The organism is Thiohalocapsa halophila (assembly GCF_016583825.1).
GTDB classification, from domain to species: Bacteria; Pseudomonadota; Gammaproteobacteria; order Chromatiales; family Chromatiaceae; genus Thiohalocapsa; species Thiohalocapsa halophila.
In genome coordinates this window covers 56,179-99,900 of sequence record NZ_NRRV01000012.1, presented here as the reverse complement: position 1 = coordinate 99,900, position 43,722 = coordinate 56,179, and the positions used below count along the sequence as shown (strand labels likewise).

The 43,722-nt window shown below is 66.3% G+C and carries 47 protein-coding genes and 2 pseudogenes (1 of these 49 only partly in view); 21 read left to right on the top strand and 28 right to left on the bottom strand.

Annotation, left to right across the window (positions count from 1 at the left end):
• From CKO31_RS07330 to ubiT, 6 genes and pseudogenes are all read left to right on the top strand, one after another.
• Window positions 1-185 (top strand): hypothetical protein (locus CKO31_RS07330; protein ID WP_200235459.1); only part of this gene is annotated, 185 nt, incomplete at its 5' end.
• A 117-nt stretch (window positions 186-302) separates the two neighbouring features.
• Complete coding sequence (locus CKO31_RS07325) at window positions 303-593, top strand: UPF0175 family protein (protein WP_200235457.1); 291 nt, start codon at window positions 303-305, stop codon at window positions 591-593.
• Window positions 547-858, top strand: a complete 312-nt coding sequence (locus CKO31_RS27930; protein ID WP_498370611.1) for a PIN domain-containing protein — start codon at window positions 547-549, stop codon at window positions 856-858. The genes CKO31_RS07325 and CKO31_RS27930 overlap by 47 nt, the downstream gene beginning before the upstream one ends.
• 315 nt (window positions 859-1,173) lie before the next feature.
• A pseudogene (locus CKO31_RS27180) lies at window positions 1,174-1,321 on the top strand (helicase-related protein); the annotation flags it as partial.
• Between the two features lie 674 nt (window positions 1,322-1,995).
• Window positions 1,996-2,589, top strand: a complete 594-nt coding sequence (gene idi, locus CKO31_RS07315) for an isopentenyl-diphosphate Delta-isomerase (RefSeq protein ID WP_200235453.1) — start codon at window positions 1,996-1,998, stop codon at window positions 2,587-2,589.
• Between the two features lie 194 nt (window positions 2,590-2,783).
• Entirely contained in the window at window positions 2,784-3,278 is a 495-nt protein-coding gene (gene ubiT, locus CKO31_RS07310; protein WP_200235451.1) for a ubiquinone anaerobic biosynthesis accessory factor UbiT, read from the top strand.
• 87 nt (window positions 3,279-3,365) lie between these two features.
• Here ubiT and CKO31_RS07305 read toward each other — a convergent pair whose 3' ends face one another.
• Window positions 3,366-4,925, bottom strand: coding sequence for a transposase (locus CKO31_RS07305; protein ID WP_200235449.1), 1,560 nt, complete (start codon window positions 4,923-4,925; stop codon window positions 3,366-3,368).
• Between the two features lie 155 nt (window positions 4,926-5,080).
• Window positions 5,081-5,809: a lipocalin family protein gene (locus tag CKO31_RS07300; RefSeq protein ID WP_200235447.1), complete on the bottom strand. Its 729-nt coding sequence runs from the start codon at window positions 5,807-5,809 to the stop codon at window positions 5,081-5,083.
• Between the two features lie 303 nt (window positions 5,810-6,112).
• Between CKO31_RS07300 and CKO31_RS07295 the strand changes: the two genes are divergently transcribed.
• Entirely contained in the window at window positions 6,113-7,180 is a 1,068-nt protein-coding gene (locus CKO31_RS07295; RefSeq protein ID WP_200235445.1) for a 3-deoxy-7-phosphoheptulonate synthase, read from the top strand.
• Window positions 7,181-7,279: 99 nt separating this feature from the next.
• On the opposite strand, the gene CKO31_RS07290 is transcribed toward CKO31_RS07295, so the two are convergent.
• From CKO31_RS07290 to dsrA, 15 genes are all read right to left on the bottom strand, one after another.
• Entirely contained in the window at window positions 7,280-8,407 is a 1,128-nt protein-coding gene (locus CKO31_RS07290; protein WP_200235443.1) for a sulfur reduction protein DsrS, read from the bottom strand.
• A 176-nt stretch (window positions 8,408-8,583) separates the two neighbouring features.
• The gene (locus CKO31_RS07285) at window positions 8,584-8,901 is read right to left on the bottom strand and encodes a HesB/IscA family protein (protein ID WP_200235441.1); all 318 of its coding nucleotides are present in this window, start codon (window positions 8,899-8,901) and stop codon (window positions 8,584-8,586) included.
• 125 nt (window positions 8,902-9,026) lie between these two features.
• Window positions 9,027-10,403, bottom strand: a complete 1,377-nt coding sequence (locus CKO31_RS07280; protein WP_200235439.1) for a cobyrinic acid a,c-diamide synthase CobB — start codon at window positions 10,401-10,403, stop codon at window positions 9,027-9,029.
• 99 nt (window positions 10,404-10,502) lie between these two features.
• Entirely contained in the window at window positions 10,503-11,729 is a 1,227-nt protein-coding gene (nrfD, locus tag CKO31_RS07275; RefSeq protein WP_200235437.1) for an NrfD/PsrC family molybdoenzyme membrane anchor subunit, read from the bottom strand.
• 84 nt (window positions 11,730-11,813) lie between these two features.
• The gene (gene dsrO / locus CKO31_RS07270) at window positions 11,814-12,620 is read right to left on the bottom strand and encodes a sulfate reduction electron transfer complex DsrMKJOP subunit DsrO (RefSeq protein ID WP_200235435.1); all 807 of its coding nucleotides are present in this window, start codon (window positions 12,618-12,620) and stop codon (window positions 11,814-11,816) included.
• On the bottom strand, window positions 12,617-13,066 hold the full coding sequence (locus CKO31_RS07265) for a sulfur reduction protein DsrJ (RefSeq protein ID WP_322789106.1): 450 nt from the start codon (window positions 13,064-13,066) through the stop codon (window positions 12,617-12,619). Before CKO31_RS07265 ends, dsrO begins: the two co-directional genes overlap by 4 nt.
• A 146-nt stretch (window positions 13,067-13,212) precedes the next feature.
• Entirely contained in the window at window positions 13,213-15,174 is a 1,962-nt protein-coding gene (locus tag CKO31_RS07260) for an NAD(P)-binding protein (protein WP_200235433.1), read from the bottom strand.
• A 139-nt stretch (window positions 15,175-15,313) separates the two neighbouring features.
• Window positions 15,314-16,849 (bottom strand): sulfate reduction electron transfer complex DsrMKJOP subunit DsrK, encoded by a 1,536-nt coding sequence (gene dsrK, locus CKO31_RS07255; protein ID WP_200235431.1) that lies wholly within the window; start codon window positions 16,847-16,849, stop codon window positions 15,314-15,316.
• Between the two features lie 139 nt (window positions 16,850-16,988).
• Window positions 16,989-17,723, bottom strand: a complete 735-nt coding sequence (locus tag CKO31_RS07250) for a respiratory nitrate reductase subunit gamma (protein WP_200235429.1) — start codon at window positions 17,721-17,723, stop codon at window positions 16,989-16,991.
• A 202-nt stretch (window positions 17,724-17,925) separates the two neighbouring features.
• Window positions 17,926-18,258 (bottom strand): TusE/DsrC/DsvC family sulfur relay protein, encoded by a 333-nt coding sequence (locus tag CKO31_RS07245; protein WP_200235427.1) that lies wholly within the window; start codon window positions 18,256-18,258, stop codon window positions 17,926-17,928.
• Between the two features lie 28 nt (window positions 18,259-18,286).
• Complete coding sequence (gene tusB, locus CKO31_RS07240) at window positions 18,287-18,595, bottom strand: sulfurtransferase complex subunit TusB (RefSeq protein ID WP_200235425.1); 309 nt, start codon at window positions 18,593-18,595, stop codon at window positions 18,287-18,289.
• 25 nt (window positions 18,596-18,620) lie between these two features.
• The gene (gene tusC / locus CKO31_RS07235; protein ID WP_200235423.1) at window positions 18,621-19,031 is read right to left on the bottom strand and encodes a sulfurtransferase complex subunit TusC; all 411 of its coding nucleotides are present in this window, start codon (window positions 19,029-19,031) and stop codon (window positions 18,621-18,623) included.
• Between the two features lie 30 nt (window positions 19,032-19,061).
• A complete protein-coding gene (tusD, locus tag CKO31_RS07230) occupies window positions 19,062-19,454 on the bottom strand; it encodes a sulfurtransferase complex subunit TusD (RefSeq protein ID WP_200235421.1) in 393 nt (130 codons plus the stop codon).
• Between the two features lie 149 nt (window positions 19,455-19,603).
• A complete protein-coding gene (gene dsrB, locus CKO31_RS07225; protein ID WP_200235419.1) occupies window positions 19,604-20,677 on the bottom strand; it encodes a dissimilatory-type sulfite reductase subunit beta in 1,074 nt (357 codons plus the stop codon).
• 124 nt (window positions 20,678-20,801) lie between these two features.
• Window positions 20,802-22,058 (bottom strand): dissimilatory-type sulfite reductase subunit alpha, encoded by a 1,257-nt coding sequence (gene dsrA, locus CKO31_RS07220; protein ID WP_200235417.1) that lies wholly within the window; start codon window positions 22,056-22,058, stop codon window positions 20,802-20,804.
• A 731-nt stretch (window positions 22,059-22,789) separates the two neighbouring features.
• Here dsrA and CKO31_RS07215 point away from each other — a divergent pair.
• From CKO31_RS07215 to CKO31_RS07190, 6 genes are all read left to right on the top strand, one after another.
• On the top strand, window positions 22,790-22,981 hold the full coding sequence (locus CKO31_RS07215; RefSeq protein ID WP_200235415.1) for a sulfur relay protein DsrC: 192 nt from the start codon (window positions 22,790-22,792) through the stop codon (window positions 22,979-22,981).
• Between the two features lie 87 nt (window positions 22,982-23,068).
• The gene (locus CKO31_RS07210; protein WP_200235413.1) at window positions 23,069-23,782 is read left to right on the top strand and encodes a hypothetical protein; all 714 of its coding nucleotides are present in this window, start codon (window positions 23,069-23,071) and stop codon (window positions 23,780-23,782) included.
• Window positions 23,783-23,858: 76 nt separating this feature from the next.
• Entirely contained in the window at window positions 23,859-24,545 is a 687-nt protein-coding gene (gene cas6, locus CKO31_RS07205; protein WP_200235411.1) for a type I-MYXAN CRISPR-associated protein Cas6/Cmx6, read from the top strand.
• Window positions 24,546-24,773: 228 nt separating this feature from the next.
• A complete protein-coding gene (locus CKO31_RS07200) occupies window positions 24,774-25,112 on the top strand; it encodes a TusE/DsrC/DsvC family sulfur relay protein (RefSeq protein WP_200235409.1) in 339 nt (112 codons plus the stop codon).
• A gap of 117 nt (window positions 25,113-25,229) precedes the next feature.
• Complete coding sequence (locus CKO31_RS07195; RefSeq protein WP_200235407.1) at window positions 25,230-26,534, top strand: chloride channel protein; 1,305 nt, start codon at window positions 25,230-25,232, stop codon at window positions 26,532-26,534.
• 274 nt (window positions 26,535-26,808) lie between these two features.
• The gene (locus CKO31_RS07190) at window positions 26,809-27,483 is read left to right on the top strand and encodes a Slp family lipoprotein (RefSeq protein WP_242475218.1); all 675 of its coding nucleotides are present in this window, start codon (window positions 26,809-26,811) and stop codon (window positions 27,481-27,483) included.
• Between the two features lie 40 nt (window positions 27,484-27,523).
• On the opposite strand, the gene CKO31_RS07185 is transcribed toward CKO31_RS07190, so the two are convergent.
• From CKO31_RS07185 to CKO31_RS07170, 4 genes are all read right to left on the bottom strand, one after another.
• Window positions 27,524-28,150, bottom strand: coding sequence for a TauD/TfdA family dioxygenase (locus tag CKO31_RS07185; RefSeq protein ID WP_200235475.1), 627 nt, complete (start codon window positions 28,148-28,150; stop codon window positions 27,524-27,526).
• Window positions 28,147-29,319: a YbfB/YjiJ family MFS transporter gene (locus CKO31_RS07180; protein WP_200235405.1), complete on the bottom strand. Its 1,173-nt coding sequence runs from the start codon at window positions 29,317-29,319 to the stop codon at window positions 28,147-28,149. Before CKO31_RS07180 ends, CKO31_RS07185 begins: the two co-directional genes overlap by 4 nt.
• Before the next feature lie 291 nt (window positions 29,320-29,610).
• The gene (locus CKO31_RS07175) at window positions 29,611-29,919 is read right to left on the bottom strand and encodes a type II toxin-antitoxin system RelE/ParE family toxin (RefSeq protein ID WP_200235403.1); all 309 of its coding nucleotides are present in this window, start codon (window positions 29,917-29,919) and stop codon (window positions 29,611-29,613) included.
• Window positions 29,916-30,164, bottom strand: a complete 249-nt coding sequence (locus CKO31_RS07170) for a type II toxin-antitoxin system ParD family antitoxin (RefSeq protein ID WP_200235401.1) — start codon at window positions 30,162-30,164, stop codon at window positions 29,916-29,918. Before CKO31_RS07170 ends, CKO31_RS07175 begins: the two co-directional genes overlap by 4 nt.
• Window positions 30,165-30,333: 169 nt before the next feature.
• On the opposite strand from CKO31_RS07170, the gene CKO31_RS27870 reads away from it, so the two are divergent.
• The 5 genes and pseudogenes from CKO31_RS27870 to CKO31_RS27615 form a co-directional block, all read left to right on the top strand.
• Window positions 30,334-30,870, top strand: a complete 537-nt coding sequence (locus CKO31_RS27870) for a hypothetical protein (protein WP_438874003.1) — start codon at window positions 30,334-30,336, stop codon at window positions 30,868-30,870.
• Window positions 30,867-31,283, top strand: a complete 417-nt coding sequence (locus CKO31_RS07160) for a type II toxin-antitoxin system VapC family toxin (RefSeq protein WP_200235471.1) — start codon at window positions 30,867-30,869, stop codon at window positions 31,281-31,283. Before CKO31_RS27870 ends, CKO31_RS07160 begins: the two co-directional genes overlap by 4 nt.
• Window positions 31,284-31,304: 21 nt before the next feature.
• Window positions 31,305-31,475 carry a DUF6883 domain-containing protein gene (locus CKO31_RS07155; protein ID WP_200235400.1) on the top strand — a complete coding sequence of 57 codons (171 nt, stop codon included), beginning with the start codon at window positions 31,305-31,307 and terminating at the stop codon, window positions 31,473-31,475.
• A 23-nt stretch (window positions 31,476-31,498) separates the two neighbouring features.
• The gene (locus CKO31_RS07150) at window positions 31,499-31,720 is read left to right on the top strand and encodes a DUF4926 domain-containing protein (protein WP_200235398.1); all 222 of its coding nucleotides are present in this window, start codon (window positions 31,499-31,501) and stop codon (window positions 31,718-31,720) included.
• Window positions 31,721-31,828: 108 nt separating this feature from the next.
• Window positions 31,829-32,170, top strand: a pseudogene (locus tag CKO31_RS27615) (addiction module protein); the annotation flags it as partial.
• A 30-nt stretch (window positions 32,171-32,200) separates the two neighbouring features.
• Here the strand turns inward: CKO31_RS27615 and CKO31_RS07140 are convergent.
• The gene (locus CKO31_RS07140) at window positions 32,201-33,517 is read right to left on the bottom strand and encodes a homoserine dehydrogenase (RefSeq protein ID WP_200235396.1); all 1,317 of its coding nucleotides are present in this window, start codon (window positions 33,515-33,517) and stop codon (window positions 32,201-32,203) included.
• A 63-nt stretch (window positions 33,518-33,580) separates the two neighbouring features.
• Window positions 33,581-34,837, bottom strand: coding sequence for an alanine transaminase (gene alaC, locus CKO31_RS07135; protein ID WP_200235394.1), 1,257 nt, complete (start codon window positions 34,835-34,837; stop codon window positions 33,581-33,583).
• Between the two features lie 185 nt (window positions 34,838-35,022).
• Here alaC and CKO31_RS07130 point away from each other — a divergent pair, with 185 nt between their 5' ends.
• The gene (locus CKO31_RS07130; RefSeq protein WP_200235392.1) at window positions 35,023-35,589 is read left to right on the top strand and encodes a protein N-terminal glutamine amidohydrolase; all 567 of its coding nucleotides are present in this window, start codon (window positions 35,023-35,025) and stop codon (window positions 35,587-35,589) included.
• 99 nt (window positions 35,590-35,688) lie between these two features.
• On the opposite strand, the gene CKO31_RS07125 is transcribed toward CKO31_RS07130, so the two are convergent.
• Entirely contained in the window at window positions 35,689-36,078 is a 390-nt protein-coding gene (locus CKO31_RS07125; RefSeq protein ID WP_200235390.1) for a DUF302 domain-containing protein, read from the bottom strand.
• A 193-nt stretch (window positions 36,079-36,271) separates the two neighbouring features.
• Here CKO31_RS07125 and CKO31_RS07120 point away from each other — a divergent pair, with 193 nt between their 5' ends.
• Both CKO31_RS07120 and CKO31_RS07115 read left to right on the top strand, forming a co-directional pair.
• On the top strand, window positions 36,272-36,817 hold the full coding sequence (locus CKO31_RS07120; protein WP_242475216.1) for a CIA30 family protein: 546 nt from the start codon (window positions 36,272-36,274) through the stop codon (window positions 36,815-36,817).
• 453 nt (window positions 36,818-37,270) lie between these two features.
• A complete protein-coding gene (locus CKO31_RS07115) occupies window positions 37,271-38,131 on the top strand; it encodes a crotonase/enoyl-CoA hydratase family protein (protein WP_200235386.1) in 861 nt (286 codons plus the stop codon).
• A gap of 49 nt (window positions 38,132-38,180) precedes the next feature.
• Here CKO31_RS07115 and CKO31_RS07110 read toward each other — a convergent pair whose 3' ends face one another.
• The 4 genes from CKO31_RS07110 to sufD form a co-directional block, all read right to left on the bottom strand.
• Window positions 38,181-40,526, bottom strand: a complete 2,346-nt coding sequence (locus CKO31_RS07110) for an ATP-binding protein (protein WP_200235383.1) — start codon at window positions 40,524-40,526, stop codon at window positions 38,181-38,183.
• 65 nt (window positions 40,527-40,591) lie between these two features.
• Window positions 40,592-42,244 (bottom strand): response regulator, encoded by a 1,653-nt coding sequence (locus tag CKO31_RS07105; protein ID WP_200235381.1) that lies wholly within the window; start codon window positions 42,242-42,244, stop codon window positions 40,592-40,594.
• Window positions 42,245-42,579: 335 nt separating this feature from the next.
• Entirely contained in the window at window positions 42,580-43,023 is a 444-nt protein-coding gene (locus CKO31_RS07100; protein WP_200235379.1) for an SUF system Fe-S cluster assembly protein, read from the bottom strand.
• Between the two features lie 94 nt (window positions 43,024-43,117).
• Window positions 43,118-43,722 carry the end of a Fe-S cluster assembly protein SufD gene (gene sufD / locus CKO31_RS07095; RefSeq protein ID WP_200235377.1) on the bottom strand. The gene runs 748 nt beyond the window's last position, so 605 of the gene's 1,353 nt are visible here — the last part of the coding sequence; its start codon lies beyond the right edge, outside the window; the stop codon is at window positions 43,118-43,120.

Below are 43,722 nucleotides of genomic sequence, written 5' to 3'. Positions count from 1 at the left end.
AAAAGCTCGAAGCCGGCCCCAAGGGCGGGCGCATCGTCTTCGGCGAGCAGCCGAACATCGACCACATGCGGCTTATCAAGCTCGTGCAATCGCGCCCGAAGGACTACAAGCTGGATCAGGCCGCCGGGGCGCTGCGGTTTACCATGGACATGGCAGAGCCTGCCAAGCAAATCGCGCAGGAGTAGACGGTCGTCGGCAAGCCGGCGGGGTGAGCGAACCCTGCCGATCGACCCGGCTCTTGCCCCGGAGTGCCGGAAGGGCGAGCATAATCATCCAGGCACAAGACCACCGCGACCGCCGCCATGAACCTGACGCTGAACATCCCGGACCCGCTGCTGAGGCGACTCGAAGCCGTCTGCGACGACGTGCCCCGTGCCGTACTCGAGGGCTTCGCCGCCGAGGCCTATCGGACCGGCACCTTGTCCCGCGCCGAGGTCGGCCTGCTTCTGGCGCACGAGTCCACCTGGGAAACCGAAGACTTTCTCTCAACCCAGGCCGCATGGCCGGCCCCAACCTTCGACGAACTCGCAGAGGACCTGTCCGCGCATCGAGTCCGCCCCGCTGCTCGCCGTTCCCGGGCTGCAACGCCTTGATCGCGGCGAGTCCGCTGCAATCCGTCTCGGCCTGCACCGCAAAGCCGACCTGCTGCTGATCGACGAGCGCGTCGGGCGGGGCGTCGCGGCGCGCGCTGGACTCCGGATCAGCGGAACCCTGGGCGTGCTCGCCGACGCCGCCGAGCGCGGCTGGCTCGACTTCGACCTGCAAGTCCAGCGCCTGCTGGCCGAGACCAACTTTCGCGCCTCACCGGAAGTCATCGCGGCAGTTGGGCGCCTTCTGCGGAGGCACGCTCCCCGATAAGTCGCTAGGGTGGAACGAGAGCAGCGATGCCACCTGCTCTGCTATTCGCCCACCTGGTATTACCCTACAGAGATGAACGCAATGAACGAGTCAAAGGGCATGTGTCCGTTTGCAGTGCCCTTGGACCCGAACGGGAGGCAGACGGCTACTCCGAACAGCCCTCCATTCGCCGAGCCATAGTCTCTATCTCGGTTTGAGCGGGACGTTGGCTCACGAGCATGAGTCCGAGCCCGTATTTCCACCCCTCTCGGGCGATCCGTCGGACGGCCATCTGCGCGGTGGCGTATTCGGCCTCGCCCCGGTCCGGGACGTACGATGGTGCCGAGCGCACGGGTGGAGTACGCCCACGGCCAGATGCGAGCAGAAGGACCTGGAGCGCCTCATGCGGGACTTCTACCACCGGCGCTTCAACGTGCTTGTGTGCACCACCATGGTCGAGTCCGGCATCGAGGTGCCGACTGCCGGAGCCTACTGAGGACCTCTTCGCCGTCACCGCGCTCAAGCTCAAGGTGCAGCCGCTCGGAGTCAAAAAGCTCGAGGCCGACCCCGAGGGCCGGCGCACCGTCTCCTAGGCTTTCAGCCGGGCGCAGCCACCGGGTGATGTCCGATGGTCTGCGCCGTCTGTGTCTAGACGGCTCCCACGGTTGGCGACGATGAGACGGCTCCGCCAGTTATGTGTACTGACAGGCCGCTGATGCCTAGCGCTGTCAGTATTCTTTACAGTCCTGTTGCAAAGGCCTCGCTGATAAGGCCATCCCGCCCGCTGGCGGCGCCAGGCGGCAAACTCCGAACAATATGCAAAACAAAGGTTTGTATGCACACCCATGGGCATGGACAGTTACGCCAGCCAGGCGTTGGCCCAAACCTTGCCTATTAGAAGATCCGGTCGGGCTCTAGCCTGCCAGCCATGGGCGCATTCGCAAAGGCCGCGAGTCTGCACCGGGCTTGCTGGCCGCAGCGCATTGCGCAGAACGTGTATATCGCCAAGATAGTTGCGTATCGTCAAGTTCAATTGACGCCGCTTGTGTCAATCTTTCTTGTCGGCCTGGGCTAGCGTGGCGGTTTGCGCCACCGAACGCGACAGCAGTCCGCACGCCGACGCACCGCTGAGCGGTCCAAACGGGCAGGAGATCGCACTTGAACAAGCACAAGACCGTATCCTTCGATAACGAGCCGCTGATCCTCGTGGACGGCGAAGACAACGTCACTGGCTACGAGACCAAGGTCAATGCCCATCTCGGAGACGGCCTGCTGCACCGCGCCTTCTCGATCTTCCTGTTCACGGAGAACGACGAGGTGCTGCTCCAGCAGCGCAGCGGCACCAAGCCGCTCTGGCCCCTGTATTGGTCAAACAGCTGCTGCAGCCATCCGCGCCGTGGCGAGAGCTACGAGCAAGCCGTGCACCGCCGGCTGCGCGAGGAGCTTGCCGTCGACGTGGACCTCAAGTTCCTGTATCGCTTTCAATATCAAGCCATCTTCGGCGACACGGGCGCCGAGCACGAGCTGTGCTCAGTCTTCGTCGGCAAGGTGCCGGCACCGGTGCGTATCGACGTGAATCCGGGTGAGATCGCGGCCTGGCGGTGGATGCCGAGTGTCGAAGTGGATCGGCTGATTCAAGAAGAGCCGGAACGCGTGACCCCCTGGTTCATCATGGAGTGGCGGCGACTGCGCACCGAGTTTTGGCCAGAGATCCATGACCTTCGCGCCCGGGGCTTGATTACCGCCGCTTGAGCGACGCTGCCGGCGCATCACCTCGACCCGAGCATCCCGGAGCCAACGCCTCCGGACAATCGCGCAGCATCCGGCCGGGCAGCACGCAAGCGACGTCAGGGCATCGCGGTGCAGTGCCGCGAAGGCTTCCGGCGCGCTGATCGCCCGAGCGGACGCGGGCGCCAGCGGCCATCCGCCTGCTTAGAATTTGTACCATGTCCGAACGCACAGACGCCTTTCATGCTCCGCGGCTCCCCGCAGTACTGACCCTGCCGCTCGGCCTGATCCCGGCTCGGCTGAACAGTGCCGTGCTCGCACAGATCCTAAACCGAGTCCTCAAGCCAGAGCTTGCGGAGGGGGAGCTCGACTTCCTGGATCATAAGGTCCTGCGCATCAGCGTCGAGGACGCCCGCCTCGATTACCGGCTCACGCTGCGCCAAGGCCGCTTGGAAGCGGCACGACACGGCGCCGCCGCTGATGTCAGCATCGAGGGCAACACCTATGAGCTCCTGCTGCTGGCCACACGCAGGGAGGACCCGGATACGCTGTTCTTCAACCGGCGCCTGCGCCTCGGCGGAGATACCGAGCTCGGGCTCTATGCCAAGAACCTGCTGGACAGCATCGAGCTGGAGGGCCGCGTCGGCCCGCTGCTGGATGTGATGAATCGGGCCACGCAGTTGTTGAGCCGCTTCGGCGTGCAGCAGCGTTGACCCTAAAAAGAGCAGTTGAACCCTTCGGCCGGCGAATTTCGCAGGCCGATGCGGTGCACAGAACGTGATGTCGCAGCCGCCGCCGGCTCAGGGCGGCGCCGGCAGTGGGTCGGGCGGCTGCAGCTGGCGGCCGTGGAGGTACTTGCGCATCGCCCGCGAGAGGATGCGGTACCAGCGCTGGGTCGGCGTCAACTGCTCCGCAGTCAGCCGCAGGCCGTGGAGGAAGGCGGCAAGGTTGCGACAGGCGCGCTCAACCCAGCCGGCCTCGGCATGGTGGTGGCTGATGACCAAGCGGCGCTGGCGGGCATGGTCGATGCGGCGCGCCGGGGCGTTGAGCAACAGCGGGCGCGAGGTGATCGACTCGCTGTGCTTGTCGGGCTCGGCGAGGCGCGCGAAGATGCTCCACCAGTCGTAGACCAGCGCGGTCATACTGGCCATGATCCGGCAGCGCTTGAGGTCGGTGGTGGTGAACCCGCCCCAACCCCACTGATTCTTGAGCTCGTCGAAGTTGTTCTCGCAGTCGGCGCGGTCGCGGTAGAGGCCGGCGATGGTGAGGATCTCGGCGTCGAGCGAGGTCACGAGCACCGCGTACTCGTAGAGGCGCACGTCGTCCTCGACCTCGGTGAAGCTCAGGCGCAGCTGGCCGGACTCGCCACGGTCCTCGATGGCGAGGTCTTTCTTCAGACGCCGACGCAGCACGACGACACGACGCGCGCGGCTCCAGCCCGCGAGGCGCAACTGGGCTTCCGCGCCCTGCCAGCCCTGACCGGCATTGGTCCACTCGGCATCGCGCAACAGCCGCTCCACCAGCGCCTTGGTGCGTTTGGTCATGCGCTGCTTGAACAGGTACGCCAGCCCCGCCTGCTCGCAGCGTTGCATGTTCCCCTCGGTGCCCCAGTCGCGATCCCCGCGCAGCAGCCGCGGCCAGCGCGCCCGGCCGATGCGATCGAGCAGATCCCACAGCCCCGGTGCGCTGAATTTCGAGTGGTGCTGGTTGCCGGGCTGCACCTCCACGTCGAGCACGAGGCGCAGGTGGGCAATCATGTAGGTATGGTAGGTATGCGAGGGCCGTCCGGGCTTATGCGGGTTGTAGCCGAGCACGGCCCCCTCTTGATGCCCATAGATGGGCTTGACGGTGACATCGGCGTCGAGAATCCACGGCTCGGCGAGCAGCGGCTCGGTGACCGCCAGCAGGTGCCGGCGCAACCACGCGAGCGCCGCGTCCTCGTCCATCCGGGCGAAGGTCGCACGCACCGAATCCTCGCTGACCATCTTCTCCATCCCGAGCAGCTCGGCGTTGACTTGATCGCCGCGCAGCGCACTGATGTGCGCATAGCGCCAGTGGCCACAGAGGATCGCCAGCACCGCTGTGCCCAGCACATCGCGCTTGTTCGGCGCGTTGTTGCTGCGCCAGCTGACCGGGCATGTCTCTACCCACTGGTCGAACCGGCCGCTGACCTTCAGGAACTCGGCGAAGAACGGGAGCTGGCCGAGCGGCGTAACCGCCGCCGACGGGTCCCACTCGACATGCACGCGACCACCGAATGTGTCTACAGCAACCGGCCCCTCGGCTGGCACCAGCGCTCGGCAGTCTGATTCGGGCGGCGTCGGCGCCGCACCCGATGGGTGAAGAGAAAGGTCGTTCATGGGCACCTCCTTGCGCAGGGATTTCAGCAAGTTAGGCTGTGCTCAGCAACCCTGAACTGCTGTATCTAGGTTGACGCGTCGGCGGCCGCCCGGAGACCGCCGGGCGACCGAGATGCGGAGCGGGCGAAGCGATCTCCCCGAGCCGCGAGCCGGACTCAGTCCGCTGGGGCAGCGGCCGGCTCGCTGGTCGCTGCATCTGCGCCCGGATCTTGCCGCGTGCGCAGGAGCTCGTCCGCCGGAAAGCCCTTGTCCGCGAACTCCGCGAGCCAGGCCTCGACCTGCTGCTCGCTCGGGCTGCGATCGCGGCTCAGTACCCAGCCGCGCTTACGCGTGGGCTGCCCGACCAGCGCGTACTCGTAGTCGGCGCCGACGCCGATGATCCAATAGTCGTCCCAAAGCACATGCACTCCATAGAGGGTGCGGAAGCTGATCTCTAGGCGCGCATTGGTGCTGCGGTCCACGACCCGCGCAACTCCCTTGGCGGTGCCGATCGTGCCGTCTTGATGGGTGCAGCGGTTGGTGACATAGACCATACCGTCATCGCCGAGCACATAGTCGGCGTGCACGTCCTTCATACAGCGGCGCTGGGTGAAATAGGGCAGCCGGGCGATCTCGTACCAGCGGCCCATGTAGGCGCGCAGGTCTACGTAGCCGGCGGTTGCGGGCGCCATCAAGTGCACCTTGGGCTTACGCAGCCGGGTGCTGACGATAACCTGGGCCTCCCCCTCGTCCGCCGTCGGCTTGTCCTTGGGGGCGGCATAGATCTCCTCGGCCCAAGCATCGAGCTCCCCGGCGCCGCGGCGCCGACGCCCGCGCGGCTTCGGCCGGGCGGTCTTGGGGGGCGAAGGCTGTCCCGGCCCCTGACTGGATCCGTCGTTCTTCATTGCAGTGTTTCAGTCTGACAGCAGGACCAGCGGGCTCGGCCGCGATGAGCAAGGCAGCCGGGCACCCGGTGGCGCGGAATGCACTGCGGCGGCACAGCTGTGCATTCGCCGACAAAAGCCCCCTATTGTACGGTGTCGGCGCAGGCGCAAGCCATGCCTGTGACCGGGTCTTGGCCGAGTCGCGCGCGACCTCTTAGGGCTATGTTCCGTTATACTGATAGGCTTGATCAGCGGCGGCAGCAGCCCGCCGGACGCGCTGCTCAAGCGGCAGCCGTCGTCCCAAACAACCGCGCCCCAGATTCCATGCGCCCCGAAACCGACGACCTCCGCATCCGCGAAATCAAGCAGGTCATTGCACCAAAGGACCTGCACGCCGAGTTCCCCATCACCGACACCGCCGCGGAAACGGTGTTCCACGCGCGCAGCGAAATCCAGCGCATCCTGCACGGCGACGACGACCGGCTGCTGGTGGTGGCGGGGCCCTGCTCCGTGCACGATGCCGACGCGGCGATGGACTATGCCCGGCGCCTGGCAGAGGTCCGCCGGGCGCTGGCGGACCGGCTCATGATCGTGATGCGGGTCTACTTCGAGAAGCCGCGCTCCACCGTCGGCTGGAAGGGGCTCATCAATGACCCCAACCTCGACGGCAGCTTCGAGATCAACAAGGGGCTCGGCCTCGCGCGCAAGCTGCTCCTGGACCTGAACGAGCTTGGCGTCCCCGCGGGCACGGAGTTTCTGGACCTGATCAGCCCGCAGTACATCGCGGACCTAGTGAGCTGGGGCGCCATCGGCGCACGCACCACTGAAAGCCAGGGCCACCGCGAGCTCGCCTCCGGCCTGTCCTGCCCCGTGGGCTTCAAGAACGCCACCGACGGCAGCGTCAAGGTGGCCATCGACGCCATCCACGCCGCCGCGCGCCCGCATGTGTTCATGTCGCTGACCAAGGACGGCCAGTCCGCGATCTTCAACACCCGCGGCAATCTGGACACGCACATCATTCTGCGCGGCGGCAGCCGCCCGAACTACGACACCGAAAGCGTCAACATCGCCGCGGAAGCCATCGAAGAGGCCGGGCTGCGGCCGAAGATCATGATCGACTTCAGCCACGCCAACAGCCGCAAGCAGCACGACAAGCAGCTGCGCGTCTGCGAGGACGTATCCGGACAGATTGCGCGCGGCGACCGGCGCATCATCGGCGCCATGATCGAAAGTCACCTGGTGGCCGGCCGCCAAGACCTGAAGCAGGAGGTGGCCTTGCGCTACGGCCAGAGCATCACCGACGCCTGCATCGGCTGGGACGACACCGTCCCCATGCTGGAAGAGCTCGCCGAGGCCGCCGCCCGCAGACGCGAGCCGAAGCGCCCGCGCTGACCCGACATCCCTCGGCCGCATGGCGCGACATCGCGGCGCAGTTACCGGCTGAGATGCCGAGGCCTCAGCCCTCAGCCCTCAGCCCTCAGCCCTCAGCCCTCAGCCCTCAGCCCTTCGAAGGCTAGCAAGCTGTGCCTGAATGGGGTCCATAATCGGCTGGAGCTTACGCCGCATCAGGCTGCCCAGAGTCGTGGGATCGCGCAGCACCGGACGAATCACCCCATAGCCAACGCCCGAGAGAATGCGCATGGCCGCAACATCGCCCCGCGCCTGCGGGCAAGACGCCAGCAGCGCTTGCACGGCAACTGGGGCGCCATCGCCTGCGGCAAAGGCCCGGGCCTCGGCCTCGAGCTCCGGCAGCGGCAGCTTTGGATCGCCCTCCGGGCGCAGATCTGCAAAATAGTCCCTTAGGCAGTCGAAGGCGGCGGTGACCACGTCCTGGTTCGGCGGTTTCTCGAGCACCGCGGCCACCGTCTTGAGATAGGTCTGGCCGGCCCCCGACAGTGCCCGCAGCAACAGCCTGGCAGCCGGGTTGCCGGCACCGCTCAGCGGTGCCAGCTGATCCGCGAGCACATCGGCATCGGAACGCGGCGCCAGCGGCTGCGGCAGATCGTCCGGCCGCGCCTGCAAAAAGCCCACCAGATAGGCCTGCTTACGCCCGGACTTGGACCAGAGATCGTCCACTTTCGCAGGCTCCAGCAAGCCGGGCTGGAGGATGAGGCGCACCGAGTCCGTCTGCTGATCCGTTTCGGTCTCGAAGGGTAGATAGTCCAGAACGTAATCCGCCAACACCGGACCCATGCCGCTCGCGACGATGTTGGGGTTCTGGAGCATGCGCCGGGCGTTGTCGGCATCCTCCATAGCCCACCACGCGCGGCGCGCGAGCTCTTCGGTCAGACCGGGCGAGCCGACGGCGGCCACCACCGCCTCGGGCTCGCCGAGCATCAGCAGCTGCTCCAGGCTCTCGTCGCGCATCTGGCCCATCCGGGTCCAACGCTTGAGATATACGGGGTAGCCACCGGGCGAGCCGAGGATGTGGCCCGAGATCAGCTCCTTGACGGCGCGCAGATACTGCTCCGGACGGCCGGTCGGATTCAGGTCGACCTTGGCCTCGCCCTTGTCTGACAGCCCGTAGACGATGAGCTTGGATTCGTCGATGCGGATCGCCTTGGGCTTGTTGGCGAGCAGCACGTTGAGGCGGAAGTTGTCTTCGCTCGCAAGCTCCATGATGAAGTTTCGAGGGTCGAGGGTCGACGATGCCGCTGTAAGCGACGCAGCTCGGCTACAGCGGTATCACGAAGTCAATGCGCGAGCAGCAGTGCAGATACTTGCCGAAGGCCCTTGGGACCAGCCCTGATCGCTGGCTGCTCGTAACCCGTTACTCGCTCCTCGCAGCTCGCGCCTCAGCCATCCGATGGCGGCTTGTAGTGCGGGTCCTTCGGATTGAGAAAAATGAAGTGCATCTTGCCGGGCTCCACCTCCGCATAGTCCATGGTGGCCTGATCCAGCAGTGGCACGTCTTCCGGTGACAGCACCAGGTCGACACCCTCACTCTGGAAACGGATGTCGTCCTCCTGGATGGAGTCTTCGAAGCCCATGCGGTATTCGATGGCACCGTCGGGCTTCTGCTCGGCAGCGAGGCGCAGTGACATGCCTTCGGCATTGCCCTGCTTCGCGGCTTTCAGGACTTGTTCGGCCGCAGCCGGCGTCAACTTGAACATGCCTCTCTTCCCAATGCTGTCTGCGGAGCCGGCGAGCGCCACGCCGGCGTAGTCACTTGGCGATCATAACGCGGCGGTCGCTGCGCCGTCGCCCCCACCTGCCGCGCCACCCTGCCCTGCGGCGCTCACTTGAGCGCCCGCACGTGCGCAAGGAAACGGCCCGTCCAGTCGACACCGCCGACATCGCGCAGATGCGCATAGTTGGCGAGCAGATTGCCCAAAACGATCCCGTCGTGGCGGCCGTCGACACCCTGCCCCCGCAGCACCCGATAGCCGTAGATCCAGTCCGGATCCGGGGTGATGACAGCGGAGTGATGGAATTCATGGGCGTGGATCTCCGCGGGCTCCCGCCCGTCGCGGCGCGGCCAAGGAAACGCCTGGGTCTCTGCCAAACGGACATAGCCTCGCCCTTGCGGGCGATCATGCATCGCCACGTCGGCGCGCAGGACCCCGCACATGCGGCAGCAGCGCCCCTGCCAATGCAGCCGCTCGGTCAGATACATGAGTCCGCCGCACTCCGCATAGACGGCGTTGCCGGCCCGGATAAAATCGGCGACCGCAGTCCGCATGGCCGTGTTGGCTTCCAGCTCCTGCATGCGCATCTCCGGAAAGCCGCCGCCGATGAACAGGGCATCCACGTCCGGGAGCTGCGTATCGGCCACCGGACTGAACGGAACCAGCTCGGCGCCGGCGGCGCTCAAGGCCGCGAGATCGTCCGGGTAGTAGAAGCCGAAGGCGTCGTCCCGGGCGATGCCGATGCGCACGGGCTCGGTGCTCGCTGGCAGGGTTCGCGGCGACGGCGGCGGCTCGGGGGGTGTCGCCGCCGTTTCGGCGATGCGCTCCACCGCGGCCAGATCCACGTGCGCGGCAACCTTCTCGGTGATGCGCTCGACGGTGGCCTCCGCGGCCTGCGCCTCGTTGCTGGGCATCAGGCCCAGATGCCGCTCCTCGATGGTGATGTCCGCCAGCCGGGGCACGGCGCCGATGACGGGCAGATCCGTGTAGTACTCAACCACCCGGCGAAGATTGGCCTCATGCCGTGCGCCGCCGACCTTGTTCAGGATGACCCCGCTGATGCGCAGCGCCGGATCGAAAGCGAGATAGCCGAGCAGCAAAGGCGCGATGCCCCGGCCCAGGCCCTGCACGTCCACCACCAGCAGCACGGGCGCCTCGATCAGCTTCGCCAGCTCCGCGTTGCTGTAGGCACCTTGCAGATCGACACTGTCGAACAGCCCGACATTGCCCTCGATGAAGCCGAGATCGGCATCTGCGAGCGCCCTGGTGAACGCTGCCTGGATCTCCTCGGCCGGGGTCGTGTGATAGTCGAGATTCAGACAAGACCGCCCGGCGGCGCGGGACAGCCACAGCGGATCGATGTAGTCCGGCCCCTTCTTGAAGGGCTGCACCTTACGTCCCCGCCGGCACAGCGCACGCGAGAGGCCGATGCTGAGGGTCGTCTTGCCGGAGGACTTGCGGGTGGCAGCGAGATAGATATGCGCCATGTCGCAGGAGGAGAGACGGTCGCGGCGGCCGCTTGAGCGCGGCACGGCGGAAGAAAGGCGGGCGCGTCGGCAGCCAGCGCGCCGCCGACGCCGCCGACGTCAGGCCGGCTCGGCCAAGCCGTCCATTTCCCTGTCGGACAAGGATTCCGGCAGGAACTGCAGCACCCTGATCCCCACAGAGACGATGAGCATGGCAACCGCGACACCGCCGATGCCGAGCAACAGCTCCGGCAAGCTCGGCGTATAGGGCGCGACCGCGCCACCGATGTCACCCGGAGCACCGAAGGCGAGCACGGTCTTGCCCGGGAACATCTCCAGCGGAAAGGCCTGGCTGCCGATGATGACCACATACATTGCGGCCAAGCCGCCGGCGATGACCAGCGCACAAGCCGTCGCGATCCAGTTTCGGTCTTTGCTGAGGCGCGGATGGTAGATGATGCCGAGCGGAAGCAGACCGCCCACGAGCACCCAGCCGCCCCAAAACATCAGGGTGTAGAGACCGCCGTCCAGAAGCAGGAAGGACTCGAAATCGGCATGCTTGGCGCCGTAAAGATTGGTCAGATGGTAGATGAGCGTGAAATAGAGCACAGCCCCCACGAAGAGTCCCAGGAGGTCCTTGAGGCGCTTGAGGATCTTCGGACCGATGGGACGGCCGTCCCACTCGAAGCTGGTCATCAGCACAAGCATGTAGATGGCCAGCCCGTACGCAAAGGACATGACCACGAACATCGGCGCCAGCACGGCAGTGTCATAGGCGGAGCGCCCCACCAGGAAGCCGAAGATGGAGCCCGTACCCGTGGTGAGCGCCAAGCGCCAGAGGAAGGCGAAAATACCGACCGGGCGCTGCAAATAATTGCCCTTGCGCTCGGCCATGGTCCACAGATAGCCGATGGTGATCGCCAGGAAGCCGGTGTACAGGAAGATGTTCCAGGCGAAGATCGAGCTAAAATTGTAGGTGGTCATGGCCACCAGGAGTCGATCCGGGCGTCCGAGGTCGAGCACCAGCACCAGCAAGCCCCCCACCAATAGCCCGGCGGCGAGCAGCCCGGACAGCCGACCCAAGGGCTTGTAGGAGGGTTTATTGAAGACCGTGCCGATGGAGGCGACGTTGAGCGCCCCGGAGGCGGCGACAATCAGGAATACCGCAAAAACATGCGGCAGACCCCAAACCACGGAGTTGGTCATGCCCGTGACCCAGTGCCCCTCGTGCTCCATATACAGCGCAGCGGCGCCGCCGATGGCAATGACAGCGGCCAGGATCGCGAGCAAACCCCAATAACGCTCGGGTTGGATCAGCCATTCGCGGTAGACGATTCTTTTGCTCATCGCTCGGTCTCGATGATTGGGCCGCGGCGGCTAGTGCGCCGCCGCGGGCGGGTCGCGCAGGCGCAGGCGCGGCCCGAGATGGGATCAAATGCCGGCGTAGCGCACACCGGTGTTGAGCTCCAGATCTTCGCGGATCTGGCGGCTCGTCTGCTTGGCCATGGCCTGTCGCACCGGACTGGTGGGGTCCTTCAAATCGCCGAAGACGATGGCATGGTGATTCTCGGCAGCGCAGGCATCGGCGCAGGCGGTGGAGATGTCGCCGGTGTCGAGCCGGTGTGCGCAGAGATTGCAGCTCTCGACGCAGCCCATGCCGCGGGGCGCCCGGGTGAGCTTCTGATCCACCTGCTCGTGGATGAAGGAGCGGGCCTTGTACGGACAGGCCATCATGCAGTACCGACAGCCGATGCAGGTATGGCGGTCCACCATGACGATACCGTCGGCACGCTTGAACGAGGCGCCCGTGGGGCAGACGTCCACGCACGGCGGGTGCTCGCAGTGCTGGCACATCAGGGGCAGATTGGTCACGTGCCCGGTTGCCTGGTCGCGCAGCTTGACCTTGCGAATCCACACGGCCCGCTGGTTTTGCCATTTGGCCTCGTCATCACCATGGGGCTCGGATTGCAGGTTGAGGCCGTTCTCTTGATCACAGGCATCGACACAGGCCGTGCAGCCGTCGGCACATTTGCTGGTGTCGACGAACATACCCCAACGGTGCCGATCGGTGACGGGGTCGGTGCGCGCGGCGGCGTCTGCGTCGCCGGCGGCCGACGATGCCAGTGCGCCCATCGCGAGTGCTCCAGCACCACCTGCGCTCCCGGCCACTGCGCCGGCAGCGGCACCGATAAAACGGCGCCGCTCTCGGTTCACTTCTCGATCGCGTTCTTGGCTCATTGTGCTCTGCTCTCCTGCGCGGCTGCCTTCGCGCCCGACGCCGCCGCTGCTGCGGCCGCAGCATCCGCCTGCTCTTCCACCCCTGGCAGCAGGCTTTCGTGCTCCGTGGCCCTGACCTGATTCCAGGCCTCGCCTTGGGGGACGGTGGCGTGGCAGTCGAAGCAATTCAGCTTCACCGCCGCATAGTCGTGGCATGCAGCGCAAAATTGCCCATCGCCATCGATGCCGACGGGCTTGTGCTGGGCGTCGTACCCGACATGACACTCCACACAGCCAGCCAGGCTGTGCTTGGTGGAGCGAATGCCGCCATAGACAGTCGTATCACGCTGGTGGCGAATGACCTCCATGTGATTGCGGCGCATGTACTCGGTGGGCTCGACGCAGTTCTCGAGGCCAGCGGCCTTGGAGCTGTCGACAACGAAATCGCCGACGCCGGTGGCCTGCACGATCGCGCTCCCCGCGACCAACGCCAAGCTCACCAGGGCCAGGCTCGTGACCCGGCACATGCCCGACGTGAATTGCTTGTATCTCATCGCACTACTCCGGCCCCGGCGACGCCCAAGCGCCGCAGGGGCCTGCCGTTGCATCCAGCCTATTCACCGAGGCCCATCTTGATGTAGCCCGTCGGACAGACGTCCGCGCAGATATGGCAGCCGATGCACTTGGCATAATCGGTGTCCACATAGCGGCCGGTGGTCCGCTGATCCTTGTTGACGCGGAACACCGCGTCCTGCGGACAGAAGATGACGCAGTTGTCGCACTCGAAGCACATGCCGCAGCTCATGCAGCGCTTGGCCTCGTTGACGGCGTCCTCTTCGCTGTAGCCGATGACGCGCTCCTTGAAGTGGCCGAGCACCTCTTCGGCGCTGGGGACCTCTTCCTTGCGCAGCACCCGCGGCGTATAGGGGAAATGTGCGAGGAACAGCTCGTCGTGCGGGATCACCTCGGCGCTGGCGCGGTCCTCGTAGTTGTGGATCGCATAACCGGCATCGGAGGTGCCGCGCAGATCGCCGGACTCGTCGACCTTGAACTCGCTGGGGGCGAGGTGGGCCTCGGTCATCTTCTCCAGCAGGTTGAAGTGGTGCACGTCCACCTTCGGGCGCTTCTTGTGCTCCGCCTGCTTCAGGTACTCCTCGATGGACTCCACGGCGATCCACGCCTGGCCGATGGCGGTGGTCAGCAGGTGTGGGCGGATGATGTCGCCGGCGACGAAGTGCCCCGGGCGGTCCGGCACCTGATAGAACTTGTCGGAATTCATCAGGCCGCGGCCGTTGTCGAAGTCCTCCAAGCCGGTCAGCTCGCCGCCCTGGCCGATGGCGGAGACCACCAGATCGGCATCGAGGACGCGCTCGGTGCCCTCCACCGGCGTCGGGCGCCCGTCCTTCATCTCGCAGTCGGCGACCTTGAGGCCGATGGCTCGACCCGCGTCGCTCTTGATGACCTCCACCGGCATGACGCCGTCGAGGATGGTCACGCCCTCGTGCAGGGCGTCGTGCACCTCGTGCTCGGCGGCGGTCATCTTCTCGCGCTGGAACAGCGACGTCAGCGTCACCTCGGCGCCTTCCGCGGCCGCGGTCATGGCGGTATCGTGGGCGACATAGCCGTCGTGGATCACCGTCTCCGGCAGGTCGCGGTTGCCGGACTTGGTGATGTGGCCGAGGCGGCGCGCAACCGAGACCACGTCGATGGAGGTATCACCGCCGCCGACGCAGACAACCTTGTCGGCGGTGACCTTCATGCGGCCCTCGTTGAAGGCCTTCAGGAAGGCGACGCCGGAGACACAGTTCGGGGTGCCCTCCCAGCCCGGCACCGGCAGGCCGCGACCGGACTGACAGCCGATGGCCCAAAGCACGGCGTCGTAATTCTGCTCCAGCTCTTCGACCGTGATATCCACGCCGACGCGGCTGTTCAGCTTCACCTCGATCTTGCCCATGTCGAGGATGCGGTTGATCTCGGAGTCCAGCGCGTCCCGCGGCACGCGGTAGCCCGGGATGCCGTAGCGGAACATGCCGCCGAGGTCGCCGTTGGCCTCGAAGATAGTAGCCGCATGGCCCTTGCGCCGCAGCTGGTAGGCCGCTGCGAGGCCGGCCGGGCCGCCGCCGATGACGGCGATATTCCGGCCCGTGTCGTGCTCGGCCGGATAGAACTTGTAGCCCTGGGCGGTGGCATTGTCGCCGATGAACTGCTCGACGGCGTTGATGCCGACGTAATCCTCGACCTCGTTGCGGTTACAGCCGTCCTGGCAAGGCGCCGGGCAGACGCGCCCCATCATGGACGGGAAGGGATTGGCGTCCGTGGAGCGACGGAAGGCGTACTCCTGCCAGGTCATACCCTCGGGCGGCTGCTCCAGCCCGCGCACGATCTGCAGCCAGCCGCGAATGTCCTCGCCGGAGGGACAGCTGCCCTGGCACGGCGGCGTCTTGTGCACATAGGTCGGGCACTTGTGGGACGTATCCTGAACGAAGATCTGCTCGGTCAGGTCATCCCAGACGTTGTCGCCGTCCTCGAACCGGCGCCAGGAAAGCTTGTTCATTTCATCGCTGGAAGTTGCCATGGGTAACGCTCCTTACGCTGCAAGCTGTCGCGCTCGCTTCTCGATGAGGTCTGGTCGACACGGCGTCGGCCGGGACCATGTTCTAGACGAGTCGTCCGACGTCTGACGACGCGGCGTGCACAACCCGTAGTGGCTGCCGTCACGCGGCTTCGTCGGCGGCCTCCACGTCGTCTTCGTCGGTGGTCTGGCCCGTGAGGACCAACGCATTGGACACGAGCTGGTGCACGCTCACGATCTGGTCCATGTCCATGCCGTAGTACGGCAGCACCTTGGTGAACTGGCTCTTGCAGATGGCGCAGATCGCGGCCATGTGCGTCACGCCCTTCTCTTGGATGACGTTGTTCAACGCCTCCACACGCGGCTGGGCGCCTTTGACGCGCACTTCCATCAGATCGTCGGTCAGCAGACCCCCGCCGCCGCCGCAGCAGAAGGTGCGGTCGCGGATGGTGTCCTCGTCCATGTCGTAGAAGTTGTTGCAAGACGCGCGGATGATCGCGCGGGGAATGTCGAACTGACCGCCGGGGCGATCGCCCATGCGCGAAGCGCGTGAGACGTTGCACGAGTCGTGGTACGTCAGCACCATGTCGTCGTTGCGACTCTTGTCGAGATTCAGCTTGCCGCGCTGGATGAGGTCATAGGTAAGCTCGCAGATGTGCTGCGGGATCGGGTAGCGCTGATCCAGAAAGTCCCAAGGCCCCGCCAGGGTATTCAGGAAGCTGTAGGCGACCCGCCAGGCATGGCCGCACTCGCCGAAGACGATACGCTTGACACCCAGCTTGATGGCGGCCTCGCGAATGCGCAGGGCCACCCGGCGCATATTCTCGTAGGAGCCGATGAACATGCCGAAGTTGGCCGCCTCGGAGGCATAGCTGCTCAGCGTCCAGGACAGCCCGGCCTCGTGGAAGACCTTGCCATAGCCGATGAGGCCGTCCACGTGCGGCTCGGCGAAGAAGTCCGCCGACGGCGTGATGAGCAGGACCTCGGCACCCTCCTTGTCCAGCGGATACTTCACCTCGACGCCGGTCTCGTCATAGACGTCCTCTTCGAGGCCTTCCAGCGTATCCTCCAGCGCAGGCCCGGGCAGCCCCAGGTTGTTGCCGATCTTGTAGACCTTGCCGATGATCTCGTTGCAATACTTCTGGCCGACGCCGATGTGATCCATGATCTCGCGCGCGGCCATGGAGATCTCGGCGGTGTCGATGCCGTAGGGACAGAACACCGAGCAGCGCCGGCACTGGGAGCACTGGTGGAAGTAGCTGTACCAGTCCGCGAGCACTTCCTCGGTGAAGTCCTCGGCGCCGACCAGCTTCGGAAAGTACTTGCCCGCGAGCGTGAAGTACCGGCGATACACCTTGCGCATCAGGTCCTGGCGACCGACGGGCATGTTCTTGGGGTCGTGCGTGCCCAGGTAGTAATGGCACTTGTCGGTGCAGGAGCCGCACTTGACGCAAGAGTCCAAGTACACCCGCAGCGAGCGGTAGCGCCCGAGCAGCTCGCCCATCTTGTCGATGGCCTGGTCCTGCCAGTCATCCACCAGCGCACCCGGAAAGCCCAAGGGCGACTGGAACTCCTCCTTGGATTTGTACGGCGAGGCGTGGGCCATGATGCCCGGCTCGATCTCCGGGATCTCCGGATACTGTTTCAGGACGGGAACTTCGAAGTCGGCCTTGGCCATGGTTTCTGTCTCTCCGAAAGCTGGTCTTGTGCCCGTGCCTCTCGCCTGGGGGCGGGCCGCGCCTGGTCAGGCGCTCGCGGCCGCAGGTTGCTGCGTGCGAGCTGGCAGCGACGGCGGGCGGCGGTGCCGTGGCGCGTGTCTATTGCTGTTGCTCCAACCGACGTGCCCAGCCGGCGACGTGTCGGCGCTCCCGGGGGTTGTCCACTTGGTTGCGCGAGGGGCTGAAGAAGAGCCCCGGCATATGCAGGAGCTTGCTGTAAGGGAAGATGATCATGAGCCCGGCCACCAACAGCAGGTGCAGCAGTAGCAGGGGATCCGCCGGCAGCGTCATCACCTGCCCGACGTAGAGGCCCTGGAAGAACTCCTTCACCCGAATCACGTCGGTATGCGCGAGGAACTGCATTGCGAGCCCGGACAGGCCGATGGTGATCAGCAGCGCCAAGATCAGGTGGTCCGACAGCGAGGTGATGTAGCGCACGCGGTCGACCAAGAAGCGTCTCGCCCACAGCCCGGCGAGGCCGACGACCATCGCAATACCGCCGTAGATGCCAAAGGGCTGGATGAACTGAATCGGCGCCCACACCGGATCGATGAAGTAGCGCAGGTGGCGCAGCGTCACGAGAAAGAGCCCGAAGTGGAATATCCAGCCGAAGATCCAAATCCACTTGTTACCGCGAAACAGGCTCTCGAAGAAGACCACTTCGCGCGTGAGTCGGAAGACGACGCCGGAGCGGGTCGTCGGCGCTGGCGTGGTGGGGATCTTCAGCGGCGCCGGCGCGCGGGCGTACTGAACGACCTTGGCCGCCAGCCCGGCCACCAACACGAACGCCGCGAAGTAGAACAAATAGGCGTAGATCGTGGAGAGGAAGGACATGACGACGGTGCCTCGATGGTGACTTCGTTATTCGTGGCCAAGCGCGCGCCGCCGCTGCACAGGCGCGCGGTTGCCTCGGCTGACTCTCGGGAGCCGTCGGTCCGACTCGCGCCGGACCGTCGGCGCCGGGCGATGGGGCTGCCGCCGACGGCCAACGCCGACGTCGGCAGCAAGCTAGACCGGCGTGTGCGACAGGCGCGCGTCAGACGCAGCCGGTCGGCTTGGGCAGGCCGGCGTAGCGGCAAGCCTGCTTCGCCGGACCATAGGGGAACAGCCCGTAGAGGTACTTGCTGTTGCCCTTGTCCTTGCCGAACTTCTTGCCGACGGCCTTGGTGAGCACACGAACCGCCGGCGCGATCTGGTACTCCTCGTAGTACTCGCGCAGGTAGTTGATGATGTCCCAGTGCTCATCGGTGAGGTCCAGGTCGTCTTCCTTGGCCATCACCTCGGCGACGCCGGGCTCCCAGTCGTTGATGTTGGCGAGGTAGCCCTCTTCGTCGGTGTCGAAGGACTTGCCGTTGACTTCGATAGGCATATCGATGCTCCTGTATGGGTTGGTGGAATTACAGCCAGGCCTGGACCTTGTCGTTCTCCGCGGCCAAGTCCACGAAGCCCGCGTAGTCCACGACATTGATGCCGTCGATAACACGCTCTTCGGACAGCCCGCGCGCCAGCAGATCCGGGCCCAGCACGAACAGCTTGACGGAATCGAGCGCTTCTTTCACGCGCTGCTCGACGGCCGTGCCCTTGGTGGCCGCGTAGACGCCATCCTCGAGGAGCAGCACGTTGGCGCCGCCGCTGACGTGGGTCAAGCAGGCGTCCAGGGACGACTTCTCGAACGGTGATTTGTTGACGGTATGCAGAGTGCTCATCGTTGTCCTCGCTCGGTCTTAGTCGTCAGAAGCTGAAGACGACATCGGCCCCGTCCATGACGGCGGTCATCTCTTCGCGCGAGACGAGCTTGATGGAGTCCTTCTCCGCCCAGTCGTCGTCCTCGTCCTCCCACACCAGGTGCTGGAGGTCGTCCAGGCTCAGGCCGCGCTCCGCCAGGGACTCTTTCTCGACGTAGATCTTCTTGACCTCGTAGTCGCCAAGGGCGGCGTAGGTTGCAGAGAAATTCTTCATGCCGACACCGGCGGTATCTTGGCCCTTGGTCAGCTGATACACACCGTCGTCCATGAAGGCGAGGCTCACGTCCTGATCGAACGCGGCACCGATGAGCACGACCTCCAGGGACTCCCAGGCGTAGATCGTCCCGTAGGGCGCCTTACGGTTGAGATAGAGAAATTGCTTGATGGTTTCCGACATGTGATCCCCCACTTGGGCTCGATCGCGGGCTCAGTCGCCGAAGACGACCAGGCGATCCGATTGAATGGCCGCCTCGACCAGCTGGCCGAGACCGGAGATGCGAAAACGCGGGTCGATGTTGGTCGCGTCCTTGCCGTTGCGCTGCATCTCGCCCTCGTCGACCATGCCGCGGCGCTGCGCGGCCGCGACACAGACCACCATGTCGAGATCGTGCTGCTCGGCCAGCTCGGCCCAGCGTGCGACGACGTTGCGGTCGTCCTGCGGCGGGGTGGTCAGGCGCGAGGCGTTGTTGACACCATCGTGGTAGAAGAAAACGCGGAAGACCTCATGCCCCTTCTCCAGTGCCGCCTTCGTGAAGAAGTAGGCGGAGTCGGAAGCCTGGTGCTGATACGGTCCTTCGTTGATTTGAATTGCGAATTTCATGGAGACCTCGGGCTGGGGATCTCAAGCTGGGGATCTCGGGCTGGCCAACGTCGGGTCGCTGCGCCCGGCCGGCGCCGACCAAGTCGGCAGCCAGCCGGAGACCGGCGGCCGGGCCCTTCAGCCAACGGCCGCCGCTGTTGGCAGCACACTCAGAAGCGGATGTAGGACGAACTGTTGAAGCTCGCCCGCGCGCCGCGCCAGGTATCGATGTGGTACTTGGTGAACGGCAGCTCCACTTCCTCGAAGAAGCGCGGCCAGCCGATGCGCTCGATCCACTCGTTGATGCGCTCCCAGTCCCGCGCGCCTTCCTTGTAGGCCTTCAGGATGCGCTTGACGATGGCGGTCGCCTCGGGCCAGCGCGGCGGGTTGTTGGGGATGCCGGCGGCGACCAGCTTCTGGAAGGTCGGCTTGCCGCGGGCATTGGAGTGGTTGCCGCCGACCCAAATGGCGAGCTTGGTGTGCTCGGCATCGTTGATCTGCATCGGCGGGCAGGGCGGATAGCAGGCGCCGCAGCAGATGCACTTGCGCTCATCCACCTCCAGCGAGGGCTTGCCGTTGACCATGGCCGGGCGGATGGCGGCCACCGGGCAGCGGGCGACGACGGACGGACGCTCGCAGACGTTGGCGACCAGATCGTGATTGATCTTCGGCGGCTTGGTGTGCTGAACGTTGATGGCGATGTCACCCTGGCCGCCGCAGTTGATCTGGCAGCAGCTGGTGGTGATGTGCACGCGGTTCGGCATGTTGGCGTTGCGGAACTCGTCGATGAGCTCGTCCATCATCGCCTTGACCACACCCGAGGCGTCGGTGCCGGGGATGTCGCAGTGCAGCCAGCCCTGGGTGTGCGAGATCATGGTCACCGAGTTCTGGGTGCCGCCGACGATGAAGCCGGCGTCTTCCAGGGCGTCGATCAGCGGCTGAACGCGCGACTCCTCGGTCACCATGTACTCGATGTTCGAGCGCAGGGTGAAGTGGACATAGCCGTCGGCGTACTGATCACCGATGTCGCAGAGCTTGCGCAGCGTGAAGACGTCGAGGATGCGCTGGGTGCCGGCCTTGACGGTCCAGACCTCGTCGCCGCTGTAAGCGACGTGGCGCAGCACGCCGGGGCGCGGATGGTCGTGCCACTTCCACTGGCCGAAATTCTTGCGCATCACGGGATGCATGTACTGCCACGGATCGGGGCAGCCGGATTCGATGGGCTCGCGCATGTCTTTGGCCATCGATGGTCCTCCAGTAAATCAGAAAACAGTTAGGTGCTGATCGATTCAGGCGAGGATCAGCGGCGCGCGGCGTGGCTCATTGCGAGCGCAGCGCCGCGCGCCGATTTTCCCGCACGAGCACGCGTTAGCCGGCGGCCTTCTCGGCCTGCTTCTCGAACCACTCCTCGGCCGCCTCGTCCCAGCCATCCAGACGGACGTAGGAGGACTCACGCGGGTGGGCGAGCATGTTCGGGTCGGCGTCGACGCCGACCCCGTCGAGGAAGTTGGCAAGCCCGATGCGCTCGATCATCTCACCGCAGCGCTCGTGCTCGAGGCCGTTCTCGGCCCAGAAGTCGATGATGTTCTCGGCGAGTTCGACCATCTCCTCGTAGTCTTCCTCGGTCTCGAGCTTCTTGAAGGGCACGATGACGGTGCCCATCAGGTCGCCGATCTTCAGCGTGCGCTTGCCACCGATGAGGATGGTCACACCCTTGTCGTCGCCCGGATGGAGCGCCTTCGGCATGACATTCAGGCAGTGCATGCAGCGCACACAGTCGCGGTTGTTGACGTTCAGGGTGTCGTCGTCGTTCAGCGACAGCGCCTGGGTCGGGCAGCGAGTGATGACGTTGTCGATGATGTACTGGCGGCCCTTGGCCTTGACGTAGGCCTTTACCTCTTCCTGGTCCACCTTCATGTCATCGCGCCAGGTGCCGAGCACCGCGAAGTCCGAGCGCTCGATGGCGTTCTGGCAGTCGTTGGCGCAGCCGGAGACCTTGAACTTGAACTTGTAGGGCAGGGCCGGGCGGTGCACGTCGTCGGTGAAGTTGTTCACCAGCATGCGGTGCGCCTTCAGCTCATTGGTGCACGACATCTCACAGCGCGCGGCGCCGACACAGGACATGGCGGTGCGCACGCAGGGGCCGGCACCGCCCAGATCCCAACCGTAGTCGTTGATCTCGTCGAAGAAGTGCTGGGTCGCCTTGGTGTCGGCGCCGATGAACATGATGTTGCCGGTCTGGCCGTGGAAAGTCACCAGTCCGGAGCCGTGCTTCTCCCAGCTGTCGGCGAGCTGGCGCAGCATGCCGGTGGTGTAGTGGTTACCCGCCGGCGGCTGCACACGCAGGGTGTGGAATTCCTTGGACTTGGGGAAGGCCTGAGAGACCTCCGAGAAGCGCGGGATGATGCCGCCACCGTAGCCGTAGACGGAAACCGTGCCGCCCTTCCAGTAGCCCTTGCGGGTCTCGTAGGAGTGCTCCAGCTGACCGAGCAGGTCGTTCGTGATCTCGTTGATGCGGCCGTCGCCGTGCTCGTCACGAAGGCGCTTGATGCCGGAGATGAAGCTCGGCCAGGGGCCGTCCTCCAGCTGATCGAGCATCGGGGTCTGGTGCTTGTCGATCGCCATGTCGCTGAATCTCCCGTTAAGGTCAGTTCGAACTGATCAGGTCAAACCAATCAGAGCTATTGGGCTCGGCGGCTGACAGCGCGCGCCGCCGAGCCGGTACTGGGATGAGCCGATACTGGGGTCTTGGTGCGCCCTCGCCGCCGCGGCCGGTACCCGAGGCGTCAGCCGGCGGGAGGGCTGCATCTCAAGACGCACTATAACCAGGCAGCGCGGTTGCAAACACTCCACGTTCGGGGTGGGGGTGGCTGCTGCGGCTATCCCTTTGGGGATAGTTGACCGACGCACTTTTTTTGCTGGCGACTCAAGGCCGTAGAAGCGCTCGCCCCAAGCTTGCCCAAAGACTGAGGAGTCTAGCCAGCCCCCCCGAGAATGTCAATGGACCCTAATATTAATACCCACTGATACAGCACCCGTCGCCACGCGGAGCCATCGGCGCACGCGTTGCATTCGCACCCGGGCGTCAGCACATAAGCCGCCATAGACGGCAAGGCGACAAGCGCTCTGCCCGGAAGTTCCAGGTCTCGCGGAAGGCCGGGAAGCGCGTTGGCGAAATCCCGGAGCCCGAGGGCGCAGCCGGGGCGGGCCGGCCGCGCCTGTCCGTGAAGGCTCGGTGAGCGCGCAGGCCCCGGCGCACGCAGCCGGGTCAAGCGGCTTGGTCGAGCCGCTCCCATCGGCGTTCTCCCGACGCCGCCGACAGCACATAGCTCAATTCAGCACATGGCAGCGCAGGCATGTTGAAACTCAGCGAGATTCTCGTCTCACGCAAGGACATCGAAAGCTTTTCGTCGCTCCAAGAAGCGGTACAGGAAGCCGCGCGCTCCGGCGAGCGCTTCTTCCGTATGGACGTCAAACCGCCTTACCCCGACACGCCCGAGGACTGGGAAGAGCGCCTTGAGGCTGCCTTCAGCGGCTTGATCCGCTGACATTCGGCGCTCGCGCAGCGGCACCTGCCGCTGCGCGGACAACCCAAGCGCATCCAGCCCGCACGCGAATCCCAGCAGGCATATTCCATGAAGGCTTACGACATCACCTCCCGCTTGACCGACACCGCCGCCGACTCCGTCGCCCGGCAAGGCGCCGAAGAGGCGGCTTTGGAGTCACACCTGCTCGCGCTGCAGGAAGACTACGAAACCTTGAAGCGCGTCGGGGCCGACGAGCGACGACTGGCCGATGCCAAGCTGAAGATGGCGCGCGCCTTGGTGGGACTGGAGCGCGGCGAGCAGGCTTGGCCGCTCGGGCGCGAGGCCTTCGACACCTTCATCTCCGAGGAGCAGTTCGAATCCGCCGCCGATTGCTGCGAGGTCCTATTCCGAGCGGAGCAGCCGCAGTCCATCGCGGCCCTCGGCCAGGGCATCTGGCTCGCGGTCACCTATCCCATCGACGTGGAGCTGGCCGTGGAGCTGCTGAACCACGTCGTGGACGAGACGCCGGACGACGCCGACGGCGCCGCCGTCGCCGCCACCACGGCGCTCTTTCTTGCCGATGTGCGCGCGCAGGGGACACAGCGCGAGAATCTGGTTTTCTTCGCCTCGCAGATCCTCTCCAATGTCGCCCGCCGCCACAGCGAGGTCGAAAGCCAGGAGGCCTTCGATCTCTGGCGCGATCGCCTGGAGCTGCGCGAGCCGGAGAAGTTCCTGGTGCGGCTGCGCAACGTCGTCGATGTTCTCGTACAAGACGGCTGGTGGTTCGACCGCGACGCATTGCAGGCCCGACTGCCCGAGTGAGGCGCAGGCTCCCTACCCTCCACAGTCGTCACTTCCCGTCGTCAAGACGCAGCTCATCCACTCGATCTCCGCACTCATGTTCTGGCAGGACGAAGAAGAGACCTCGGCAATCACCATCCCCGACGATATCGTGGATGTACTGTTCACCCTCCAGTGCCGTTCCCTCCCTGTGGATCACGCCCACGCCCTGAGTCAGGCGCTGCTCGCCGCTGTGCCCTGGCTCGCCGAGGCGGATGCAGGCATCCACACCATTCATGTGGCCGGCTCGCAGAATGGCTGGGAGCGCCCGAGCCACGGTGGCGGCCAGCACTTGCTGCTGTCGCGACGGACCAAGCTCAGCATCCGCGTGCCCGAGGCGCGGGTGGCTGCGCTGAAGGCCGCGCTGGAGGGCATATCCCTGGACATCGGCGGCGCCGAGCTCGGCATCGGTGCCGGCAAGCCGAAGCGGCTCGGCAAGCCAACGACGCTCTTCGCGCGCTATGTCGCAGGTCCAGAAGACCTGGACGAAGAGGCCTTCCTGCGCTGGACCGCGGAGCGGCTGCGCGAGCAGCTCGATATCCGGGTGCGCAAGGCGCTTTGCGGCAAGCAGACACCGCTGACGACACCAAACGGCGCCCTGCCCACGCGCAGCCTGATGCTGGCCGACCTCAAGCCCGAAGAATCACTGCGGTTGCAACAGCAAGGACTCGGCCCGCATCGGCTCATGGGCTGCGGACTCTTTATCCCGCACAAAGGCATCGACGCCGTGCACAAGGCCGAGTAGCAGGCGCCCCACCAGGCATTGGACCGGTGTCAGCGGCCAAGTGGATGACTTGTCTGCCAAACCTCACTAATATTAGCGGGTCGTGATGCGGGCGCCGATAGGGTCACCCGCAGCGCTCAGCAAAGCCGCCCATGCGTGGCGCCGAGCGCGTCACAACAACCTGAGAAAAACGTGCTGGCCTGCGGCGGTCCCGGCCCGGGCCGGCGATGACGAGAGGAGCCTCAATCCATGTCGATCGAAGTCAACGGCAAAACCATCGAAACCACCGAATCCGGTTACCTCACGGATCACACCGCCTGGGACGAGGACGTGGCCAAAGCGCTGGCGGAGGGCGAAGGCATCGAGCTCACCGACAAGCACTGGGACGTCGTCAAATACCTGCGCGACGAGTACATCAACAACAATCAGAACCAGCCCATGGAGCGCCAACTGCTGAAGGACTTGGGCAAGGTCTGGGGCAGCAAGCCCTCCAGCAAGGACCTCTACAAGCTCTTTCCGCTGGCGCCCACCAAGCAGGGTACCAAGATCGCGGGCCTGCCCGAGGTGCAACGCAAAGGCGGCTACTGAGCCGGGGCGCCGACCCGAGCACGCAATAGAGATGGAGCCGGCCCCGCGCCGGCTTTTTCGTGTCGCGTTGACAGCAAGCGAGCGCCAGCGACGCCTGCTTACCGTCGTGATTGCCCCGTGAAGCTTCGCCGCCTGCGCTACATTCGCCGCGTCCTGCTCTCGCGCCGCGCGTGGCGGGTCCGCCTGGCCTTTCTGCTGGGGGCGGTGCTGGTGGGCCTGGTCTCCTCGGCCTTCGGCGTGCTAAGCGAGCAAGCCAATCGCTTGTTCTTTCGTATCGCCGACGCCGAGCCCCTGGCGCCGCTGCTGCTCACGCCCCTGGGGCTGGTGCTGGTAGCCTGGCTCGCGCGGCGGTTCTTTCCCGGCAGTGAAGGCAGCGGCATCAACCAAGTCATCGCCGCGCTGGAGCTGCGCACCAAAAGCAAGCTCCTGACCCTCAAGCTCGCCGCGGGCAAGATCCTCCTGACCCTGCTGGGGCAGAGCTGCGGGGCGTCCATCGGCCGCGAGGGGCCGACGGTGCACGTCGCCGCCGCCATCATGTACTCCATGCGCCGGATCGCCCGCTTTCCGGCAGACTACATGGCCCGTGGCATGCTGCTGGCGGGCGGTGCGGCCGGCATCTCCGCCGCCTTCAACACGCCTCTGGCCGGGGTGGTCTTTGCGTTCGAGGAGATGCTGCGCGGCTTCACGCCACGCCTCGCCGGCATCGTGATCCTGTCGGTGGTGCTCTCGGCGCTGGTGTCCATGCTGCTCATGGATCAGCGCTACTACTTCGGCACCGCCGCCGCAGGGCGCGCCGAGGCGCTGGGCGACTGGCTCGCAGTGGTGCTCTGCGGCGTGGTGGCCGGCCTGGCGGGCGGGCTCTTCGCCTTCCTGCTACTGCGCTTCTCCCGGGCCATGGCACCGCTGATGGCGAGCCACGGGCTGGCCGTCGCCTTCGTCTGCGGCTCCGTGCTGGTACTGATGGGCGTGCTGACGGACTATCAGGTCATGGGCTCGGGCTACGACGTCGCCAAGGCGCTCGTCATCGACGGCGAAGCGCCGGCTCCGCTGTATCCGCTCTACAAATTCATCGCCTCGCTCGCGTCCTACCTGAGCGGCATCCCCGGCGGCATCTTTGCCCCGGCTCTGGCCACGGGCGGCGGCATCGGCGCCGATCTGCATCGGCTGACCGCCCTGGCCCCCCTGGACTTGATGGTGCTGCTCGGCATGGTGGCCTACTTCGCCGGCGCGGTGAAATCGCCCCTCACCAGCTTCGTCATCGTCATGGAGATGACGGACGACCAGAACACCCTGCTGGCGCTGATGAGCGCGGCGATGATCGGCTACGGCGTATCCTTTTTGGTGAGCCCGCAGCCGCTCTACCATTCGCTGGCGCAGCTGCTGATCGAGCGCGAGGAGCAGCAGGCGCGGCGGGACGGATAGTGCGGAGTGCGGAGTGCGAAGTGCGAAGTGCGGGGTGCGGGGTGCGGTGCGAGACCGGTCGCTAGGAGCGGCTCCGGCTCGCCGGCGGTCATGGAGGCGGCGAAGTGGCGCCACTGCGCCAGGTCCAGGTTTCGACGGCGGCGGTATGCTGATGACTTTTGGCGACGGACGCTCTCATGCCGACCCACGCAGCTCGAGCTTCGGCCGCAGCGGGGACGCCTCGCCGCCGCTGCTGGACATGCGCAGGAATAGCCCGGTTCGGGAATCAGTGACTATGCCTAAGCTGACAGCAAGCGCCGCGGCGCAGCCGGTCATCCGCAGCGCCCTCACGCGCCGCGTCGGCCGCCGGCCAGTGCGGCGCGCCGCAAGGCTCGGCCGCTGGCAGGCACCGGTCGTGATGCCAGCCATCATCCTCGCCCTGCTGCTCACCGGCTGCGCGGCCCAGATGCCGGCGCAGCTGCGCACAACCGTGGCCGAGCTCACGGTGGCGGCTGCGCAGGAGGCACCCGCGCAGCACACGGGGGCGCGAGTGCGCTGGGGCGGCAGCATCCTTGCGGTGCGCAATGCCGCCGATAGGACGGATATCGAGGTGCTGGCCCAGCCGCTGGACGCCGCCGGCAGACCCCAGCCGGACGCGCCGACTGCGGCCGATGCCTACGGGCGCTTCATCGCGCGCTTTGCCGGCTTCCTCGACCCGGCGCAATACCCCCAAGGCCGCCTGCTGACGGTCACGGGCACGCTCACCGGCGTCGAGACGCGGAATGTCGGCGACTACCCCTACCGCTATCCCGTGGTGGCGGCCACGGCCAAGCACCTCTGGCCCGAGCCGACCGCGCCGACCGACTGGCCCTGGTATCCGGACCCGTGGCTGGGCCCGCCCTGGCCCGGCTTCGGGCCCTATCCCTGGTACCGCGACCCCTGGTACTCCCCCTGGTACCGGCCCTGGTAGGGGTGAGCCCCTGTTTGTCCTTAGTTACTCTCCCAATCATTCAGGTCCCGGCAATGCGGTCGTAGTAGCGCGCGCGGTACAGCAGGCGCGGCGTTGCGCCGTCGGTGAAGCCGGTGCGGGTGTGCAGCACGTTGTTGCTGATCACTCCCCAGCCCGATTCCAGCCGTCCGTGAAACTGCCAAGGGCCGCCGCGCGCCAAGGCATCCTTGAGCCAGGCGACGGCCTCCGTGGTGAGTGGGTCGTCGCGCCAGACGACGTTGCGGGCGCGGTTGGTGAAGCGCATGTGCAGCCGGCCGTCGCCGCGCACCGAGAACACCGGCCCCGGCCGGTCCGGGCGCACCTGTTCGCCGTCGACGAAGCTCGCCGGGATGGTCATGCAGCGCGGGTGCATCAGGGCCCGGATGTAGTCCGGGGACGCATCGCGCACCAGGATGTAGGCCATCTCGTGGTCCAGCAGGGCGTTGGCCCCGCCCTCGGCCGCCGGGTGTACGCAGTGCAGCAGCAGCGCGTCGATGCGCTGCTCGGGGGCGTTGTAGTAGCCGTCGGTGTGCCAGCTGATGGGCCGGTTGGAGTAGGGGATGTAGTCGCGGTGGCGGGCGTCGGTCTGCACCGTCAGCGACGTGATGGCGTCGTCGTCGGCGCCGCGGTTGTGGTCGAGCCGACTCAGGCCCGTCGGCGCCCGTCGCCGAGCATCCCCATGGCCACGAGCGAGGCCAGCCCGACGGCCATGATCGCCGCCACCATGACCAGCGAGCCGTCGAAGGTGCCGGTGCGCTCGGCGAGCTCGCCGGCGACCACGGGGGCGACGATCTGCGCGATGCCGTAGCCCAGCGTCAGCCGCGCCATGATCTGCGCCGGATGCGCCGGGTAGCGCAGGCCGACCATGGTCAGCACCAGGGAGACGATGCTGATGAAGGTGACGCCGAACAGCAAGGAGCTGGCGATGGCCGCGGCCAGCGACCCGCTCAGCACCGGCAGCAGGATGCCGATGATCTGCAGCACGTAGGCGATGCCGAGCGTCGGCAGGTAGCCCAGGCGCCGCGCGACCCGGTCCCACAAGATCGGCGCCGGCGCCGCGGCCAGCCCCACCAGCAGCCACATGAGCCCGCCCTGCCCCGCCAGCGCCGGCTGCTGCTCGGTGATCAGCACCGTGAAGGTGGCGTTGATGGCATAGCCGAAGCCCGCGCACAGGTAGGCCCCCTGCAACAGCCAGAGCCAGAGCGGTCCGGGCTCGTTGCCCGTGTCGACCTGATGCGGCGCGAGCGGTGGCCCGGTGTCCGGCCGCGGCAGCCAGCGCCAGGCCGGCACCAGCAGCAGGGCGCCGGCGCCGGTCAGCAGCCACCACTGCCCCCGCCAGTCCAGCACGGGCGCGGCCAGCTCCACCAGCAGCGCACCCAGGACGATGCCGAGCCCGAGCCCGCTGAAGTGCAGCCCCAGCTCGGCGCGGTGGCCGTGGCGCAGGAGCCAGCTCAGGATCAGCCCGGAGCCGAGCATCAGCCCGGCGGCGGTGCTCAGCCCCGCCAGATAGCGGCTCATACCCCAGAGCAGCGGCGACTCGGCCAGCGCCATCATCGCCGTCGTGACCACAGCCAGCACCAGGCCGATGCGATACAGGCGGTCCTTCAGCATCAGGTCCCTGAGCCGGCTCACCAGCAGCACACCGGACAGGTAGCCCAGGTAGTTCCAGCCCGCGAGCCAGCCCGCCAGGGCATCGCCCATGCCGGTCTGCACCTGCATGTACGCGAGCATGGGCGTGTAGGCAAAGCGGGCGACGCCCATGGTCAGCACCAGCGCGAAGATGCCGGAGGCGAGGACGAGCAGTGGGCGTGTCGGCATTGGAGTCGGTGGGGCCTTGGCGTGGACTAGATACACTGTCCTTGTGTCGTCACCGTACCGGACCGCCGAGACCGGCGAGCCGATCCGGATGACGCGCAGAGCTTGCCGCACGCGCCGCGGGAGCGGCCCGCAGATGCGTGACAGCGCCGGAGCGGTGTTACGAGGAGGAATGGGCCGCGGGTTTTCGCGCTCGTGCCGCGGCTCTACCGCCCGCGTCGCGTCCTGGCGGCGGAGCCGCCGACGGGTGCCGAGGCAGACTCGCCACCAGTACGAGCATCGCCGGCGTTCGGCCTACACGTCCGCCGAATCGAAGTGGCTCAAGACATCCATGCGTTGATGCAGCACGCCGATGATGTCGATGCCGCCTTCGCGGATGAGATAGAAGATCACGTGCGAACCTTGCGGGAAGCTGTGGTATCCCGCCTTGATGTCCGGGCGAGGTTTGCCCAGCCCAGGATGCTTGGCCAGCCAGCGAAACCGCTTGTCGATCTCGCGGAGGTACGCATCGCGCTGCTTGCGGCCCCAGGTCTTGAGGGTGTAGCGGGCGATATTGCACAGGTCCTTGCGTGCCCTTGGGCTGACCCGCAGCGGCGCGCTCACGCCTCCCGGTCTGATTCCGCCAACAGGGCTTCGATGGAATAGTCTTCGACAACCTCACCGCCCAGGGCCTGGGCTTCGCCTTCGGCAAGGTGTGCGCGCAGCGCCGCAAGCTTGCTGTTGTGCTCCTCCATGTGCCGCAGTGCGTCGCGGATGACCTCGCTTGCGGAGCCGTAGCGACCGCTCGCGACCTCGCGCTTGATGAAGGTCTCCCAGTGCTCGCCCAGGCTCAGACTCGTGCTTGCCATCGTCGGGTCTCGATATTCATTTTGAGCAAATGTGAGCACCAAGCCTGCCCTGGCCATACGCGTCGGTCAAGTCCTCAGACGCAAGAACCGGCCCGGCAAATAGAAGATCGGCATCGCCGAGGGGGCGGCGAGCAACTGGGCCTTCCTGGAACAGCACAGCGCACGCCAGGTGATTGATCTCTTCCATACCAGCGAGTACATCGCCACGCTCGCGCAGGCGCGCTTCCCGCGGCGCAAGGCCGAGAACGAGCACGCGGCCTGGCAACACGCACACCGCAACCGACTCAAGCACGACCCCAGCGTGCTCGATGTACTGGTCGCCGCGGCCTCCGGCCCTCGGCGCCCATGGGCCGCCGCAGTGACAGCACGACGGGGATGCGCTGCGGACACCGCGACCATGCCCAAGTATACTCGCGCATATACGGTGCGCAGCGACACTGCTGACGTGCCGCCTTTGTCATGCATGAGGAATGCCATGAGCCAACTGACCCTTTACCTCGACGCCGATACCGCCGCACGACTCAAGGACGCTGCGGCCAGCGCCGGCATAAGCCAGAGCCAATGGGTGGCGCGGTTAATCAGGGAGCGAACCGATCAGGAGTGGCCTGAGGCGGTCAAGGCGCTTGCCGGAGCATGGCCGGACATGCCCACGGCACGGGAGATCCGGGCAGCCTGCGGCGAGGACGAAGAACGTGAGGCACTCTGATGTTCGTGCTGGACACGGACACGCTGATTTTCTTTTTCAAAGGACTTCATGGCGTACCGAGCAAGTTGCTGGCCACGCCGCCCGGCGAGATCGGCATTCCGACCATCGTCCTGTACGAGTTGGAGGTCGGCATTGCAAAGTCGCGAGTCCCGCGGCAGCGCCGAGCTCAACTTGATGATCTATTGCGCGTGACACAGCAACTGGCATTCGGCCGCGCCGAGGCGTCCGCAAGCGCGCAAATCCGCGCGACGCTGGAACGTAACGGGCCCCCGATCGGCCCCATGGATACCCTAATCGCCGGCACGGCGCTCGCCGCCGGCGCCACCTTGATCACTCGGAACACGCGAGAGTTTTCACGCGTCCCGGGGCTCAAGGTCGTCAACTGGTGCGACGATGCGCTGAACGGCGGATAGCGGCTCGACGGGTGATTGCCCGTGAAACTGCCAAACGCCAACCAGGCCGTCGTCGACCTCGAGAAGCTCCGCGGCTACTGCCTTAATCCCGCCCATCCGCGCGGGCGGCACAAGGCGCGCGTCTTCGCGGCGGCGCTCGGCATCACGGCCGGCGAGACGGCGCCTCGGCTCACCAGTTGCTTCGTGCTTTGAGCATCAACCTCACCGGAGTTGCCATGCACAACATCACGCCTCACGACGTCGTCGCCCTCACCAAGGACCTGCCGGAGCATGGCCTGCTGGCCGGCCAGGTGGGGACCGTGGTGGAGACGCTCGGGCCGGAGACCTTCGAGGTCGAGTTCAGCGACGATGAAGGCCGGGCCTACGCCTTCGCAGCGGTGACGGCGGATCGGCTCTTGCTGCTGCGCTATGCGCCCGCGGCAACGGCGGCAGAATGATCCAACATTTGCCCCTCGCGACGCCGCTCCCGAGATGTCACGCCTGTGTAGGCTCGGAGCGCTTTGGGCAGCAAGACCCGCCGGCACGCCCGCCCGAGCAGATGACGCATGGCGCGGAGCGCCCGCAGACGGGTGACACCGTGGAACGGTGTCACCAGATGCCGAAGATGCCGAGTCGGCGACCGTCCGCACCTCGAACCCGATGCCCGTTGCCAACCGGCACCCGCTCTTCCCCGTGTGTATGCTGACCCGCAACCTGCTGAACGCGAGCCAGTACCGATGACGCAGGAGACCGAACAGGTGCTGGCCGATGTCCTGCGGCTCGACGCAAACGCGCGGGCCTTGACTGCGGAGACGCCGCTGGCAAGCCTTGATGGTGAGAGCGACGCCGAGGTCTCCGACGCCTGGCGGACGGAGATCCTCCGTCGCGCCGCAGAGCTCGACAGCGGCGCGGGCACCTGCTTGCACCTGTCCAACACCTCAGCCCGCCAGCGTCTCCATGCGGATGCGCACCGTCTCGCCCTGCACCGCGTCCAGGGCCTCGATGCGCGCCAGCGCCCGGTTCATGCCCGACTCCCGCACGCGGTGGGTGAGCATGATGAGCGGCACATGGGTCTCGCCGGGGGCCGGCTCCTTCTGCTGGATGGCTTCGATGCTGATGCCCTCCTCGCCCAGGATACCGGCGATGCCGGCCATGACCCCCGGACGGTCGAGCGCCGTGAGCCTGAGATAGTAGGCGGTCTCTACGTCGTCCATGGCGAGCACCGGCGTGTCGGCGAGCTCCGTGGGCTGAAAGGCGAGATGCGGCACGCGGTTGGTGGGGTCGGTGGTGAGCAGCCGCACCACGTCCACCACGTCCGCCACCACGGCGGAGGCCGTCGGCAGGGCACCGGCACCGGCGCCGTAGTAGAGGGTCGGCCCGACGGCATCGCCCTTCACCAGCACTGCGTTCATGACCCCGTCCACATTGGCGATGAGCCGCCGGTGCGGAATCAGCGTCGGGTGCACCCGCAGCTCGATGCCGTTGGCGGCGCGCCTGGCTATGCCTAGATGCTTGATGCGGTAACCGAGCTCACCGGCGTAGGCCACGTCCTGGGCCTCGATGCCACTGATGCCCTCGGTGAAGGTCTTGTCGAACTGAAGCGGGATACCGAAGGCGAGGGACCCGAGTATGGTCAGCTTGTGGGCGGCGTCGATGCCTTCGACATCGAAGGTCGGGTCGGCCTCGGCATAGCCGAGCGCCTGTGCCTCGGCGAGCACATCGGCAAAGTCCCGACCCTTGTCGCGCATCTCCGTCAGGATGAAGTTGCCGGTGCCGTTAATGATGCCGGCGATCCAGTCGATGTGATTGGCGGCGAGGCCCTCGCGCAGGGCCTTGATGATGGGGATGCCGCCGGCCACCGCGGCCTCGAAGGCGACGGTGACGCCGCGCGCCTGTGCCGCGGCGAAGATCTCGTTGCCGTGCAGCGCGATAAGCGCCTTGTTGGCGGTGACCACGTGCTTGCCGTTGGCAATGGCCTGGAGCACCAGCTCCCGCGCCGGCGAGTAGCCGCCGATGAGCTCCACGACGATGTCCACATCCGGGTCGTCCACCACCGCGAAGGCGTCGTCGCCGATGCGCCCGATCTCGCCGAGGCCGGCGATGGTGTCAGCGTCATAGCTGCGAGCCGCGGCATGGGCGATGCGGATGCCGCGCCCGGCGCGGCGGGCGATCTCGGCGGCGTTGCGAGTCAGCACCGTGACGGTGCCCCCGCCGACGGTGCCGAGCCCCAGGAGTCCGATGTTCACGGGTTCCATGCTGTGTCCTCAGTGTCGTTCGTGTGGCCAGGCGGCGCTCGGGCAGCGGCTGCTGCGTGGTGATCAGGCGGGCTGCGATGCCGCGCGCTGGCTGCCCTCCGCCGCGGGCGCCTCGCCGCTCTCGCCGGTGCGGGCATCCTCGCGGAACATCTGCTTGATGCCGCGCACCGCCTGGCGGGTGCGGTGCTCGTTCTCGATCAAGCTGAAGCGCACGTGATCATCGCCGTAATCGCCGAAACCGATACCCGGCGACACGGCCACCTTGGCATCGCGCAGCAGCTTCTTGGAGAATTCCAGCGAGCCCATCGGCTGGTACTGCTCCGGGATACGGGCCCAAACGAACATCGTGGCCTTGGGCTTGCGCACCGACCAGCCGGCGTCGTTCAGGCCATCGCACAGACAATCCCGCCGGCGCTGATACATGGCGCGGATGTCCGCGACACACTGCTGGGAGCTCTCCAGCGCATGGATGGCGGCCACCTGGATGGGCGTGAAGGTGCCGTAGTCCAGGTAGCTCTTGATGCGCGCCAGCGCGGCGACCAGGTCTGGGTTGCCGCACATGAAGCCGATGCGCCAGCCGGGCATGTTGTAGCTCTTGGACATGGAGAAGAACTCCACCGCCAGATCCTTGGCGCCCGGCACCTGCAAAATGGACGGCGCCGTGTAGCCGTCGAAGACGATGTCGGCATAGGCCAGGTCGTGCACCACCCAGATGCCGTGCTCGCGGGCGACCTCCACCACGCGCTCGAAGAAATCCAGCTCCACACAGGTGGTGGTGGGATTGCCGGGGAAGTTCAGCACCAGCATCTTCGGCCGCGGCCAGGAGCTCTGGATGGCGTCGTGCAGCTCGGCGAAGAAATCCACCTCCGGCGTGAGACGCACGTGGCGCACGTCGGCGCCGGCGATGATGAAGCCGTAGGGATGGATCGGATAGGCCGGATTCGGCACCAGCACCGTGTCGCCGGCGCTCATGGTCGCCAGCGCTAGGTGCGCGAGCCCCTCCTTGGAGCCGATGGTGACGATGGCCTCGGTGGCCGGGTCCAGCTCCACGCCGTAGCGCTCGGCATACCAGTGCGTGATGGCGCGACGCAGCCGCGGGATGCCGCGGGAGACCGAATAGCGATGGGTGTCGCGGCGACTCGCGGCCTCGGTGAGCTTGTCGACGATGTGCTGCGGCGTGGGCTGGTCCGGGTTGCCCATGCCGAAGTCGATGATATCTTCGCCCCGTGCCCGGGCCGCGGCCTTCAACTCGTTGACGATATTGAAGACGTAGGGCGGCAGCCGCTCGATGCGGCGGAAATTGGGCTTGGGTGCGACCACGTTGAAACCTCGGCCTTAGTCCGCGGAGCTAAAAGGGCCAGAGTTTACCCGCAGCATCCCCAGATTCAAACGCCGCGGCGCTTCGCACCCGCTGCATGCCCGCAGCGGGCGCTCGCCCCGCCGGAGCCACCGCCGGCGCATGGGCGGATGCGCGCGTCCCCAACAAGCACGACCGCAACGCAATCGTGAGCACAACGGACACTCCAATCCCAGCAGACATTCCTGCGGACGGCCATGGCTTCCGCTATCAGCCCTTCTACTGCGAGGAGAATGCCTGGTGGCTCTGCGCAGAGCCCAACCTCGGGGCCGGCCCGCGTATGGTGCTGTTCGTGCTAAGCCACAGTGGGGCCTGCCCGCTGGCGGGACAAAAGGCTGCGCCGCCCGGGGTGCTGTGCTGGTGGGACTACCACGTGGTGGTGCTTGACGGCCGGCATCGCGTCTGGGATCTGGACACCCGACTCGGGCTCCCGGTAACGACCGCGGACTGGCTCAAGGGCAGTTTCCCGCAGATCGAGCACCTGCCTGCGGATCTGGCGCCCCATTTTCGCGTGGTGCCGGCCGCGGATTATCGCGCCGACTTTGCGAGTGATCGCAGCCACATGCGTACTGCCGACGGCGCCTGGCAACAGCCGCCGCCGCCCTGGCCGTCCATCGGTCGGGGCATGACCCTGCCGCGCTACCGCAGCCTGGCGCCCGAGGGTCCGGGCGAGGTGCTGGGCTGGCGCGACCTGCTCAAGCGCGTCGGCGGCTAGAGCAACGCTGTAGGGGCTCGCAGAGCGTTCTTATCCCTGATCGGCGTTGGCTCTACAGTCCGCAATCGCTTGCGCGATCGGCACTTGTGCGATTCCAACTCAGGCGGCCAGCGCCGTGGCCACGCGGTCGAGGCGCTCGCGCACCTCCGCCGCCAGCGCCGGCACCTGCGGATTGTCCACCAGCTCCAGCACCGCCGCCGGGTCCATGAACAGCACGGACGTGCGCCCGTCCGCTTCGGCGCGCACCACCACGTTACAGGGCAGCAGCAGGCCGATGTCCGGCTCTGCGGTCAACGCCTGATGCGCATACTGCGGGTTGCAAGCGCCGAGGATGCGATAAGGCCGGTGCTCGACGCCGAGCTTGGCATTGAGCGTCCCGGCGACGTCGATGTCGCTGAGCACGCCGAAGCCTTCGTCCTTGAGCGCGTCGGTGACCCGGGTGATGGTCTCATCAAAGCCGGTGTCAACGGTCGTGGAAAAGCCGTACATCTGTCTCTCCTGTAGTCGGGTGCAATTGCTGACGGTGGTGGCCCCGGGGTCTGTCTGCCGCCGTCGGCCACCGCTCTGAGGAAATCGTTGCGCCATTACCGAAGTCAACTGCCCGTGCGTACACCGCCGGGATGACAGCCCGGCGGCCGTGATGCACACTGGAGCAATGCGAGCGCCAGCGCGGATACTTGCCATGACCAGCCTTTTCGCCGCCACCGCCGGTGCAGATGCCGGCGGCCTCATCGACGACTTCGCCGACGCCGATGGGCGCTCGCGTCTCGGCACGTCCTGGCGGCTGGTGACCGACCAGGTCATGGGCGGCGTCTCCAGGGCAAGTATGCAGCCTCGCGAGCTGGACGGCCGCCGGGCGCTCTGTCTGCAAGGCGACGTGAGCCTCGCCAACAACGGCGGGTTTGTGCAGATGAGCCTGGATCTGTCCCCGACCGGACAGCTGGATGCGAGCCCTTTCACCGGCATCCGCCTCGTGGCGCGCGGCAATGGCGAAGCCTACAACGTCCACCTCAAGACCGCCGCCACCACCATGCCTTGGCAGTCTTACCGTGCGGACTTCGTCGCTGCCGATACCTGGACAGAGATCCGCCTGCCGTTCACGTCTTTTACCCCCCACCGGCTGGTGCCGGCCCTCGACACAACCCGTCTGAAGCGTCTCGGCATTGTCGCCATCGGCCGCGTCATGCACGCCGAGCTCTGTGTTGCCGAGATCGGCTTCTATCCCTGAGCCGCAGCGAGCCAACCCGCCCGGCCCGCCCGGCCCAAGGCGGACCTCGGCGAGTCGACACCGCCCGGCCTGCGTCGACCAGCGCGGGCGCGGATGCGCTTGGACCCCGCGCGCAGACGCCCAAAGTGAGACCCGCCTCACACTGCGGGGCTCAGCATAGTTTTGCTTAGATTGGAATCAGGGAATACCTGATTTTTTGTTAAAGCGTTGCGCTTAGCATGAGGGCAGCGTTTGCATGGCCACAGACCAGGGTTGACCCTTTAGGGTATTCCCGGAAAACCCCGCAGTGATTGCCCAGCAGTCGGGTGCCGACATCAGCAACCCTGCAACCACCGCGGACTGCGCACAGCGGCAATGGACTCCGCCCCGGCAGCCGAAGGGCCAGGCCGAGCGAACGCGGACCAGCGGCGACCACGCCCGCTTCCTCAAACCTTCGCTGAACCGGAGCCTCCCATGTCCACAGTCGCCACCATCATTGATCGCACACCAGCAACCCCCGCCTACCGTCAGCTCCAAGTCCACCTGGACCAGCACCATCACATCGCTTGGTGCTATATGCAGCCTGCCGAGCGGCCCTGCTTCACCATCGCGGTGCTCGATGAGCTCAATCACTGGGTAGACCACCTGAGCGACAACGCCGAGCGGCTCGGCATGCGCTACCACGTGACCGCCTCGACCATTCCCGGGACCTTTAACCTCGGCGGCGACCTGGATCTGTTCGGTAGTCTGGTCCAAGCGCAAGATCGGGCGGGATTGCTCGCCTACGGGCGCAAGTGCATCGACGCGCTCTATGGGAACATCCAGCACTTCGGCAGTCCGGTGACGACAATCTCTTTGGTCCAGGGTAGCGCCTTAGGGGGCGGCTTCGAGACGGCATTATCCAGCGATGTGCTGATTGCCGAGCGGGGCGCACAAATGGGCTTCCCGGAAATTCTCTTCAACCTATTCCCCGGCATGGGAGCCTACAGCCTGCTCTCACGCAAGCTGGGCGCCAAGCAAGCGGAGCGCATGATTCTCAGTGGCAATCTCTACAGCGCCGAGGACCTGCACGAGATGGGCCTCGTGGACGTGCTGGCCCAGCCCGGCGAGGGTGACCTTGCGGTCTATGAGTATGTCAAGCGCGAGAATCGCGCCCGTAATGGCTTCCGTGCTTTGCGCCGGGTTCGCGATACCCTCGATCCGATTTCTTATCAAGAGCTGCTGGACACCGTGGAGATCTGGGTGGATACAGCCTTGAGCCTCGACCAGCGGGACCTGCGTATGATGCAGCGCTTGGTCTCGCGCCAACACCAGCGCGGCGCAGCGGCGGCCTGAGGAGTCGGCCCTGCGGCCTGACCCGGCCACCAAGGCGGCGATCAGCGGGTCAGGCGGTGGGATCAGTTTGCGGCCTGGGCTGCGGCGGCTGCGCCGCGGCCTTGGCGTCGCCCGGGTGGGTCTCATGCAGGCCCAGCTCATGGAGTGTCCCCGCCAAGGCCTGCCTGACCTCGCGCTCCAGCCCGCGGGCCCGGGGCGAATCCAGCTCAAAGGGCCGGAGACTGCGCAGGCGCCGCACGGCACCCACGAGGCGCAGGGCCCCGATCTCGCCGGCGCTGCCCTCGAGCGCGTGCACCGACCGGCGCAGGGCCGGGTAATCGCCGATCTGCAAGGACTCAGCGATACCGGCCATCGCGGTGTGCGCGTCCCCCTGGAAGCCCGAGAGCAGCTCCTCGAAGAAGTTGCTCCCCTTGCCGAGCCGCCGCAGCTCGGCCACCTTGTCGGCATCCAGCAGGGGCTCGACCGCCGCCGCGCGCGAGCTGCTGCTGACAGGCTGGGCAGCTGCTGGCGCGGGCGAGCGACTGCCGAGCGACTGCGCACCCGCCGGCGCGCCGCCACCGACTGGCGCGGGTCGCTGCCTGCGGGCGACGCGGGCAATGGTATCGAGCAGCCCACGCCCCTCGACGGGCTTGGTGAGATAGGCATCGACCCCGGCGGCCTGTGCTTCGGCAAAGGCGTCTTCCGTCGCGTCGGCAGAGAGAATGATGGTGGGGATGGGCGCCTGCGGGCGCATGAAGCGCTGTGCCCGAAACACCTCTAGGCCGCCGCGACCGGGCATGTTCTTGTCCAGTACCAGCAGGTCCGGCGCATCGCCATCCGACTCAAGCGCGTCCAATGCGGCCTCGCCGTCGGTCACCAGCGTCAACCGATGCCCGGCGCGCTCCAGCATGGCCCGCAGCACCTGTCTGTTGGTGTCATTGTCCTCGGCCACGAGCAGCCGCAGCCCGCCGGCCGGGAGCTGGCGGCGATGGTGGTCTGCGAGCGAGATAATGTTCTCCGCCTCCGGCGGAGATCCTGATACAGAGGCAGTCGTGGACGCTTCCACGTGCTCTTCCCGCGCAGCGGTCTGCATCTCCTGGGAGCGCGCGAGCGGCAGCTCGAGCCAAAAGACAGAGCCCTGCCCCAAGCTGCTGCGAAAATCGATGCGTCCCCCCATCAGCTGCACCAGCTCGCGGGCGATGGCGGTGCCGAGGCCGGTACCGCCGTAGAGGCGGGAGGTATCGGTATTGGCCTGGCGGAAGCTCTCGAAAATATGGGGCTGATCCGCCACGGCGATACCGATGCCGGTGTCTTCGACTTCGAAGCGAACCGGCACCCGCTGCGGCGACGCCCCCTCATCGTCACCTCGCAGCACGCGCACCGTGACGCTGCCGGTCTCGGTGAACTTGATGGCGTTGCCGAGCAGATTGATGAGCACCTGGCGGATATGCAGTGTATCGCCGCACAGCTGCTGCGGCAGCTCGGGGTCGAGCTGCACATCCAATGCGATCCCTTTACGCTTGGCCTCTGCGCCGAACATGGCAACCGTCTCCATCACGAGACGCTCGATATCGAAATCCCCGGAGACGATGTTGATGCGACCTGCCTCGATCTTGGAGAAATCCAGGATCGATTCGATGATCCCGAGCAAGGTGCGCCCCGAGGCGTGGATGGTGCGCACGAACTCTCGCTCCTGCCCCCGCAAGTCGGCATCCAGCAACAGCTCGCTAAGGCCGATGACGCCGTTGAGCGGCGTACGCAGCTCGTGGCTCATCTTCGCGAGGAAACGGCTTTTCGCTGAGCTCGCGAGCTCGGCCTGACGCATCGCGCGACGCAGCTTACCGAGGAGCGCCCCGACATAGGCGGGAATAATCAACAGCACCAGCAGATAGCTGAGTGCGAAGAAGGGATGGGCGTGCCAGTAGGGCGAGTTGAGCGCCGCCAGCGTGAAGCCCGCGAGGCTCAGCAACGTGGCCAGAGCAAGATAGCGGGCGTCGTAGCGAAAGCCATTGCCAACGATGACCCACAGATAGATGCCGAGCAGCGGTGCTCCGGCCTCCCCCGCAATAGCCATGGTCACCGAGGTGGCGGCAATGTCGAGCAGAATCCCGAAGCTGCGCCGCAGAGGTATCGGCCCCAAGCCGACGAATGCAGCCGCCAGCAACAAGAGCGCCGATCCGAGGAACAGGCCCGCGATCCAGCGCACCATGAGCACGATGTAGTCGGGCAGCCCCTCGCTGCCGGCGGTGACCATGTACAAGACCGCGATGCCACCCAGCACCACCCGGATGATGGCCTGTTCCTGCTCGGCAGTACTGGCGCGCAAGCGCGCGAGCAAAGGGCTCAGCAGCCGCTGGCGGCCATCTGTGGTGACCCCGTCGGTCGCTTGTCGATCACGGTTCCGCGCCATCGCCATCGCCGTATCCCGAGTTGGTCCACAGCAGCGCGCGGCACGGCGTGGTCAGCGCCCCCGTACCGCCGTCAGTCGCCGGCAGGGGGCGCTGCCGATGCCCCGCGCACGCTCACGCGGCGAATGGTCTCCAAGAGCAGTCCGACATCGTCGCTCTTGCACAGGTAGGCGGCTGCACCGGCGGCGAGCATGGCTTGCGAGCGATCCGAGGGCTCATGCATGGACAACCCGATCACCTGTACGCTCGGCCAGCGCGCCTTGATGCGTCTCGTGGCCTCCAGCCCGTCCATGCGCGGCATCGAGACATCCATCAGCACCATATCGGGCTGCGAGCGCTCCACCTCGGCGATCGCCTCCAAGCCATCGCTGGCCTCGCCGCTGACGGTGATGCCGGGCTCTCCCGCCAACATGGCGGACAATGCTCGGCGCATCATAGCGTGATCGTCCGCCAGCAGAATACGCAGGGGGGCCGGCGAAGCGACGGACACCGCGGGCGCCGGAAGCACCTCCGAGAACGCTGCACCCACATCGGAATCGCATGCCGCGGCATCTCCGCCCGCATCGGCATCGCCACCGAGCGGGGCTGTCATTTCCACCCGGGTACCCCTGCCGACTTCGCTCGCGACCCGCAGCTGGCCGCCGAGCATGTGCAGCCGCTCGCCCATGGAGAACAGGCCGAAACCCTCCTCGGGGCTGGTGTCATCGCGCCGAGCTGTCCCATCGAAGCCGACGCCGTCGTCCTCCACCAACAGGCGCAGACGCGCATCGCCACTGCGGAGCAGGCTGAGGCGCGCCCGGTCCGTCTCGGCATGCTTGACGACATTGAACAGGGCCTCCCGCACCGCGTCGAACAGCACACTGCGCACGTCGTCGCTGGCGGGCGCCGCGGCAGCATCGAGGCTCAAGGCCACGTCGAGGCCATAGCGGCCCCGCATGCGCCGCGCCAGCCATTCTAGGGCTTCCACGAGGCCCGCCTCGTGCAGGATGGGGGGACTGAGATCCCCCACGAGACTACGCGCCACACCGGTCGCTTGCTGCAGCAGATCGGATGCCCCGGCCAGGGTATCGTGCAACTGCTCCATGCCTTCGCCGGCGGGCAGACGTCGGCCGACGCGCTGCAAGCTAAGCTCTGTTGCCACCAGCAGTTGCTGGAGATCATCGTGGATGACCTGCGCCAGACGCTTGCGCTCGCGCTGCTCGGCGAGGCTCAGCTGCTTGGACAGCCGTGCCAGTTGCTCGCTGCGGCGGCGCAGCTCCTGGTGCGAGAGGCGCAGCATCAGCAAGTTGCGGCAGCGCACTCGGCATTCTTGCTCGTCGATGGGCCGACTGAGAAAATCCGTGGCCCCGGCGTCCAGCGCTTTGTAGCGAACCCGCCGGTCCTCGACAATCGTGACCACGATGATGGGCAGGTCTTCACAGCCGGGCAGCGAGCGCACCCGGCGGATAAAATCCAGCCCGTCCAACCCCGGCATCAGGTAGTCGGTGACGATCAGATCCGGTATCTGGGCCCCGATCTGCTCCAGCGCCACAGCGGCATCGGCAAAGGCCTGCACATCGAGCTGTGCGTCGATGCCGCGTATCACGGCCTCCAGAATCCGCCGCCCGGAGCTCTGGTCATCCACCACCACCACCAAGGGTCGCCCGGACGCGCTGGGCCATACGGGCGACATGTCGAGCGCGGTGGCGACACCGTGTGTGTTGGCGATGGCAGGCTGCGCGCTCACCACTGAGGCATGCGCTCCGTCGGCCTCCAGTGCGACTGCGGCAAGCCCCGTGACAGGAGCGACCCGGGGGAGCCGCGACAATCCCGCCATGGCTCGGGCACCTGCCGCGAGTGGTCTGCGGTCGCCTGCCACAGGGCTAGCATCTGACGGTGGTCCTCTCGATCCAGGTCATAGACCAGATGATAGACCTGGTCACCGACTTGGTCATAGGCTTGGCCAAAAACTTGGTCATAGAAAAAGGGGGGTCGAGCATCGCCAACGTCTCGACCCCTGCGCATCCCGATTTTTCGACCGGGAATACCCCGTGTCAAGCGATTGATAGCGCCCGAGCGGCCTTACAACATCCCGAGCTGGAGCTTGGCCTCGTCGGACATGGTATCCGGGCTCCACGGGGGGTCCCACACCAGCTCGACTTCGACCTCGCCCACGCCGTCGACGGTTTTCACCGCGTCTTTGACCATCACCGGCATCATGCCGGCGACGGGGCAGGCCGGCGCCGTCAGGGTCATGTCGATGGCGATGTCGTTGCCCTCGCCGATGTCGATCTTGTAGATAAGCCCGAGATCGTAGATGTTGACCGGGATCTCCGGGTCATGGACATTTCGCAGCGCCGCGATGATGGGCTCTCGCAGCGCCTCGCCGCCGACACCGGCCCCCGGAGCGCCGGTAGCGCCCGCGGGCGAAGCCGCTGTGGCGGCATCGCCGGCCTCGGTCTCGTCGCGGTCGACGCCTTCTTGATGGCCGGCACCAAAGCCGGCGAAACGCGCAAGTCTATTCATCACTTCACCACCGTTACGACCTGTCAGGACCGAGCCCGAGGGCTCGGACCCGGAACGGGTTTCGGATCGCCTCCCGCGGACAGCCGAGCTGCCCCTATAGCGGCGCGGCCTCCAAGCGGTTGCCGACGGCATCGGCCACATACTCCGCAAGGGCGTCGTTGCCCAGGGCATCGATGATCTCGCCGGCGAATCCGATGCAGAGCATCCGCCGCGCCAGCGCCTGCGGGATGCCGCGGGAGCGCAGGTAGAAGAGCTTCTCCGGCTCGATCTGACCCACGGTCGTGCCGTGGCTGCACTTGACGTCGTCCGCGTAGATCTCGAGCTGCGGCTTGGTGTCCACTTCCGCGCTCTGCGACAGCAAGAGGTTGCGGTTGGACATTTCGGCATCCGTGTGCTGGGCGTCCTTGGCGACATACACCAGCCCGTCGAACACGGCCTTGCCCTTGCCGTGCACCACGCCCTTGAAGTTCTCGCGGCTCGCGCAGTGCGGCAGGCCGTGGTGGACATCCAGGTGGTAGTCCAGCAGCTGTTGGTCGCCGGCCAGGTACAGGCCCTGGAGATTGCAGTCAGCGTACTCGCCGCTGAAGCGGGTCACCACATCGGTGCGTGCCCAGCGTGCGCCGATGCCGACATTGACGCCGTCGTAGCGGCTATTGGCGGCTTGGCTCAGATACACCCCCGAGACGTGAAAGGCGCTGG

Coding starts and splice junctions, on each gene's coding strand:
- CKO31_RS07325 (WP_200235457.1), top strand. CDS start 303: ATGAACCTGACGCTGAACATCCCGGACCCGCTGCTGAGGCGACTCGAA.
- ubiT (WP_200235451.1), top strand. CDS start 2,784: ATGTCCGAACGCACAGACGCCTTTCATGCTCCGCGGCTCCCCGCAGTA.
- CKO31_RS07305 (WP_200235449.1), bottom strand. CDS start 4,925: ATGAACGACCTTTCTCTTCACCCATCGGGTGCGGCGCCGACGCCGCCC.
- CKO31_RS07300 (WP_200235447.1), bottom strand. CDS start 5,809: ATGAAGAACGACGGATCCAGTCAGGGGCCGGGACAGCCTTCGCCCCCC.
- CKO31_RS07295 (WP_200235445.1), top strand. CDS start 6,113: ATGCGCCCCGAAACCGACGACCTCCGCATCCGCGAAATCAAGCAGGTC.
- CKO31_RS07290 (WP_200235443.1), bottom strand. CDS start 8,407: ATGGAGCTTGCGAGCGAAGACAACTTCCGCCTCAACGTGCTGCTCGCC.
- CKO31_RS07285 (WP_200235441.1), bottom strand. CDS start 8,901: ATGTTCAAGTTGACGCCGGCTGCGGCCGAACAAGTCCTGAAAGCCGCG.
- CKO31_RS07280 (WP_200235439.1), bottom strand. CDS start 10,403: ATGGCGCATATCTATCTCGCTGCCACCCGCAAGTCCTCCGGCAAGACG.
- nrfD (WP_200235437.1), bottom strand. CDS start 11,729: ATGAGCAAAAGAATCGTCTACCGCGAATGGCTGATCCAACCCGAGCGT.
- dsrO (WP_200235435.1), bottom strand. CDS start 12,620: ATGAGCCAAGAACGCGATCGAGAAGTGAACCGAGAGCGGCGCCGTTTT.
- CKO31_RS07260 (WP_200235433.1), bottom strand. CDS start 15,174: ATGGCAACTTCCAGCGATGAAATGAACAAGCTTTCCTGGCGCCGGTTC.
- dsrK (WP_200235431.1), bottom strand. CDS start 16,849: ATGGCCAAGGCCGACTTCGAAGTTCCCGTCCTGAAACAGTATCCGGAG.
- CKO31_RS07250 (WP_200235429.1), bottom strand. CDS start 17,723: ATGTCCTTCCTCTCCACGATCTACGCCTATTTGTTCTACTTCGCGGCG.
- CKO31_RS07245 (WP_200235427.1), bottom strand. CDS start 18,258: ATGCCTATCGAAGTCAACGGCAAGTCCTTCGACACCGACGAAGAGGGC.
- tusB (WP_200235425.1), bottom strand. CDS start 18,595: ATGAGCACTCTGCATACCGTCAACAAATCACCGTTCGAGAAGTCGTCC.
- tusC (WP_200235423.1), bottom strand. CDS start 19,031: ATGTCGGAAACCATCAAGCAATTTCTCTATCTCAACCGTAAGGCGCCC.
- tusD (WP_200235421.1), bottom strand. CDS start 19,454: ATGAAATTCGCAATTCAAATCAACGAAGGACCGTATCAGCACCAGGCT.
- dsrB (WP_200235419.1), bottom strand. CDS start 20,677: ATGGCCAAAGACATGCGCGAGCCCATCGAATCCGGCTGCCCCGATCCG.
- dsrA (WP_200235417.1), bottom strand. CDS start 22,058: ATGGCGATCGACAAGCACCAGACCCCGATGCTCGATCAGCTGGAGGAC.
- CKO31_RS07215 (WP_200235415.1), top strand. CDS start 22,790: ATGTTGAAACTCAGCGAGATTCTCGTCTCACGCAAGGACATCGAAAGC.
- CKO31_RS07210 (WP_200235413.1), top strand. CDS start 23,069: ATGAAGGCTTACGACATCACCTCCCGCTTGACCGACACCGCCGCCGAC.
- cas6 (WP_200235411.1), top strand. CDS start 23,859: ATGTTCTGGCAGGACGAAGAAGAGACCTCGGCAATCACCATCCCCGAC.
- CKO31_RS07200 (WP_200235409.1), top strand. CDS start 24,774: ATGTCGATCGAAGTCAACGGCAAAACCATCGAAACCACCGAATCCGGT.
- CKO31_RS07190 (WP_242475218.1), top strand. CDS start 26,809: ATGCCTAAGCTGACAGCAAGCGCCGCGGCGCAGCCGGTCATCCGCAGC.
- CKO31_RS07180 (WP_200235405.1), bottom strand. CDS start 29,319: ATGCCGACACGCCCACTGCTCGTCCTCGCCTCCGGCATCTTCGCGCTG.
- CKO31_RS07170 (WP_200235401.1), bottom strand. CDS start 30,164: ATGGCAAGCACGAGTCTGAGCCTGGGCGAGCACTGGGAGACCTTCATC.
- CKO31_RS07150 (WP_200235398.1), top strand. CDS start 31,499: ATGCACAACATCACGCCTCACGACGTCGTCGCCCTCACCAAGGACCTG.
- CKO31_RS07140 (WP_200235396.1), bottom strand. CDS start 33,517: ATGGAACCCGTGAACATCGGACTCCTGGGGCTCGGCACCGTCGGCGGG.
- CKO31_RS07125 (WP_200235390.1), bottom strand. CDS start 36,078: ATGTACGGCTTTTCCACGACCGTTGACACCGGCTTTGATGAGACCATC.
- CKO31_RS07120 (WP_242475216.1), top strand. CDS start 36,272: ATGACCAGCCTTTTCGCCGCCACCGCCGGTGCAGATGCCGGCGGCCTC.
- CKO31_RS07115 (WP_200235386.1), top strand. CDS start 37,271: ATGTCCACAGTCGCCACCATCATTGATCGCACACCAGCAACCCCCGCC.
- CKO31_RS07110 (WP_200235383.1), bottom strand. CDS start 40,526: ATGGCGATGGCGCGGAACCGTGATCGACAAGCGACCGACGGGGTCACC.
- CKO31_RS07100 (WP_200235379.1), bottom strand. CDS start 43,023: ATGAATAGACTTGCGCGTTTCGCCGGCTTTGGTGCCGGCCATCAAGAA.